Below are 56,417 nucleotides of genomic sequence, written 5' to 3'. Positions count from 1 at the left end.
CCACGATCGACACCCCCGTGGAGGTGCTCGCATGACCACGCCGTCCGCAACCACGCCCCAGCCGCTGTCCGGCATCACCGTCGTCGACTTCACCCAGGTGTACATGGGGCCCAGCTGCACCCAGCTGCTCGGCGACTACGGCGCCGAGGTCATCAAGGTCGAGCGGCCGGGCGTGGGCGACCTGTCCCGCAGCTCGTTCCCCGACCCGGCGGGCCTGGACAACCCGATCTTCCTGTCCATCAACCGGAACAAGCGGTCGCTGTCGGTGGACACCCGCTCCGAGGAGGGCAAGGACGTCATCCGCCGGCTGGTGCGCGACGCCGACGTCGTCGTCAGCAACTTCCGGGCCGGGGTGATGGAGCGCATCGGCTTCGGCTACGAGGCGCTGAGGGCGATCAACCCGCGGCTGATCTGGGCCTCGGGCACCGGGTTCGGTGACACGGGCCCGTACAGCCACAAGGGCGGCCAGGACGTCATCGCGCAGGCCTACTCCGGCGTGATGTGGCGGCGGGAGTCCGAGGACATCCCGCTGTCGGTCTACCCGACGACGCTGTGTGACTACACGACCGGCATGCACCTGATGCAGGGCATCCTGCTGGCGCTGCTGGCCCGCGAGCGCACCGGCGAGGGCCAGAAGGTCGACGTCACGATGTACGACTCGATGCTGCACATGCAGATGCAGGAGGCCTGCATGCAGCTCAACCGGGGCTACGAGGTCAACTGGGCCTCCATGCCGCTGTCGGGCGTCTTCCCGACCACCGACGGCGCGGTCTGCATGGTCGGCGCGTTCAAGGAGAACCCGCTGCGCGACATCTCCAAGGCGCTCGAGCTCCCCGAGGACCTGTCGCAGCGGCCGGAGTTCTCGACCAAGGAGGCGCAGGCGCAGCACCGGCACGACCTGCGCGAGATCTTCCTGGCCCGCTTCGCGACGAACACCACCGACCACTGGGTGGCGGCGCTGGAGTCGGTCGACATCCTCTGCGCGCCGGTCCGCACCCTGGCCGAGGCGCTGGAGGACGAGCAGACCCTGGTCAACCGCATGGTCGTGGAGATGGAACACCCGACCGCAGGCACGGTGAAGGCGCTGGACGCCCCGATCCACCTGTCGTCGACGCCCGCGACGGTGCGGCACGTGCCGCCGCGGCTGGGCGAGCACAACGCCGAGGTGCTGCGCGACCACGGCTTCACCGACGACGAGGTCACGGCACTGACCGGGTCAGGGGTCCTGCGATGAGCTCCGTCGTCCGGGCTGAGCACGGCATCCGCTACGAGCTCGACGGACACGTCGCCCGGGTCACCATCGACCGGCCCCACGTGCTCAACGCCGTCGACCGGGCCGCGCACGACCGGCTGCGCCGCACCTGGGAGGAGATCGAGGCCTCGCCGGACGTGCGGGTCGTCGTCCTCACCGGGGCGGGGGAGCGGGCCTTCTGCACCGGCGCCGACGTCTCCACGGCCGGTGTGGCCAAGACCGGCTGGGAGTACTGGGCCGACCTCGACCCCGACGGGTTCGGGGCGCTGTCGCTGCGGGAGACCCTCGACGTGCCGGTCATCGCCCGGGTGAACGGCTGGGCGCTGGGCGGCGGCATGGAGATGGTGCTCGGCTGCGACCTGGTGGTCGCCGCCGACACCGCCCGGTTCGGGCTGACCGAGCCGCGGATCGGCCGGCTGCCCCTGGACGGCGGCATGGTGCGCCTGCCCCGGCAGGTCCCGTACCACCAGGCGATGGGCCTGCTGCTGACCGGCCGCAAGGTGCCGGCCGCGGAGCTGTACCGCATGGGCCTGGTCACCGAGGTCGTGCCGGCCGCCGAGCTGGACGACGCCGTGCAGCGCTGGGTGGACGACGTCCTCGCCTGCGCGCCGCTGTCGCTGAAGGCCATCAAGCAGACGGTGCAGCGCACGCAGCACCTGACCGCCCGCGAGGCCAACACCGTGCGGCTGCCGGCGCTGGTCGCCGCGCTGCACAGCAAGGACCAGGACGAGGGGGTGCGGGCCTTCCAGGAGAAGCGCGCACCCGTCTGGAGTGGATCATGAGCACACATCTCGAGCCCGGCGTCTGGGGCGTCGTGGCCACCCCGTTCAGCGGGTCGACCCTCGACGTCGACGAGGGCAGCCTCGTGCGGCTGGTCGAGCACTACGCCCGGATCGGCGTCACCGGCCTGACCGTGCTCGGCGTCTTCGGCGAGGCCGCGCAGCTGTCGGCGGCCGAGCGCCGGGACGTGCTGGAGGCCGTCGCCGACAGCGTCGCGCTGCCGATCGTGGCCGGCATGACCTCGCTGGGCACCCGCCCGGTGATCGAGGAGGCGACCGCAGCCCGGGAGGCCGCCGGCGAGCGGTTGGCCGCGGTCATGGTGCAGGTCAACTCACCGCGGCCGGACGTGCTCACCGCGCACCTGCGCGCGGTGCACGAGGCGACCGGGCTGCCGGTCGTCGTCCAGGACTACCCGCTGGTCAGCGGCGTCTCCATCCCCGCCGACACGCTCGCCGCGGCCCTGGCCGACCTGCCGTTCGTGGCCGCGGTCAAGGCCGAGGCGCCGCCGACGACGGTGGCGATCGCGACGCTGACCGCGCGACAGCCGGCACCGGTCTTCGGCGGGCTCGGCGGCGTCGGGCTGCTCGACGAGCTGGCCGCCGGCTCGTCCGGCGCGATGACGGGGTTCTCCTTCCCCGAGGGGCTGCAGGCCTGCGTGTCCGCGTGGCAGGCCGGCGGGTACGCCGCGGCCCGCGAGGCGTTCCTGCCGTGGCTGCCGCTGGTCAACTTCGAGCAGCAGGTGCGCATCGCGCTCGCCGTCCGCAAGGAGTGCCTGCGCCGGCGCGGGCTGGTCGCCGACGCCGCGGTGCGCCCGCCCGCGGCAGGGTTCCCGGAGGCGCTGCGCGAGCAGCTGGCCCGGCACCTCGACGCCGTCCCGGCCGTGGCGGGGGTGGCCTGATGGACCTCGGCCTGACCGGTCGCTGCGCGGTCGTCTGCGCCTCCACCGGGGGGCTCGGCGAGGCGGTCGCCCGCGCGCTGGCCGCCGAGGGCGCCTCCGTCGTCGTGTCCGGCCGCCGCGGCGACCGCGCGAAGGAGATCGCGGCCTCCCTGCCGTCGGCCGTGGGGGTCGAGGTCGACCTCACCGCTCCCGACGGCCCGGCCGCGCTGGTCGCCGCCGCCCGCGAGGCGTTCGGCGAGGTCGACGCCCTGGTGCTCAACGGGCCCGGCCCGAAGCCGGGGCCGGCTGCCGGCGTCACCGACGAGGGGCTGGACGCCGCGGTCGACACCCTGCTGCGCCCGCACCTGCGGCTGCTGTCGCTGGTGCTGCCCGGCATGCGCGAGCGCGGCTGGGGCCGGGTCCTGGCCGTCGGCTCCAGCGGGGTCGCGGCCCCGCTGCCCGACCTGGCGCTGTCCAACCTGGGCCGGGCCGCGCTGGCCGGGCACCTCAAGACCCTCGCCGCCGAGGTCGCCGCCGACGGCGTCACCGTGAACCTGCTCCTGCCGGGGCGGATCGCGACCGACCGCGTCGCCTCCCTCGACTCCGCCGCCGCCGCCCGGCGCGGCGTGGCCGTCGCCGACGTCCAGGCGGCGTCGCGCGCCTCGATCCCGGCCGGCCGCTACGGCGACCCGGCGGAGTTCGGCGCCGCTGCTGCGTTCCTGTGCAGCGCCCCGGCGTCCTACGTGACCGGGACGGCGCTGCGGGTCGACGGCGGCCTCGTCCGCACCCTCTGAACTGGAGATCCCATGAGCCCGACCCTGACCGAGTCCGCCGTCACGACCGTCCGCAACCTGATCGGCGGCCGGTGGACCGGCGACGGCGCCACCGAGCGCCACAACCCCGCCCGGCCGGGGGAGGTGGTGGTGACCGCGCCGTCCTCCACCGGCACCGACGTCGACGCGGCCCTGTCGGCCGCCGTGGAGGCCCAGCCGGCGTGGGCGGCGCTGCCCGCGCCCGCCCGCGGGGCGATCCTGCTCGACGCCGCCGACCTGCTGCGCTCCCGGCACGAGCAGGTCGCCCGCGACCTCGTGCTGGAGGAGGGCAAGACGCTGGCCGAGGCCCGCGGCGAGGTCCGCCGCGCGATCGACGTCCTCCGCTACTTCGGCGGCCAGGGCTGGCTGGCCGACGGCGAGGTCCTGCCCAGCGCCACCCCGGGGACGACGGTGCTCACCCGGCGCGAGCCGCTGGGCGTGGCCGCGCTCATCACCCCGTGGAACTTCCCGATCGCCATCCCCGCCTGGAAGATGGCGCCGGCCCTGGTCAGCGGCAACGCCGTGGTGCTCAAGCCCGCGGAGCTGACCCCGCTGACCGCGGCGAACCTGGCGAGCGCCCTGGTCGACGCCGGGCTGCCGCCGGGGGTGCTCAACGTGGTCAACGGCCGCGGCGCCGTCGTCGGCGACGCGCTCGCCCGCGACCCGCGGGTGGCCGCGCTGTCGTTCACCGGGTCCACCCGCGTCGGTCTGGGCCTGCAGGAGACGCTGTCCGCCCGTCGGGCACGGGTGCAGCTGGAGATGGGCGGCAAGAACGCCTACCTCGTGCTCGACGACGCCGACCCGGTGGCGGCCGCGGGTGTCGTCGCGGCGGGCGCCTTCGGGCTGACCGGCCAGGCGTGCACCGCCACCTCGCGGGTGTACGTGACCCCACGGGTCCGGTCGGCCTTCCTGGCCGCGCTCGCCGAGGCCGCCGAGCGGGTCGTCGTGGGCGACGGGCTGGCCCCCGGCACGACGATGGGCCCGGTGGTCAGCGAGGCCCAGCTGGACAAGGACGTCACCGCCGTCCGCCGGGCCGTGGACGACGGCGCGGCGGTGCTCGCCGGCGGCAGTGCACCGGAGGGGCTGGGGTTCCGGCCGACCGTGGTCACCGACGTCGCTCTCGACGCCCCGATCGTGCGCGAGGAGGTGTTCGGGCCGGTCGTGGCCGTGCTCGAGGTCGCCGGCCTCGAGGACGGGATCGCGGCGGTCAACGACTCGCCGTACGGGCTGACTGCCGGTGTCTGCACCGGCTCGCTGTCGGCGGCGCACGAGTTCGCGGCGCGGGCGCAGGTGGGCGTGGTGAAGGTGAACCGGCCGACCGCCGGACTGGACCTCAACGTGCCCTTCGGTGGGGTGAAGGACTCCTCGACCAACACCTTCCGGGAGCAGGGGCCGCGGGCCACCGACTTCTACACCTGGGGGAAGACGGTCTACCTGGGGATCTCGTGACCGCTGACCTGGTCGCGCTCCCCAAGGCGGAGCTGCACCTGCACCTGGAGGGGGCGATCCGGCCGGAGACCGCCGCCGAGCTGGCCGACCGGTACGGGCGGCCGGCTCCGCGCACCGGCCGGTTCGCCGACCTGTCGGAGTTCGTGGTCGCCTACGAGGCCGCCCGCGACCTGATCGGGTCGCTGGAGGACCTGCGCCGGGTCGCCGCCGAGCTGCTGACCACGGCGCGGGAGAACGGGGTCGTGTGGACCGAGGTGCACCTGGTCCCGCCCACCTACGCCGGGCGGCTCGGCCCGGAGGAGGCGGTGGTGGAGGCGGTGCTGGACGGCCTGGCGGCGGGCGCCGACGGGGCGTCGGCCGCGGGGGTGGTCCTCGGGGTCAACCGCGGGCTGCCACCGCCGGCGGCGGAGCGGTCGCTGGAGCTGGCGCTCGCGTACGCGGGCCGGGGCGTGGTCGGCCTCGGGCTGGCCGGTGACGAGGCCGGGTTCCCGCCCGGGCTGTTCGTCGAGGTCTTCCGGCGGGCGGCCGACGCCGGACTGCCCGCGGTGCCGCACGCGGGCGAGGCGGCCGGGCCGGACAGCGTCCGCGTGTGCGTGGAGGAGCTGGGTGCGGTGCGGGTGAACCACGGCGTCCGGGTCGTCGAGGACCCGGCCGTGGTGGACCTGCTGCTCGACCGCGGGGTGTCGCTGGACGTCTGCCCGTCGTCCAACGTGGCGCTGCAGGTGGTGCCGTCCCTCGGCGAGCACCCGCTGCCGGCGCTGCTGGCCGCCGGGGTGCCGGTGTCGCTCAACACCGACTGCCCGCTGTTCGTGCAGACGACGACGGCCGACGAGTACGCGCTCTCGGCCGAGCGGTTCGGGCTGTCGCGGGAGGTGCTGGCGTCGATCGCGGAGACCTCGCTGCGGTCGAGCTCCTGCCCGGTCGACCGGCGCTCGGCCGCCCTGGCCCGGCTGGGGGAGTGGCGGGCCGCCTGACCGCGCGGGGCGGGGCCGGTGCCCCGCCCCGCGGTGGCCGTCCCGCTGCGGGGGACGGGGTCGTCCCTCAGACGGTCTCTGGGACCCGCAGGTGGTGCAGGACCAGCTCGAACTCGGCAACCTCCAGGATCTGGGCGCCCATCGCCGCGGCGAACTCCTCGCGGACCGCCGTGGCATTCGTGCGGGAGCGTTCCAGGGTCGCCCGGTCGGCGTAGGTCACCGCGCCGGCGCCGCGCCCCTCCCGCCGGTCCACCATGAGGCTGGCGCTGCAGAACCCGTCCATCTCCTCGAGGCGGGGGAGCAGGCTCATCTTGTAGGCGTCGACGACCCGGTCGACGTTCGCGGGGTCGGTGCGGCTCCACGTCACCCGGGTGCACGCCCCGTCGGGTGCCTGGTGCGCGCGGTGCAGGACGGCGATCTCCCAGAGCTGCACCTCCGGCTGCCCGCCGAGGATCCGGCTGGCCTGGTCGCGCATCGGCCCGACCCGGTCCATCGTGGCCCGCATCGCCTCCTCGGTCTCCCACGCGGAGGTCACGATGCAGCGGCCGGAGTCGCGGTCGGCGAGCATGGACAGGCCGACGCAGCCGGGCATCTGCTGGACCTTCGGCATCACGTCGTCCCGCATGTAGGCGGTCGCCTCGTCGATCGCCCCGGGGTTGCCGCGGACGGTGGTCGTTCGGGCGTACATGCCACCACTCCTTCCGGGAGGCGGCGAGCCCCTGCGGCATCGCCGCGCAGCAGAGCCTCCTCGCCGGGCGTCGCGGTGACAACGACCTCGTGCGGGGCCGCCTCAGACGGTCTCGGGCACGCGCAGGTGGGCGAGGACCAGTTCGTACTCGCCGACGTCGGAGAGCTGGGCCCCGGCCGTCGCGGCGAGCTCGTCCCGGGCCGCCGTGGCGTCCGCGCGGGACCGGTCCAGGGTCCTCCGGTCGGCGAAGGTGACCGCGCCGCCGGCCCGGCCCTCCCGACGGTCGACGACCAGGCTCGCGCTGCAGAACCCGTCCATCGCCTCGAGGCGGGGGAGGAGCGTGGCCTTGTAGGCGTCGACGAGCCGGTCCACCTCCGCCGGGTCGGTGCGGATCCAGGTCGTCCGGGTCCAGGCCCCGTCGGGAGCCCCGTGCGCGCGGTGGACGACGGCGATCTGCCAGTAGTGCACCTGCAGGGAGCCGTCGAGCAGCTCGGCGAGGCGCAACCGCATCGGGAGCAGGTCCGCGTCGCTGGCCCGCATCGCCGCCTCCGACTCCCACGCGGTCGTGGCGATGCACCGGCCGGACTCCCGGTCGGCGAGCATGGACAGCCCGACCCAGCCACCGGTCTCGCCGATGACAGGCAGCACCTCGTCGCGGAGGTAGGCGATCCCGTCGTCGACGGCGTGGGGGTTGCCGCGGATGGTGGTGGTCCGGGCGTGCATGCAGAGCACTCCTCTCGAGGTGGGACAGCGCTCCGGCCGGTGTCCGCGTCGATCCCGGCGGGCACCGGCCGGAGCCCCGGGGGTCAGACGGTCTCCGGCACCCGCAGGTGCGCCAGCACCAGCTCGTACTCGGCGACGTCGGTGATGGCCACGTTCGTCCGCGAGGCGAACTCGTCGCGCAGGGCACGGGCCTGCTCCCGGGCGCCCTCCATCGCCGCGCGGCTCTCGAACGTCACCGCCGAGACGCCCATCCCCTCCGCCCGGCTGACCAGGACGCTCATGCTGCAGAAGCCCCGGTACTCCTGCTCCATCCGGGGCACGAAGACCATCCGGTAGGCGTCGATGGTGCGGTCCATCTGATCCGGCTCGCAGCGGATCCAGGTGACCCGGGTCCAGGCACCCTCGGGCGCCTCGTGCACCCGGTGCAGGACCGCGATCTCCCACTCGCGGACCTCGGGCTGACCACCGAAGATCTGCCCGGCGCGTTCCCGCGAGGAGCGGACGCCCTCGGCGCTGGCGTGCATCGCGTCGGCGTCCCGCCACGCGGTCGTGACGATGCAGCGGCCGGACTCCCGGTCGACGAGCATCGACAGACCGATGGCGCCGTCCATCCCCTGGACCAGCGGCATCACCTCGTCCCGGACGTAGGAGATCCCCTCGTCCATGGCCTGGGGGTTGCCCTGGATGGTGGTCGAACGGGCGTACATGCCACCACTCCTCTCCCGGCACGGTCTCCGCCGGGACGGCGGTCCCGTCGGAGTCGGCGGTGCCCCTGCGGCATCGCCGCGCCGCCCAGCGTCCTCGCGGTCCGCAGGCGAGGGAAGGGCCCTCCGCCGCGCCGGCCGTCCACCGGCGGCTCCCGTGCCCGGTCCGCCCGATCGGCTGCGCGCCTCCGCGCCCGCTCCGGCCGGCCGCGCTCCCTCGGGGTGCGGCCGGCCGGAGCGGGCGGTCGCGCTGCGGGTCAGAAGGGGGGTGGGTCGGGTGCGCCGCTTGCCTCGAGCCGGGGTGGTCCGGGATCGGGTCGGTCTCCCGGCGGTGCGCTGATCCGGGTGAGACCCGTGGGCGTGGTGACCAGCAGCCGGCCGTCGCGGAGCAGGTCGAAGCGCCAGTGCCGGGCGAAGGTCTTGATGCGGTGGTGGGTGCGGCACAGGCAGCACAGGTTCCAGCAGGCGGTCGGGCCGCCGGTGGCGTGGGGACGGGCATGGTCGAGGTCGTGGCGGGCCGGCGGGCGGCGGCAGCCGGGCCAGCGGCAGCGGCGGTCGCGGGCACGGACGAAGCGGCGCTGGGCGACGGTGGGCCGGTAGCGGTGCGTGTCGGGAGGAACGGTGAGACCGGGGCCGTCGGTGGGTGGAGCTGTCGCGGTGGGTGGATCGGTCGCCTCGGCGGCTCGGGCATGCCGCGCCGTGTCGGTGGGCCGACCGGGTGCCCGCCGGTGGCGCCTGCGGCGGCGGGGGAGGCCGGCGGCGCGGGCCAACTCGGCGCGGGTGGCGACGGCCAGCAGCGCGCCGGTGACCGGGGCGTGCACGGCGAGGGTCACGCTGCCGCCGCGGGGGGCCGACCGGAGGCCGAGGATGTCCAGCCGGGCGAGCAGGTCCCGGCACTGGGCAGCGGTGACCACCTGCCCGTCGATCTCGGCGGCGGGCTGGTCGGCGGCGGTGGGGTCCAGGGCGGGCAGGTCGGCGTGGATGGTCAGCTGCGCGGTGACCGGTGGGCGGGTGGTGTCCCAGGGGCGCAGGATCAGATCGCGGGTCACCTGCGCGCGCAGCACGCCGATCGGCCGGTCGTCGCCGCCGACGCGCAGCAGCTCGGCGTACCGGCGCACGGCGTCGGCGCAGGCGTGCGCGTCGGGAGTGGGCAGCTCGGCGACGAACGCCGACAGGCCTCCTCGCCCGGTCGCACCCGCACGTCGGCGCGCCGGGCGGCCTCTCGGCGGCGGCGGTCGAGGGCGTCGGCGTCGACGCGGGCGAGCACCCGGCGGGTGTGCTCGCGCAGCTGCGGCGCGGGCGGCGCGGGCGTCGGCGGCCCAGATGTCGGCCACGTGCTCCAGCTCGCTGCCCGGCCCCATCAGGTCCGCCGGGCACACCGCCACCGGCACCCCCGTCTCCGGCAGCCGCGGCGGCTGGATGTCGAGCACGACCCCATCCTGACCTGCGGGTACGAGAGTTCCGGGCGGTCCCTCACCCGCCGTCGCAGACCAGCCCTCGCCGCAGCGCCGCCAGGTTCTCCCGCATCAGGCCCAGGTAGTCCTGGTCCTCGGCGACCCGTTCCACCGGGTGCAGCACGTCGGTCGCCACCCCGAGGTCGCCGGCCAGTGCCGCCGCCGTCGCCGAGGAGGCGGCGGCGTCGAAGAAGACCGTCCGCACCCCGGTCTCCCGCACGGTCTCGGCCACGTCCCGCAGCCGGGCCGGGGTGGGTTCGACGGCCGGGTCGATGCCCGCGATCCCCACCTGCCGCAGGGCGTGGCGCTCGGCCAGGTAGCCGTACGCCTCGTGCCCGGTCACCAGCGTGGCGCCCCGGCAGGGGGCCAGCGCGGTCGCGTACTCCCGGTCGAGGTCGGTCAGGGTCGCCTCGACCGCGGCGACGCGGGCCTCGACGTCGTCCGCCACGCCGGCATCGAGCTCGGCCAGAGCGGCGCCGACGTCCCGGGCGACGGTGGCGAGCCGGAGCGGGTCGAGCCAGAAGTGCGGGTCGCCCGCGAGGTCCGCCACCGGGGCGGCGTCCACCAGTCGCCCGGGGGGCTGCTGGTCGAGCGCCGCGTCGACGCCCGGCTGCAGGCCGCCGGAGAGGTGGACGACGAGGTCGGCCTCGGCCAGCCCGACGACCTCGGCGGGCGTCGGCTCGAACCCGTGGGTGTCGCCACCGGGCGGCACGAGGCCGGTGACGGCGACGTCCGGACCGGCGACCTGCTCCGCGACCCACTGCAGCGGATGGGACGTCGCGACGACGGCGACCGGACCGTCCGCGTCCCGCGCCGCCGCTCCGGTGCAGCCGGCCAGGGCGGCCGTCGCGAGCACGCAGACGACGGCGCGGGTGCCACGCGCGGTCACTCGGCGTCGTCCTCCTCGTGTGCGCCCTCCTCGTGGCCGGCCTCGGCGTCACCGGAGACGCCCCGCAGCTCGTTCGGCGTCACCTCCAGCGGCGCGCTCTTCCAGACCTCGCCGCCCTCGACGTCCACGGCGTGGACCTGCGTGCTGGCGGGCTCGGTCACGTAGGCCATGCCGTCGACCACGGAGACCTGGGGGTGCGGGTCCTGCCAGTCCTCGGACTCCTCCCACGGCGCGGTGACCGGGATGGAGCGGGTGATCGCGCCGCTGGCCGGGTCGATGACCTGCAGCGCGCCGTCGTAGGTCAGGACCAGGCCCTCACCGTCGGGCCCGCGACCGAAGGAGCGGTACCAGTACGGCGCCGGCAGGTCGACCAGGCGCAGCTGCGCGGTCGTGGTGTCGATCAGCGCGATGGTCCGGGAGCGGTCCTCCGCGCTCCGCTCGTAGTCGCCGAGCACGATCGGGGAGTCCTCGGTGCCGAACTGGTTGCCGATCCGGCCGTACCCGTCCGGGCTGTCGATCTTGGTGAGCCGGCCGCCCGCGTAGAGGACGGCGCCGTCCTCGCAGCCGATGACGACCGCCTCACCGGCGGCCACGGTCTCGCCGTGCACGTTGGGGCAGTCGTCCCGGGCGGCGATCTCCTGGCCGTCGGCGTCCAGGACGCGGACGCCGGAGCGCTCGTCCTCGGTGCCGTCGGAGACGAGCACCCGGCCGTCCTCGAGCTCGACGGCGACGCCGTGGTGTGCCGCCGGCGTGCTGAACTCGCGCTGCTCGCGGTCGGGGTCGGCGACCTCGGCGCTGTCGAACGCGGTGACGTCCCCGGTGCCGTCGTCGAAGAGCACCGTGCGGCCGGCGTGCGACACCACGTGGCCGGGCTCCTCGGCCGGGAACACGAGGTCGGTGAGCTCCGGCTCGGCCGTGTAGTAGTGCGAGTGGTCGCCGTGCGGCTCGGCCCAGGCGCCGGCGTCGAGCACCCGGAAGCCCCCCTGCGTGGAGACCAGCAGGTGCCGGCCGTCCCCTGCCGGGTTGAGCCGGCCGAAGCCGGGCAGCGGCTCGTCGGCGAGCACCTCGAGGGTCGTCGCGTCGAGGACCTGGACGCCGCCGTCGTAGGTGATCGCCAGCCGGGGGGCGTTGGCGCCCACCTCGAGCGCGGAGGCGTCCTCGGGCTCGTGCCCGTCACCGGGGGACGAGGGGCTCGTCGGGGCCGGGGCCGCGGACTCCGCGGTGCCCCCGGACGCGCACCCGGTCGCCACCGCGAGCGGGAGGACGGCGGCGACCAGGGACACGCGGCGGGGGACGGGGGACGGGAGGCGGTTCACGGGAACTCCTCGGTCGGGGACGGAAGGCCCCGACGTTAGCAACAACGACAATCATTCTCAGTAGGCGGGGCTGGTCGTCGCGCTGGAGGTTGGGCAGCATGCACGGGTGACCAGCGCGACCGACCGACACGGACACACCCACCGTCTCGACCTCGCCGACGCCACGGTGCGGGAGTGGGACGCCACCGTGGTGGCGGCCGACCCCGAGCAGGGGATCGTCCTCGACCGCAGCGCCTTCTACCCCGGCGGTGGCGGGCAGCCGCCGGACGAGGGAGTGCTGCTGTGGGGCGGCGTCCGCACCCGGATCGCGGGCACCCGCAAGGGCGACGAGCTCTACCTGGTCCCGGTGGAGGGGGACCCGCTCCCACCGCCCGGCACGGCGGTGCGCGGCGCGCTGGACGACGAGCGGCGCACCCAGCTGATGCGGACCCACTCCGGCCTGCACGTGCTCACCGGCGTCGTGTTCCGCGACTTCGGGGCACTGGTGACCGGCGGCAACATGGAGCCGCTGACCGCGCGGATGGACTTCGACCTCGCCGAGGTGCCGCCGGACTTCAAGGACCGGGTCGCCGAGGCGGTCAACGCCGAGATCGTCGCCGACCGGCCGATCGAGGTGAAGACGCTGCCGCGCGAGGAGGCCTTCGCGATCCCGGACGTCATCCGCACGGCCACCAACCTGCTGCCCCCCGACATCGAGGTCGTGCGGATCGTCGACATCGTGGGGCTGGACACCCAGGCCGACGGCGGCACGCACGTGGCGAGCACGTCGATGGTGGGCCGGGTCGAGGTCACCAAGATGGAGAACAAGGGCCGCGGCTTCCGGCGGCTGCGCGTCCGGATCGTCTGACGCTCACGCCTCCCGCGCGGCCCACTCCACCGTCTCCCGGCCCAGGGCGACGGCGTGGGTCAGCCGCAGGCTGCCGGACAGCCACACCAGGACGTCGTGCAGCCGCAGCCGGCTCAGCGGGACGCCGCCGGTGCCGACGAGCAGCCGGGACACCGTCGCCTCCAGCGTGTCGAAGGCGTCGACGGCGGCGACCAGCTCGCGGTGCACGACCGCCTCGACCCCGCTGTCGCCCTCCTCGAGGTGGGGCATCAGCTGGCGGCGGGTGACCGCGTCGACCAGCGGGAACAGCTCCGGACGGCGGTGGTGCAGGGCCGCGACCAGGTGGGGGCGCTGCGGCCCGGCCACCCGTTCCCCGATCGCGCGGAGGGCGGCGCCCACCGTGCCGGGCTCGCCCAGCACCGACAGCTCGTCGGCGGGCAGTTGCCAGAACGCCCGGCCGGCGGCGCGCTCGGTCGCCTCGTCGGCGAGCGGGGAGACGTCGTCCATCGCGGTGCGGACCGCGGCCCACGCCGCCGGGTCGAGCCGCCCGTGCAGCCCCTCGGCGGTCAGGACGTCGTCGTCCCCGAGCGGGCCCGTCCCCCGCGGCCGGCGGTCGAAGCGCTCGTAGGCGAACGCCGGGACGCTCACCCACCGGCCCTCGGGGCGGCCGATGGAGCGGAACCACAGCGGCCGGCGGCCGCGGGCGTAGCCGAGCACGGCCGCCACCGCGGTCTCGGCGGAGAGGGGGTCGGGGCCGGCGCTCGGCAGGCGGAGGGGAGGACTCCCGTCGGGCACCACCCCAGCCTGCTGGACGCGGACCGGTCGCACAGCGTGGCGCGCGGGCGGTCGGCGGGTTCCCTACCGTGGGGAGCGCGCCCGCTGTCGCTCCCCCGACGGAAGGAGCGTCCGTGCTCCCGTCCTCCGCCCGCCGGCGCGCCACCCTCGGCGCCGGGGTCCTCGTCCTCGCCGCACTGCCGGCCGCCCAGGCGGTCGCCGCCGACTGCGCAGCCCTGCCGACCGCCGAGATCGGGGAGGTCCAGGGCGCGGGCGGGGCCACGCCGCTGGCCGGGCAGCAGGTCACCGTCCGCGGCGTCGTCGTCGCCGACCTGCCCGGCTTCTCCGGCTTCTCCGTGCAGGACCCGGACGGGGACGGCGACGAGGCCACCTCCGACGGGGTCTTCGTGTACAGCCCGGTGCCGGTGGCCCTGGGCGACGACGTCGCGGTCACCGGGGAGGCGCAGGAGTTCAACGGCCAGACGCAGGTGAGCGCCCCGGCCGGCGTCACCGTCTGCGCCTCCGGGACCGCCCTCCCGGCCCCCGCGGCCCTCGACCTGCCCGCCGACGACACGACCCGCGAGCGCCTCGAGGGCATGCTCGTCGAGCCGGCCGACGTGCTGACGGTGAGCGACGTCTTCGACCTGGTCAGCTTCGGCGAGCTGACCCTGTCCGAGGGCGGCGTGCTCGTGCAGCCCACCGAGGTGGCCCGGCCCGGCCCGGCCGCGCAGGCGGTGGCCCTCTACGACGCGCGGCGCGCCCTCGTCCTGGACGACGGGACGAGCGCGCGGGTCAGCGTCACGACCCGCCCGTACCTGTCCCCGGCGACGCCGGTGCGGGTCGGCGACGCGGTCGCCTTCACCGAGCCGGTCGTCCTGGGCTGGGGCTTCGGCCAGTGGCGGCTGCAGCCCGCCGACGGCACCGCGGCCGGCGTCTTCGCCGCGCAGGACACCCGCCCGGGCGCGCCGGACGACGTCGGCGGCGACCTGCGCATCGGTGCGTTCAACGTGCTCAACTACTTCCTCACCCGCTCCGGCCCCGACGCCCGCGGAGCGCGCACCGACGCGGAGTTCGAGGAGCAGGCGGCCAAGGTCGTCGCGGCCATCGACGGCCTCGGCGCCGACGTGGTGACCCTGCTGGAGGTCGAGGACACCGACTCGACCGGCCTCAGCCCCGGCGACGCCGACCGCGCGCTGGCCGACCTCACCGGGCGGCTGACCGGGCGCACCGGCGAGGAGTGGGCGTACCTGCCGCTGCCGGCGGAGCTGTACGGCGTCGAGCGGGACGCCATCCGCAACGCGATCGTCTACCGTCCCGCCGCCGTGACCCCGGTCGGCGACCCGGTCGGGCTGGTCGACGAGGCGGTGTGGGGCAACGCCCGCGAGCCGGTCGCGCAGGGCTTCTCGGCGGGCGGCGAGGTGGTCACCGTCGTCGCCAACCACTTCAAGTCGAAGGGCTCCGCGGAGGGGGCGACCGGCGACAACGCCGACACGGGGGACGGCCAGGGCGCGTGGAACGGCGACCGGGTGCGGCAGGCCCGCTCGCTGGCCGGCTTCGTCGAGGACCTCGCCGTGACCGACCCCGACGTCGTGGTCCTCGGCGACCTCAACGCGTACACGCGGGAGGACCCGGTCGAGGCGCTGCGCGCGGCCGGCCTCACCGAGCTCGGCGAGCGGTTCGACCCGGGGCGGTACAGCTACGTGTTCGACGGCCGGTCCGGCTCGCTGGACCACGCACTGGCCACGCCGTCCCTCACCGCGCGGGTGACCGGGCTGGCGCACTGGAACGTCAACGCCGTCGAGTCGTCGGCCTACCAGTACGACGGCGACCCGGCCCTCTACGCGCCCGACCCGTACCGCTCCAGCGACCACGACCCGCTGGTGCTCGGCGTCGACCTCGGTGCCGAGGGCCTGGCGGCAGGCGGCGACCCGCCCGGCACCGCACCCGGCTGCTAGCCGAGCAGGGCCTCCCGCATCACCTCGTGCAGGTGGGTGTTCGGGTAGGTATCCGCCAGCTGCTCGCTGCCCGGCCCCTCGGCGGTCACCGGCGTCGGCGCCCCGGTGTGGCCGTCGGTGCTCCACCGCAGCACGAAGGTGTCCTGGCTCCCGGCCACGGGGAAGGGGCCGTCGTCCCCGTCGGACCCGGCCCGGGCGGCGTTGCCCATCTCGACGCCCAGGCCGCCGGTCTCGTGGTCGCCGGTCACGACCAGCAGCGTGTCTGGGTGCGCGGCCACGTGGTCCCGGACCACCTGCACCGCGTCGTCCAGCGCCCGCATCGCCGCGAGCAACCCGGCCCCGGCGTTCTCGTGGCTGGCGGAGTCCACGCCCTCCTCCTCGACGAGCAGGAAGAAGCCGTCCGGGTCGGCGGAGAGCCGGTCCAGCGCCGCGGCGGTCATCTGCGCGAGGGACACGTCGGCCGGCTCGCCGTACAGCTCCTCGTCGGCGAACAGGCCGAGCAGCCGGTCGCCGTCCGCGGCCGCGAGCCCGGCCGCGTCGGTCACCGCCGCGTACCCCTGCTGCCGGGCGGCGCCCAGCAGGTCGCCCGACCGCCAGTGGGCCGCCCCGCCGCCGAGGACCACCGAGGGCCCGGTGTCCTGCAGGTACTGCCGGGCGACGTCCTCCTGCGCGTCGCGGTCGGGGACGCTGCTGAAGAACGCCGCCGGGGTGGCGTCGGTGACCTGGGAGGTGGTCACCAGCCCGGTCGCCAGGCCGGCCGCCCCCGCCTCGGTCCCGAGCGGGGTGAGCGGTCGGCCGTCGCGGTCGACGCTGATCGCGCCGTTGCGGGTCGTCACGCCGGTGGCCCACGCCGTGGCCGCCGCCGCGGAGTCGGTCACGTCGGTCTCGGCGGGGTCGGGGTCGGTCGTCTGCTCCCCGGCCACCGGCAGGGAGTCCATGGCCAGCCGGCCGCCGGCGCCCTCCTGGTCCAGCCGGCCCGCCTCGCGGTGGGCGGCGGCCATGCCGTCGCCGACCACCAGGACCACGCTGCGCGGCGGAGTCCCGCTCTCCGGTGCCGTCGTGGGGGAGGCGGACGGGTCGGCGTCGGGCGCGTCGGCCTCCGGAGGTGCGGCCGTGCACGCGGACAGGAGGAGGAGTGCCAGGACGACGGGAACGGGTCGGCGCACGGTCCCATGCTCGTGCGCGGAGGCCTGGGGAGCCTGGCGGGAGGACGGCGGTCGGCCACCCGGCGGGTGGGCAGCGGGTGACCTGGGGTCGTCCGGCCGGGTGGTGGTCGTCCGCCGTTCGGGTGGCGGGCGATGGTCTCGCGGTGACCGGGCGTGTTCGGGTGGCGGAGGCGTCTGGTCCGGGGGGATCAGACCGCACGCCGAACCATCCACGGGGGAAAACTGTTGTCTCTGTCGTCTCTGCATGCCCACGTCCCGTCGCCCGAGGAGCTCCTGGGCCGCGACCCGGAGCCCGTCCTCGGGGACGGCGCCCGCCGACTGGTCCACGGCCGGCGCATCCTCGTCACCGGTGCCGGTGGCTCGATCGGCAGCGAGCTGGTGCGCCAGGCGGCGAAGCTCGGACCTGCGGCGATCTACCTGCTCGACCACGACGAGTCGTCGATGCACGCCCTGCAGCTGGAGCTGCGTGGCCACGGCCTGCTGGACGACGACCGGGTGGTCCTCGCCGACGTGCGGGACCGGCTTCGGCTCACCAGGCTCATGGCCACGCTGCGCCCGCACGTCGTCCTGCACGCGGCGGCCCACAAACACCTGCCCCTCCTCGAGCGGTACCCGGCCGAGGGGGTGAAGACCAACGTGCTCGGGACCGCGAACGTCGTGTCCGCGGCGGTGGCCGCGGGCGTCGAGTGCTTCGTCAACGTCTCGACCGACAAGGCCGCACGTCCCACCTCCGTCCTGGGCGCGACCAAGCGCGTCGCCGAGTCCGTCGTCGCGGCGCACGCCGGCCGGGGCACGAGGCTGGCCTCGGTGCGGTTCGGCAACGTGCTCGGGAGCCGGGGCTCCTTCCTGCCGTCGCTGGCGTTCCAGGTGCGGGCGGGGCACAGCGTGACCGTCACCGATCCGGAGGTCACCCGCTTCTTCATGACGATCCCCGAGGCCGCCAGCCTGGTCCTGGAGGCTGCCGCGATGGCCGACCGGGGTGAGACCTACGTCCTGGACATGGGCGAGCCGGTCAGGATCGTCGACCTGGTGCAGCGCTACCTCCACGCGGTCGGCGCCGAGGACACGCCGATCGTGTTCACCGGGCTCCGACCCGGCGAGAAGCTGCACGAGGAGCTCACCGACGACGCCGAGTGCAGCCGGGCGACCGGTCACCCCCTCATCAGCGTGATGGAGGCGGGCGAGGAGGTCCGGTCGGACCTGCTCGCCCGGGCCGACGCGATGTTCGAGTTGTGTGGCTCGGGGGACGACCGCGCGCTCCGGCACGCGCTCAGGGACCTCCTCCCCGCAGACGCCGTGCCGGCTCCCGCGGGCGTCGGCCGCCTGCCCCGGCCGAGGTCGGCCCACCACGACGCCGGCGTCGGCGCCGCCCCCCTGCGGGTGTCCGCATGAGCCTCCCGCTGTGGGTCCTGTCCCTGCTGGTGGTCCCCCTGGCCGTGGTGCTGGTCGACACGGTCGCCGCCCTCCGCGGCCGCTCGGCGCGGGCGGCCGGAGGAGCGCCGCCGGTCGAGGACTTCGAGGTCGTGGTCCCCATCTGGGGGTCGGTGGCGCACCTGGTCAACGTCGACTACCTGTCCGGGTACGGGCAGCGAGTGGTCCTGTGCACCACCACGCGTGAGACGCCCGAGTTCATGGCGGCGCTGCGCGAGATCGCCGTGCAGCACGGTTTCCGGGTCTTCACCGGGGACGTGGACACGCCTGCCGGTGCCCGAGGCGGCACGACCCGGCAGACCTCCGGCGTGATCCGCGACCGGCTGGTCCGGGACGTGCACGCCGTGCTGACCGCCCGGTACGTGGTCTGCATCGACGCCGACACCCGTACCCGGGAGCCTCTCGGCGTCCTCGTGGGGCAGGTGGCCGCCCGCCGGCTGGACCTCGTGTCGGTCCGTGTCGTGCCGTCCAACACCACCTCGTGGCTGGGACGCCTGCAGGCCCTCGAGTACCACGCCGCCATGCGGCTGCGGCTGGCCATGCCGTGGCTGGTCTCGGGCGCCTGCCACGTGGCACGCAGGGAGGCGCACCGGGAGATCATGAACCGGCACTCGTTGTTCTTCCAGGGCAACGACGTGGAGCTGGGGTGGCTGGCCGAGCGGCTCGGGCTGCGCGTCGGCCACGTGCCCTTCGAGGTCCTGACCGTCGTCCCCGAGACCCTGCGCAGCTGGTGGCGTCAGCGCTTCGCCTGGGCCGGTGGCGAGGTGCGGCTCGTGCTCGCCAACCCGCAGCTCGTGACGCGCCACCCGCTGCTGTGGGTCTACGTCGCCGGAGTGGCGATCGCCGGGACCCCGTGGCGGTGGCTGGGCATCACGCACGCCGGGTGGGTGCTGGCGGCCACCTACGCGTGCTACCTCGTCGCCCTCGCGGTGATCCACCGCGGACGACGGGACGCCTGGCTCCTGGTGTACCCGGTCTACGCACTCGTGAGCAGCCTGGTCCTGGTGCCGCTCGGCCTCGTGTCCTACGCCCGCATGGCCGTCCGGCACCGGAACGCCGGCCTCATCCGGGTGGCCCCGCGCCACGTGCCGGCCGCCCGGAGCGCGGCGGCGTCACCGGTCTCCGTCGGCTGAGTCCGCGGCATCGGTCACTGCTGGCGGGGTTCAGCGGTGGCCGATGCCGCCCGGCCCGTGGTCGGCGGGGACCGTCTCGTCCTCCGGCGGCGGTCCGGGCGGGGTGCCGTCGCCGAACGGCGACCCGCCGAGCTCCTCGCGGCCGTGCGGGGTCAGCCAGTTCGACGTGTCCGGCCCCTGGGGGATCACCTGCGTCGGGTTGATGTCGGCGTGGACGACGTAGTAGTGCTCCTTGATCTGCGGGAAGTCGATCGTGTCGCCGAACCCCGGGGTCTGGAACAGGTCGCGCGCGTAGGCCCACAGCACCGGCATCTCCGACAGCTTCTGCCGGTTGCACTTGAAGTGGCCGTGGTAGACGGCGTCGAACCGGGCCAGCGTGGTGAACAGCCGGACGTCGGCCTCGGTGATCGTCTCGCCCATCAGGTACCGCCGGCCCGACAGCCGCTCGGTCAGCCAGTCCAGCGCGGTGAACAGCCGGTCGTAGGCCTGGTCGTAGGCCTCCTGCGACCCGGCGAAGCCGCAGCGGTACACCCCGTTGTTGACCTCGGTGTAGACCCGCGTCATGACGTCGTCCATCTCGTCGCGCAGGTGCCCCGGGTAGAGGTCCGGGGCGCCGTCGCGGTGGTAGGCCGTCCACTCGGTGGAGAGGTCCAGTGTCATCTGCGCGAAGTCGTTCGTGACGGCCTGCCCGGTGGGGACGTCGACGATGGTCGGCACCGTGATGCCGCGGTCGTAGTCGGGGAAGCGGGCGAGGAAGGCCTCCTGCAGCCGCTCGTAGCCCAGCACCGGGTCGCGGCCGCCGGGGTCGAGGTCGAAGGTCCAGCTGCGCTCGTCGTGGGTCGGCCCGCACATGCCCATCGAGATGGCCTTCTCCAGGCCCAGCAGGCGGCGCACGATGACCGCCCGGTTGGCCCACGGGCAGGCGCGCGCCACCACCAGCCGGTAGCGGCCGGGCTCGACCGGCCAGCCGCTGGAACCGTCGGCGGTGATCCGGTCGGGGATGTAGGTCGAGTCCCGGTCGTACTCGCCGCCGGTGACGTAGCCCGATCCGCTCTGCTCCTCGCTCACGGTGCCCAGCTTGATCGACGGGGCGGCCGTCCGCGCGTCAGAGGCGAGTGAGGGTCGCCTCGTCGGGCTGCCCGTCGAAGAACCGTTCCAGGACCTCGCCGAAGACGGCGGCCTCCGGCTCGGCGCGGGCGAACAGGGTCATCGACGAGCGCAGCTTGAGCGCGTCCACCGGCCCGAGCACCCGGACGGCGTCGCTCGTGCCCAGGTCCAGCAGCGCCTGCGCGCACTCGACCAGCCGCGGGCCGAGCACCGGGTGGTCGAGGTAGGCCTGCGCCTCGGGCAGTCCGGAGATCGCGTAGTGCTGGGCGGCCGGGCTGCGGCCCAGGCCCGCCACCTGCGGGAAGACGAACCACATCCAGTGGCTGCGCTTGGCGCCCGCCCGCAGCTCGGCCAGCGCCTGCTCGTAGGTCCCGCCGTCCTGCGCCTGCACGAAACGGTCGAGGTCGAAGGGGTCGCTCACGCGAGCTGCGGTGTCCACCGCGGGCCCGCGTCAACCACCGCGGTGTCACAGCCGTGCCGGCCTGCCGATGAGGTGTCCGTGAGCATCGAGGGGAGCCGTGCCCGTCGCGCACGGGATCGGGGACGGCGTCGGCTCGGAGCGGCGCTGCTGGCCGGGGCCGTGCTGGGGACGACGGTCGCCTGTGGCGCGGACACCCCGACGGAGGCGCGGGCCGCGACGGGCTCGCCCACCGCGACGACGCCCCCGCCGCCCCCGCCCATGCTGTGGCCGCTGACCGGGGTGGACAGCGCCGGTGCCGACGTCGACCGGCCCGCCCTCGCCATCAAGGTCGAGAACTCCGTCGACGCCCGCCCGCAGACCGGCCTCAACGCCGCCGACATGGTCTGGGAGGAGGTCGTCGAGGGCGGCATCAGCCGCTACGTCGCCGTCTACCACTCGACCCTGCCGCCGACGATCGGCCCGGTGCGCTCGGTGCGCCCGATGGACCCGGCCATCGCCGCGCCCCTCCACGGGCTGCTGGCCTTCTCCGGCGGCCAGGCGCCCTTCGTCGAGGCCACCCGCGCGGCCGGCCTCCAGGTGGTGGACCCCGGGACCGGTGCCGGGTTCTCCCGGGTGAGCGACCGCGTCGCGCCGCACAACACCTACGTCGACCCGACCGCGCTCCTCGGCCAGGCCGACGCCGCGCACCAGGCCCCGCCGCCGCCCCAGTTCGAGGTCGCCGCGGGCCAGGAGCAGCCCACCGCGCTGACCGACGGCGCCCCCGCGGCCGCCCTGGACCTCACCCTGTCCCGGATCAGCACGCCGGGCTGGACCTGGAGCCAGCCCGACAACGCCTGGCTGCGCGACGAGGACGGCACGCCGGCGGTCGAGGCCGACGGCACCCCGCTGCGCGCGGTCAACGTCGTCGTCCTGCGGGTCGACGTCGTGGACACGCAGTACAAGGACAGCGCCCGCAACCCCGTGCCGGAGACGGTCATGGTCGGCGGGGGAGAGGCCCTGGTCGCCACCGGCGGGCGTACCGTGCCGGTCACCTGGTCCAAGGGGTCGGCCGACGAGCCCGTGCGGCTCACCGGCCCCGGCGGCCAGCCGGTCCGCCTCGCGCCCGGCAGCACCTGGGTCGAGCTGGTGCCCAACGCGACGGGCTCGGTCGCCCTCAGCTGACGGGCGCGCCGGCCGCCCGGACGCCGGCGGCCGGGTGGTTCCCCGCGGGTGCTCGTGCTCTGCCTGCACCGGGCACGCAGAGCACGAGCACCCGCGGGCACACGGTCGGTCCCGCCGGACCCGTGCCCGGCCACGCAGGTGGCGAGGGAGGTCTCCGGTGCTACGCCGCCGGTTCGGCGGGCACCTCCGCGGGCGGGCGGGGCCGGGCGAGCGCGCCGGCCAGGAAGCCCAGCATCGTCCGGGTGAGCAGCTTGCGGGAGTCCGCGTTCCGGAAGACGTGCCCCTCGCCCTTCAGCTCCAGGTACTCCACCGGCCGGTCCAGCGCACGCAGCGCGGCCACCACCTGGTGCGCCTCACCGATCGGCACGTTGGTGTCGTGCTCGCCGTGGACGACCAGCAGCGGGACGTCGATCCGGTGCGCCGAGGCCAGCGGTGAGATGTCCTCGAGCAGGGGGCGGTCGCGCTCGGGGTGGCCGTACTTGGTCACCGCCGCCGCGGCGATCCACGGCTCGCTGTCCCGGTAGAAGGACAGCAGGTCGGACATGCCGCAGACGTCGACCCCCGCGGCGAACACCCCCGGCGAGAAGGCCAGCGAGGTGAGGGTGAGGTAGCCGCCGTAGGAGCGGCCCGTCACCGCGATCCGCCCGGGGTCGGCGATGCCGGCCTCGACGAGGTGGTCGGCCGCGGCGAGGACGTCGGCGAACGCGTCGTACCGGAGGTGCACGTCGTCGGCGTGCACGAACTCCCGGCCGAAGCCCGACGAGCCGCGGATGTTGGGCGCGAAGACGGTGATCCCCGCGGCGGCCAGCGCCTGGTGCTGCGGGGAGAAGGTGGGCCGCTCCTGGTCCTCGGGACCGCCGTGCAGGTACAGCGCGACCGGTCCGGAGGACTTCAGCCGGCTCGGCGCCCGGTACAGCCAGCCGGTCAGCGGCAGCCCGTCCCGGCCGGGGAAGCTCTCCAGCGTCGGGACGACCAGCCGCCGCTTCGGCAGGGGCGGAGCCGAGGTGACGCGGGTCCAGGCGTGCGTGGTCGTGTCCAGGTGCCACAGCTCCCGCGGGCGGGTGGGCCCCTGCACACCCAGGACCACGCTGGAGCCGTCGCGGCTGAGCACCGGGTCGGCGGCGACCAGTCCGGGCAGGCCCGTGATCGGGGTGCGACCGCCCGTGGCGGTGTCCATCAGCTCGAGCTCGCTGCGCCCGGCGACGTTCCACACCAGCAGGAGCAGCGTCCCGGCGTCGTCGGCGTCGATGTCCTCCAGCTCGGCGTCGTCGCGGGCCGCCAGGGTGCGCGGTTCCCCGCGCCAGCCGTTGGGCCCGAACGGCAGCCCGATCAGCTGGCGGCGGGGGAGACCGACGTCGGAGGCGAGGTAGACGTAGACGGGGCCGCGGTGGTCCTCCGGCGCGGGCCGGATGAGCGCCACCTCGGTGGACCCGGTCGCCCCGTGGGGCAGCGCGCTGAAGTCCTCGTCGGTGAGCCGGTCAACGACGGAGACGTACTGCTGGCCACGCTCGCCGTCGCGGATGACGATGAACCGCTCCTCCAGCGACACGTCCAGCACGTGGATCAGGCCGCCCGCGGCCAGCGGGTCCAGCCGGCCGGTCGCCGGGTCGGCCAGGTACGCCCGGGTCGGCGCCCCGGGCGTGGCGCCGGGGAAGGTGACGACGAAGCGGTGCCCGCTGCGGGTCCAGGGGCCCAGCTCGGCGTGGGTCTCGGAGTCCCCGGCCACCCGGCGCGCGTCGGTCCCGTCGGGCCGCACCACCCAGACCGCCGTCCGGACGCCGCCGTCGGTGGCCACCTCGCAGGTGAGCCAGCCGCTGTCGGCGGCCCACCGGACCGAGACCACCGGGTCGTCGGAGAGCCGGATGTGCCGGGCCGGCGGGATCGGGCCGTCGAGGACGACCTCCTGGATCCACACCTGCGGCGTGCCGGAGCGGTCGCTGATGAAGGCGACGCAGCGGCCGTCGGGGGTCATGTTCGGACCCCAGCTGCCCCACGCGTCGACGAGGTCGTCGGCGAGGGCGGCCGCGGTCTCGACGGTCGCCCGGTCCACGTCGCCCTGGGTCGTCGTCACCGTGCCAGGTCCTCCACCTTCCGCAGCTCGATCTCCAGGAGCGCCCGCCGCCCCGGCGCACGGGAACCGGGCGTCGTGCGCATGACGTCCGGCCCGCGCAGCATGCGCTCCACCCCGCCCGACCGGAACCGGCCACGCCGATCGGCCACCGGGCCGAGGGGGCGCCGCGCGTCCGGTGTCCACGGTACGGGCTGTCGAGCGTCGGACCCCCGGCACGGGGACCTGCTCCGTGCGCCGCGGCGCCGGGTGTCCCGGTCGCGGCAGGAAACCGCTGGTCGCGGGGTCGTCGTCCTGCCAGGCTGCCGCGGTGAACAGGGGATGGGTGGCGTACGGACCCGCGGCACCGGAGGGCCCTGCACCGGTCGACGACCGGCCGCTGGAGCTGGCCGACCTGGGCAAGCTGGCCCGCCGCGGCGTCCGGGCGGTGACCCGCGCGGCACGGGCCGACGACCGGGTCACCCTCGCCTCGCTGCTCGGCGACCACCTCGGCGACGCCGCCGGCGGGGACGTCGCCGAGGAGACCTGGCCCGCCTACGAGCACGTCAACGTGCAGGCCGGACTCGACGCCTGGCTGGCCACGGGCGGGCGCACCAGCGAGCTGGTCGGCATCGTCAACTTCCGGCACCGGCCCTTCGGCCTGGCCGAGCTGCTGGCCATGGCCGGCCAGCCGGCCGACCCCTTCGGTCCGCGGCCGGGCAACGCCGCCACGGTCAACCTGCCCTGCGGCCCGGACGGCGAGACCCGGCCGTGCCTGCGGTGCGCGGTGCACCTGGTCAGCGAGGACGACGTCCGGACGGCGGTGCTCGTGCGCGCCGCCGAACCCGAGACCGGCATCGACCGGGTCTCGGTGCAGGCGCTGTCCACCGACCCGGACGCCGCGCGGGCCGCCGTCCGCGGCATCCGGGCGGCCGCCCAGCGGGAGAACGTCTTCCGCGGTCAGGTGCTCTCCTTCGACCAGGAGGTGTTCGGGCACGGTCAGACGCTGCTGCGGTTCTCCCGCCGGCCGCGACTGGAGCCCGGGCAGCTGGTGCTCGGCGCGGACACCCTGGCCGGCATCGAGCGCCAGGTCGTCGACGTCGCCCGGCACAAGGAGCGGCTGCTCGGTGCCGGGCAGCACCTCAAGCGCGGGCTGCTGCTCTACGGGCCGCCCGGGGTCGGCAAGACCCACACCGTGCGGTACCTGATGGGCCGGCTCCCGGGCACGACCGTCGTCCAGCTGACCGGCAGCGCGATGCACCTGGTCGCCGAGGCGTGCTCGGTGGCCCGGTCGCTGCAGCCGGCGATGGTCGTGGTCGAGGACGTCGACCTGATCGCCGAGGACCGCGGCATGCACCCCGGCCAGCACCCGCTGCTGTTCCAGCTGCTCAACGAGATGGACGGGCTCGCCGAGGACGCCGACGTCGTCTTCCTGCTCACCACCAACCGCGCCGACCTGCTCGAGCCCGCCCTGGCCGCGCGGCCCGGCCGGGTCGACCAGGCCGTCGAGCTGACCCTGCCCGACCGCGACGCCCGCCGCGCGCTGTTCGACCTCTACCGCGGCGAGCTCTCGATGGACGTCTCGGGCCTCGACGAGGTCCTCGACCGGACCGACGGCGTCACGGCGTCCTTCCTCAAGGAGCTGATCCGCCGGGCCGCGCTGTTCGCCGCAGAGCGGAACGGGGACGGCGCCCTCGCCGTCGACGCGGCCGACCTGGCCGCGGCGCTGGACGAGCTGCTGGGCACCCGCAACGCGATGACGCGCATCCTGCTGGGGGCCGGCCGCGCCGTGTGACGGTGCTGCGAGCCGGGACGCACGACCCTGTTGGCCCGGGCGTGTCGCGGGACGAGAATGTCCAGTCTCGGTTCCCCGGAGAGTGGGAGTGCGCCCGTGCCCGACTGGATCACCGGTGTCGCAGCGATCGCCGCCCTGCTGGTCAGCGCCATCACTGCGCTCACGCAGTACCGACTCGGACTCGAGCAGAAGGTGCTCGAGTCCCGTCAGATCGAGCTGGACGCGCACCGGGCGGCGGGTGCGGCTCCGTCGGGGGTCGATGCCGCGATCCGGTGGCGGGAGCAGGTCCTCGCGCTGCACGACCGGGGGCTCAGCCCGGATGAGATCCGCTGGATCCTGTGCTGCGCGGACGGGGGTGTGCGCGACGAGGAGCGGAACGGGATCGTCGACGAGGTCGTCGGCAACGTGCCCCGCGTGCCGCCGGCGGGGATGGTGCCGGCCCCGACCTGCAGCGAGCACCGCCGGCTGCCGCGACCCGAGGGCCGGATGCGGGCTCTGGGGCACCAACCCCACCCGTTCGACGTGGGCCCCTCCCAGTGGCGGACGCCGGACGTCCACTCCGCGTAGGGGACCGGGCCCGCCACCGGGTTCCTGGAGGAGTCGCGCGCTGCGTGCGCCGGGCGTCGGCGCGGAAGGGACGGCTGCCGGGCGGAGGGGTGGTCCCCGGGGGAGTCGTGCTCTGCGTGCGCCAGGTGCGCAGAGCACGAGCGTCCGCGGAGCGACCTCAGCGGCGGCCCGCGTAGAGCCGCACCGGTGCGGCCCAGCCGCGCGGTACCTCGGTCACCTCGGACAGTCCGGCGTCGCGCAGCAGGTCCAGCAGCTCGGCCGGCTGCCACGGGTGGCCGCCGCTGCGCACCGTGCGCAGGTCGCTGAGCAGCTGCCCGAGCCGGTCCGGCCCGCCGGCGAACGTGCCCGGCAGCAGCCAGCCGCCGGGGCGCAGCGCCCGGCAGGCCGCGCGCAGCACCTCGGGGACGGCATCGCGCCGGAGGAACGGCATGGGCAGCCACACGACGTCGAAGGTGGCGTCCTCGTCGAGGGCCGCGGCGTCCTGCAGGCGCAGGTCGATCCGCTCGGTGAGCCCGGCGTCGGCGCGGTTGACCTTGGCCAGGTCCAGCGCCGGCTCGAAGACGTCGATGCCGGTCACCTGCAGAGCCGGGTACGCCTGGGCCAGCGCGATCGCGAGCCAGCCGGTGCCGGTGCCGACGTCGAGCAGGGTCGCCCCGGGGCGGGCGAGGGCCTCGGCGAGGCCGGGCAGCACCGGCTCGGCGGCGCGGACGGCGCCGGCGATGCCCATCGACAGCCGGCCGATGCTCTGCAGCAGCTGCTCGTCGACCCGGTCCCAGCCGCCGGCCCGTCCGGGGTCGTCGACCAGGTCGACCGCCTGCCGCAGCCACGTGCGGGCCAGTCCCACCACCGGCGCCGCGGTCGCGGGGGTCACCCCGTTCCCGCCGAGGAGCTCGGCGGCGACGTCGGCGAGCACGGACCGCACCGCCGGGTCGGCCGGCAGACCCTCGGTCTCGATGCGGACGTGGGCGGCGAGGGCGGCCAGTGCGTCGGTGGCCACGCCGAGCTCCACCGCCCGGGTCATCAGTGCCTCGGCAGCCATGGCCGGACCTCCGCGGTGGCCCCCGGGGGACGGGGACGTGCCGGCCCAGCCTCCCGCCGCACCGACGCAGGCACAACGCCCTTCGGCCCTTGTCGTGCCCGCCCGGGTGCCCCGACCCTGGGGGCCTCTCTCCCCGTCGAGGAGGCCGTCATGAGCCGCAGGGACATCGAGGCACTGAACGACACGTTCGTGCAGGGCTGGGAGAAGGGCGACGCCGCGGTGATCGCGTCGGTCTACGCGCCCGACGCCCGGCTCCTGCCACCGGGGGCGCCGGCGGTGTCCGGCACGGCCGCGATCGCCGACTTCTGGAAGTCGATGCTCGACCAGGGCGTCGACGGCGGGTCGCTGACCACGGTCCTGCTCGAGGAGCGCGACGACCTCGCCGTCGAGGAGGGCGAGTACCAGGTGAAGGCGGGCGGCTCGGTCGTCGACGCCGGCAAGTACGTCGTCGTCCACCGGCGGCAGCCCGACGGCTCCTGGCGTCTCTGGCGGGACATCTTCAACTCCGACCAGCCGCCGACCGGCTGACCCCCGCGGTCAGCGGGCGAGCACCGCGGGACGCCGGTCGGCCCACGGAAGCGCCTCCTCGAGCAGCGCGGCGAGCCCGAGCAGCGTCTCCTCGCCGGCGTACCGGCCGACCAGCTGGACCCCGACCGGCCACCCCTGGGGGGACGGGTGCCCGGGCACCGAGATCGCGGGGGTCCCCGTGACGTTGGCCAGCGCGGTGAACGGCGCGAAGGCGAAGATCCGGTCGTACCAGCCGCGGGCGTCGAGTGTCGGGTCGTTCGCGTCCAGGTGGCCGATGGCGGTGTTGGGTGCGGCGGTCGTCGGGGTGAGCCAGGCGTCGTAGCCGGTGAGGAACCGCGCGAGCGTGCGCGTGGTCGCGTTGAAGACCCGGTCGACCGCGTACATGTCCAGCGCGGTGAGGGTGGCGCCGTACTCCGCGCAGGCCAGCGTCGTGTGCTCGAGGACCTCGGTGGACAGCTCGACGCCCAGCGCCCCGGCCGCGCCGTACGCGCCGTCGGCCAGGAAGCTGCACCAGGCCTTGAGGTTGGCGTCGTCGAACGCGGCGACGTCGACCTGCGGCGCGGCCTCCTCGACGGTGTGCCCGGCGGCCTGCAGTGCCTCGGCCGCGGCCCGCACCGCGTCGACGCAGGCGGTCTCCACCGGCACGCCGTTGGGTGCGGCGGTGCTCATCGCGATGCGCAGCGAGCCGGCGGGCGGGCGTGCGGCGGCCAGGAAGGTGGTCTCCGGGGCGGGGAGCAGGTACCGGTCACCGGGTTCGGACCCGGCGACGGCGTCGAGCAGCCCGGCCGCGTCCCGCACGGTGCGCGTGACCGCGAACTCGATGCCCAGGCCCAGCAGCGGGTCGGAGTAGTCGGGTGCGACGGAGACCCGCCCGCGGCTGGGCTTGAGGCCGACCAGCCCGGAGGCGGCGGCCGGGATGCGGATGGACCCGCCGCCGTCGTTGGCGTGCGCCACCGGCAGGGCGCGGGCGGCGACGAGCGCGGCCGACCCGCCGCTGGAGCCGCCGGGGGAGCGGGTGGTGTCCCAGGGGTTGCGGGTCGGGCCGTTGGCGACCGACTCGGTGCTGGCGTTGAACCCGAACTCCGGCGTCGCGGTGAGGCCGACGGCGGCGAGGCCGGCGGCGCGGAAGCGGCGCATCAGCGCGGTGTCGTACGGATACGGGACGCCGGGCCCCAGCATCCGGCAGCCGGCCCGCTGGGGGATGCCCTCGGCGTGCAGCACGAGGTCCTTGATGGCGAACGGGACGCCGGCGAACGGGCCGTCCTCCGCCGCGTCGAGCGGCTTCTCGAACAGCTCGCCGACGAGGGCGTTGAGCTCGCCGTTCACCGACTCCACCGCGCGCTGCGCCGTCGCGTGCACCTCGGCGGCGGAGACCTGGCCGCTCCGGACCAGCTCGGCCAGCCCGGTGGCGTCGTACCCGGTGTACTCGGAGACCTCCACGGTCGCCCTCCTCGTCCCGCGGCGGGCTCCTCTGCCCGCGCCCGGGCCGATGCTGGCACCGACGCGGCCGGCGGCACAGGGCCTCCTTCGTCCCGAGGGCCGCCCGTCACGCCGTCGCGCGGGCCAGCTGTTCGATGGGCTCGGACCAGGCCGCCGGCGTGGTCCAGACGAAGCTGTGCGCGCCGGGCACGGTCGCCAACCGGCCGTCAGGGGCGAGCTCGCTCAGCTCGCGGGCCCAGTCGACCGTGCAGATGCGGTCGTGGTCGCCGTGGAGCACCAGCACGGGGACCGGCACCTGCGGGACGACGTGCTCGAGGGCGTCGGCCAGGTGGACCCGGAGCGCGTGCCGCACCCGGCGCAGGCCGGCCCGCTGACGTTCGGGCGTGTGCTGCTCGTCGAGGCTCCTCGGCTCGAACGCGGAGTTGCGGCGCCAGGCCAGCAGGATCCGGCGGGTGCTGCGGAAGCGCGGGTCCATCGTCGGGCTGGCCAGGACGAGTGCCCCGACGGCCTGCGGACGGCGGACCGCGACCCGGGCCGCCACCTGGGTGCCGCTGGAGTGCCCGACCAGCACCACGCGCTCGAGGCCGCTGGCGTCCAGCCACTGCACGACGGCGTCGGCGAACTGGGGGACGTCCATGGGGTGCGGCGGCTCCCCGCTGCCGGAGAAGCCGGGCAGCTCGACCAGGTGCGCGCGGGTCCACCTGCCGAGCTCGCCCAGGGCCGGCTGCAGGTAGTTGGCCACCGCCAGCCCCGGGACGACGACCACCTCGGGGACGCCCGGGCGCGGCGTCCCCACGACCCGGCTGCGCACGACCCCCCAGGCCGTGGGCTGGAACGACAGGGTGACGTCGGGCGGCACGGAGGCCGGCATGGCCCGACGCTAGCAACGCGTGCCGGTGCGCGGGGGCGGCGTTGCTGGTTGACTGCGGCGCGAGCCCAGGCGTTGGGGTCGACCCGAGGGGGGATCGCCGTGGCGACGACCGTCGCGACCACGTCCAAGCAGTCGATGGCGAGGGCACTGGGTGCCGCAGGGGCGGCCTTCGGGCTCGCCAGCGTCCTCGCGCCGCGGGCGGTCGCCCGGTCCTACGGCGTCCCGGTCACGCCGGCCGGCCTGCAGCTGCAGCGGCTGTTCGGCAGCCGGGCGCTGGCCGTCGCCCTCCTGGCACTGACCGCGCGCACCGACGAGGAGGTCGACCGCGGCCTGGCCGTGGTGGCCGCGACGAACGCGCTCGACGTGCTCACCGCGCTGGGTGCGGCCCGCGGAGCCGGGCGGGCCACCTCGGTGCGGGCGATCGGCAGCTCGCTGGCCTACGGCGCGGCCGCGCTGGCGATCCGCTCGATGCGGGACTGACCGCTCCGACGGTCGCCGGTCGGCGACCCCGCGGCGGGCGCCGGGCGAGGTGTGCCGGGGTCGCTGGGCCCGCTGACGGCCTCGAACGCCGCGTGCACCTCACCCCGTGGGGGGACGTGGGCGGCCTGAACCGGTCCCGACGCTCAAGGAGCGCCGGGTGTGGCCGAGAAGTCGCGTGATGAGGAACCACCGGGTTCCCTTACACGTGAGGAGCTCCCATGGCAGGGTGCGGACACATCTTCTCGCAGCCGGGCTGCCCGTCGTGCGCGGCCGGCCGGGCGACGACGGCGCAGGACCAGCGGGCCGCCGGCCTGATGTACGCGCAGGCGCAGCTGGACCAGGCGGCGGAGACGAACTCGCGACTGGCGGAGCTGAACGCGAGCGCACAGCGGCAGGAGGACCTCGCCCGGGCCCAGATGGACCAGGCGCGCCGGTTCCAGATCGCCCAGTGGAGCCAGACGCCCGACGGCCAGGCCTACACCGCGTGGGCGGCCGCCGCCCCGCACGTCCTCCAGGTCATCGACCACGCCGACCAGACCTGGGCACAGGCCTGGCGGGATGCTGTCGCCGAGCGGGTGTCCCCGGAGGCGATCGAGCCGCGGCGCCTCCTCCTCGGCCGTCCTGCCGTCGGGATCGCCCTGGTCGTGGCCGTGCTCATCGCGAACGGGATGACCGAGGGCTTCTGGCAGGCCGTGACGTTCGTCGCCTTCTTCGCCTCGATCGTGGCGGCTGTCGTCATGGCCGTCCGGCAGAAGCGGATCGTGCGGGCGGCGCGCGCCGAGCGGACGGCGGTCTACGGTTTCGACCCGTTCACCGAGCCCGTGCCGTCCTGGTCGACGCAGCGGGACCCCGCTGAGCTCCGTGCGGCCGTCCACACCGTCCTCGCCGCCGGCCCCGAGGCGTTCCCGGCTGCACGGAGCCTGCCGCCGCTGACCCTCCCCGAGGTCGAGTCGCACATCTGGCCGAAGCCGCTCGACGTCGTCAGCGCGGGGCTGACCGCCGTCGTGGAGGTGGCCGACCAGCGGATCGCCGCTCTGCGCGCGAGCGCGTCGGCATAGGGCGACAGCCCCACGAGCACGGCGGCGCCCCCGGTCCCGCGGAACGGGACCGGGGGCGCCGCTGCCTGCTCGTCGGGGAGCGTCCGACCGGCCCCGGCCGCACTCCGGGGACCCTTCCCCTGCGGATGCTCGTGCTGTGCGTACCTCTGGCATTCAGAGCACGAGCGTCCGCCGGGCCCTGTTCTCCCCGGGAGCTCGTGCTCTGCGTACCTCTGGCATGCAGAGCACGAAGGTCCGGTGGGGCACCTTTCTCCCCGGGAGCTCGTGCTCTGCGTGCCTCTCGCATGCAGAGCACGAGGATCCGGGGAGGACCAGGTGCGGCCCGGGGTGGCCGGAGGCCCGGTCAGACGGTCTCGGGTGCCCGCAGGTGGGCGATGGCGAGGTCCATCTCGGCGACGTCGACGATCTTGGCGCCCATGGCCCGGGCGAACTGCTCGCGCAGCGACCGCGCGTGCCGGCGCACCAGACCGAGGGCCTCACGGCTCTCGAAGCTGGTGACGCTCACCGTCCGGCCCTGCTTCCGGTCGACCAGCATGCTCAGGCTGCAGAAGCCGGGCAGCTCCTGGAGCTTGGGCATCAGGTTGCTCCGATAGGCCTCGAGCAGGTCGTCCACGTGGTTGTTCGGGATGCGGGCCCAGGTGACCTGCGCGCCGGCGCCGTCCCCGGACGGGCGGTCCCGGTGGAGGATCGCGATCTCCCACTGGGCCACGTCGGCGTGGGAGCCGCCGAGCACCTGCAGGAGGTGCTCCTGGACGGCGCGGTCCTCCTCGGCGGTGGCGCGCATGGCCCGTTCGTCGGCCCACGCCGTCGCGACGACGCAGCGGCCGCCGTCGTGGTCGGCGAGCACGGACAGGCCGACGCAGCCCTCGGTCTGCGAGATGCGGGGCAGCACCTCGTCGCGCAGGTAGGTGACGGCGTCGGAGATGGTGTCGGGGTTGCCTCGGATGCTGGTGGATCGCGCGTACAAGCGGTCGCTCCTCCCGGTGTGGCGGCGCCCCTGGGGCCCTGTGATGGCGCTCACCTTCCCGCCGACCGTTCGGAGCGGCAAGCGGTCAGGCGGTGCCCTCCGCGGCGATCAGGTCGGCGACCGCCTGCGGACGGGTCGAGCAGTCGTCGTCCGAGGCCGGCTCGTCGGCGGCGAGACCGGTCAGGCCGAGGTCCTCGACCGGCTTGAACCCGCGGGCCTCGATGTGCCGCGGCACCCGGTTCTGCGCGTTGATGACGTGCGAGCGGGAGAGCCAGCCCATGCCGTCCTCGACGTCGAAGTCCAGCCCGCCGCCGGGTGCGCGGCGGACGTGGCCGGGAGAGGGAAGCAGGCCGACGATCTGCACGGCCTGGGCGACCGGTAGCTCCTGCGGCGGGGTGTCGAAGTAGTACCAGCTGGCGGCGCAGACGCCGTAGAGGGCCGGTCCGAACTGGGCGTAATTGACGTAGAGCTCGAGGATCCGGCGGGTGTCGAGCAGGTAGGCGACCTCCATGGACAGGCCCGCCTCGACCGCCTTGCGCCAGGCGCTCATCTCCTGGTTGAGGAACAGGTTCTTCGCGACCTGCTGGGGGATGGTCGAACCCGACGGGTCCTCCTCGCCGGCGAGGTGGGCCTGCGCGCGGGCCATCAGCTCGTCCCACTCGAAGGCGCCGGAGCGGTAGGGGAGCTGGGCGTCCTCGTGCGCGACGACCGCGGCGAGGAAGTTGCGCGAGACGTGCTCGATCGGGACCGACTGCTGGACCACGTCGCCGGGGTTGGCGGCCATGAAGGCGGTGGTCGGCGGGTCGATCCAGCGCAGCGACAGGACCATCACTGCCTGGACGACGGCGACGACGGCGAGCACGCGGGTGATGCGCCGGACGAGCCTCCGCCCCCGCCAGGGCGCCCGCCCCCGCCGGGGCTCACGATCGAGGCGCTCGGGCCGACTGCTCGGCTCCGGCATGACGCGCTGCCACGGCCGGCGCCGCGGGCGCTCGGTGTCGGGCGCCGGGGCGTACGGGCCGGGAAGCGCGGCGTCGTCCCCGGGGTACCGGGGGTCGGGCATCCACGGGTCGTCGGGGACCCAGCTCGGCTGCGAGCTGCGGATGCGGCGGAAACGTGCGGTGGGCCGGCGGTCCGGCGGGACGTGGGCCATGGGCCTGGAGCACTCCCTGGTCGACGAACCGTCATCGTACGGCTACAGACGGTCGTGCCGGGTGACGCCGGTGACTTCCGGGCCGTCGCGCGGTCTGACCCTGCATGCGAATGACGCAGCTGGACCTCGGTCCGCAGGCACAGGTCGTCAAGCGGGTGGTCGCCGGCATCCGGGAGGACCAGCTCGGCGCACCGACGCCGTCCGACATCCCGGTGGCCGGCGTCCTCGACCACCTGGCGGGCCTGACGCTGGCGTTCCGGATGGCGGCGGAGAAGACGCCGCTGCCGGGCGCTCCCGAGCCGTCCGCGGACGACCTGACGCCGGACTGGCGCACCCGGATCCCCGCGCAGCTCGACGAGCTGGTGGCCGCGTGGCGCCGTCCGCAGGCCTGGGAGGGGACCGCCGAGGCCGGCGGGGTCACCATGCCGGCGCACGTGGCGGCGGCCGTGGCGCTCGACGAGGTGCTGGTGCACGGCTGGGACCTCGCCGTCGCCACCGGCCAGGACTACGCGGCCGACCCGTCGTCGGTGGAGGCGGCCACGGGCTTCGCCGAGCAGGTCGCGGCCGGTCCGGTGCAGCCGGGACTGTTCGGCCCGCCGGTGCCCGTGCCGGACGACGCCCCGCCGCTGCACCGGCTGCTCGGCCTCACCGGCCGCGACCCGGACTGGCGCCCGCCGGCGTAGGGGCGCGCAGGACCTCGTCCTCTACAGGCCTGCCCGCCCCGGTGGGAGCCTGCTCGCACCGTGACCACGGCAGGGTCACGCGAGTGGCCCTCCCGGGACGGAGGAGGCACCCGATGGGCCAGGTGTACCTGCAGCGCTTCGTCTACCGCGACGGCGCGAGCAAGGCCGAGATCGACGCGGCGTGGGCCGAGGCGTTCCGGTCGTTCGCGAAGTCCGGCAACTGGGGCGGGGTCGAGCGCGGCGTGACCCACCACAAGACGTGGGGCACCAGTTGGGGTGGCTACATCCTCGTCGAGGTGGACGACCCCGAGGCATTCGTCGCGTACCAGACGCACCACCTGCAGAACTACGGGCACGCGGTCCACATCACGTTCGAGCCGGTGTACGACATGGACGAGGCGTTCGCGAGCACGGTCGCCGCCGTGCGGTGACCCGGCTCAGAACCCGAGGTCGGCGGCGAGGTGTGACTCGGGGACGTGGACGACGGCGTCGAACGCGTCGACCACCGGCGTGACGAGGTGGTCGGCGTCCAGGCGGATGCGGTCCGGGCCGGAGCCGTCGCCGCGGGCGGGGCGCAGGTCGGCGAGCGCGAGGCCGGCACCGGCGAGCGCCGCCTCGATGCTGCCGGGCTCGGGCGGGCCGAGGGCGGTGTCCTCGACCCGGAAGCCGTACGGGCCGACGTCCGCGTCGGGGTACAGCGCCGCCGTCCGCCCGCCGCCGCTGGTCAGCGCGACGGGGACGTAGTCCGCGCCGAGCGCCCGGTCCAGGTGCAGGCCCATCGGCAGCACCTGGAGCTCGCCGCCGTAGACGACCGGGGTGCGCTGGGTGTGCGCGTTGTGCGCCATGAGGACGACGCGGTCACCGGGGTCGAGCCGGTCGAGCCACCAGCCGACGGTGGCGGCCAGGTACCGCTCGCGCGAGGTCGCGGCCGCGGGCAGCCCGGTCCCGGCGACGGCGCCGGCGATCGCGCGCAGCTGGGAGTCTGCAGCGCGGGCACCCTCCAGCCGCCACCGGGCCACGTCGAACGCGGCCCGCCCGCCGCTGTCGACGTAGGTCGGTGCGAGGGCGTCGAGACGGTCGGCGAGCCGGCTGAGGGCGGCGGTCAGCGCGTCCTGCCGGTCCGGGGCCAGCGCGAGGTAGGCCGGAGCCGCCTGGGCCTGGGTCCGGCCGGCGATGCCGGTGGCGATCTCGACGGCGGGGTCGAGCAGCCGGCGTGCGTCGGGGTCCACCGCGTCGAGGTACTCGGCGAGCGGGTGCAGCGACGGCAGCAGGGAGCCGGCCGCGGAGGGGACGTCGACCCCGGCGAACCGCACCGCGGGAGGGTGCGTGCGGAGCCAGTGGAACATCGCGCACACCTCGGCGGGCCGGGCCGTGCCGGCGGGGATGCACTCCTCGGCGAGCGCGGGCAGCTCGTCGTCCGGACGGTCGCCCTGCACCCACTCGTCGAGCGTGAACCCCTCGCTGAACCCGGACTCGTAGGCGAGCACGGTGAACCCGCACCGCTCGACGAGGAAGCGGAGCACGCGGTGGCGCGCCCGAGCGAACTCGCTGGTGTAGTGGGCGTTTCCCCCCGACGGCGACCACCCGGGCCACGCCGATCACCTCGCGCAGCGGCTCGAGGTCGTCGAGGGAGGCGTCCGGGTCGAGGCCCGCGAGCTCGGAGACGGGGAACGACATGGCCCCGGACGCTAGGAACCCGACGGCCGGGACGCAGGCCGTTTCCGGACCCGTCCCGGCGCCGCCGGCTGCTACTTGACGCAGATCGCGTAGACGCTGGGAGTGTACGAGGAGCTGCGGAACTGCCACCCACTGTTGGAGAAGTAGTTGCCGTAGACGACCGTCGCCGTGGCGCGCCACGAGCTGCCCGAGGGGTAGCTGCTGGTGACCTTGTACTCCCGGCTGCTGAGGGTCCCGAAGTAGTCCGTAGGGACCTTGAACCCTCCGCCGGTCACCTTCGCGCCACTGGGGCACGTGGCCGAGCCGTTCCCGGTGACGGTCGCCGTGACGTCGAAGTAGTTGACCGCCGCCTCGGCCGCGGCGGGTGCGGCCACGATCCCCCCGGCGAGTGCGGTGGCGATGACCGCACCGCTGATCCAACGTGTGGATGGCCGCTTCATGGCTGACGTCCTCTCGTGACGGGTGGTGCCGACGGCGTCGTCCCGGAACCGGTCGTTCCGTCGGTCGTCGACCTGTACGGCACGGACCCCGGCGCACTCGAGGCGAACGGGCACGAAGGTCCACCCGGTCGTTGAGCGGAAGCAGCCAGAGCCCCGGACGGCGGATCGGCGGCCCGCACCCGTCCGCTGGACGACGCCACGCCGCTGCACCGACTCCTCGGACTGCGAGCTCGGTGACCTCAGTGATGCCACAATCGTCGGACCTGCACCGCACCCGGACGAGAGGCGTCTCGATGACCACGTTCATCCCCGTGGAATACAAGAAGGGCGAGCTCTGGATGAACGTTGATTTTGTCCGGTTCATATTCAAGGTGAAGGGTGCCTATCACCTCCAGACTGAGGATGGGAAGGGCTTCTCGGTAGCCGCAAGTGGATATGACGCGGTGGAGGCTCTGATCGCCGCGCGCCAAGTGTCGCAATAGCGTCCAACTGCTCTAGTGCCCTGTGAGGCACTGCGGGCGGCTCAGCGGGGATCGGACGACAGGTGCCAAGCCTTGGCCAACGGCCCGTCCTCGGTCCTCATCCCACGTACCGCAGTTGTTCGGCCCGGCCCGTTTCGACCCCGATCAACGAGGAGTGGAACGGGGATGTCGAGCCGGCTTGTGTCTATTAGAGGGCTCACCACTGGTGGGGGCGGACGCGACCAGACCGGTTCACCGGCGGAGTCGCTACGCCTTACCGTGTAGTGCTGGATGATGCTCCGCAGACGATTCTTCAGGTGAGCATCAATTCCCCCAAAGTATGCAGATCGGCAATGCCACCCTGTTGGGGGATTGGTTCATGAGGTTGTTGCCGCGGTCGCTTCAGGGTCGTTCGTCTCTGGCAATCGGGCTCACCGTGGGTGACGAGGTCGTGGGGGCAGGTCCGGGTCGGCACTGGCGCCTCGCTCAGCGCCGTTCCCGCCGCACGCGTACAGGCCCAGGCTGGCCGCGCGGTCAGCCTGAGCCGACATGGTGGTTCGCGTCATGGGCTCTCTGGCATCGCGGAACGCCGAATTCGGGTCCCTCGTCGGCAGGCTGAGCACGAGCACGATATGCCGGTCGCCGCGACCTGCCCTCACCCGACGACGAAGGCGCTCACCTGCGGACCGTCGCCGTCGATGCACGCGCCGGTGACCGTCACCGCCCGGCCGTCGGCGGCCGGCGCCACGGCGCCGAGGACGGCGGTGCCGTCGCAGATCTGAACCTGGCCCACCCGCTCGCCGGAGTCGAGGTCCACCGTGACCAGCTCGGCCGGGTACTGCAGGTCGGCCAGCGGCACGGAGGCGGTGCGGCCGTCCGGGGCGACGGCGAGGTCGAGGGCGGAGTCGCCGGCGCCGTCCAGGTCGGTGGAGGTGCGCAGCTCGCCGTCCGCCACGGTGACCAGCCGCCCGACCGCGCGGGCCGCGCCGAGGTGCACGGTGGCGACCGCGGTGCCCTCCGCGGTGACCTGGAGCGCGGCAGGCGAGCTGGGCCGCTCGGGGACGAGCTCGACCGGCGCGCCGTCGGGCCGCAGGTCGGCGCCGTAGAAGGCGAGCGCGGCACCGGTGCCGCCGGCCGGGCGGTCGACGGTGAGCAGCGCGGCCAGCCGTCCGTCGGGGGTGGCCGCGAGCCGGGTGGCGGGTGCCTCCGCCGTCCGGACGACGGCGCCGGTCGCGACGTCGACGGCTCGCAGCAGACCGTCGCCGGCCAGGAAGAGCGTCGAGCCGTCGAGGACGGCGGCGTCGGGCGGTCCGCCGTCGAGGGGCGTGACGGCCGGTTGCCCGGTGGGCGGGACGGTCAGCAGGTCCTCCCCGGCGACGACCGCCGTCCCGTCAGGAGCGATCACGAGGCGGGACTGCGGCGGGACGAGGGGGATGGGCGTCGCCGTGGCGGTGGCCGGGCCGTCCTCGCCGGGGGTGATGCGCACCAGCCAGCTGGAGTCCGCGTCGCCGACGAGGGCGACCGGCACGCCGTCGGGTCCGGGTGCGAGGTCGTACAGGCGGACGTCGGTGCCTACAGCGGTGTCCAGGTCGAGCGTGGCCAGGACGGTGGGCGCGGGGACCGGGGGATCGGGGGCCCCGCCCGTGCAGCCGGCCGCAAGCAGGGCGAGCGCGAGCGCCGCGGCGGTGCGGCGGCGGGGGGGCATGTCGGCTCCGGGCGACGGGGAGCCCGAGCCTGCGCCGCGCGGATGGGCGGCGCAACCGCCGATCCGCCAGCCGACCGGCGGATCGTCACCCGCGCGGATGACCTCGTGGTCGCCGCTCGTCCGAGAGGCCCGGTCGGCCCCTAGCCTCGCGGGGTTCTCAGCGGGGCGAGTGACGAGGGACGGGTGTGGCAGGAGGTCTGACGGGCGCAGGGCTGGGAAAGGTCCTGGCGGGCATCGCGGTGGGCGCGACGGTGGCGACCGGGATCGCCATCGCGTCCAGTGACGACGGCACGACCGCGACGGTCACCCACGTCGTCGACGGGGACACCATCGACGTCTCCTACGACGGGGCCGAGCACCGGGTCCGGCTGCTCAACGTCGACACCCCGGAGTCGGTCGACCCGGAGGAACCCGTCGAGTGCATGGGCCCCGAGGCGACCGCCTTCTTGCGGGACCGTCTGCCGGTCGGCACCGAGGTCCGCCTCGAGTACGACGAGGAGCGGCTCGACGGTTACGACCGCGAGCTCGCAGGCGTCTTCCTCGGGGACGCGCTGGTCAACGCCGAGATCGCCCGGGCCGGTCTCGGGGTCGCCATGTCCGTCGGGGACAACACCCGCTTCCACGCCGAGGTCCAGGCGGCCGAGGAGGAGGCCCGCTCCCTGGGACGGGGCCTCTTCTCCGAGGAGGTGACCTGCACCGTCCCGGCCCAGGTGGCGCAGCTGGAGGCGACGGCGGCCACCGTGGCCGGTTACGAGCCGGCGCAGGGCGCCGGGCTCGAGGCGATCGAGGCGCACGCCTCCGAGCTCGCGGAGGTGGCCGCCGCCGCGACGACGCTCATCGGGTTCCTCGACGGCGACCGGCGGGTCTTCCCGCTCGCTGCGTTCGACGCGGTCGAGATCACCCGGCTGCGCGCCCGGGTGGACGACGTCGACCGTCGGGTCCGCGCCGCCCAGAGCCGGAACCAGGCCGCCCGCGCCGTCGAGGAGTCGCGCCTGGAGGCAGAGCGGCAGGCCGCTGAGGAGGCAGCGCGACAGGCGGCGGAGGAGGGAGCACGCCGGGCCGCGGAGGAGGCGGCCCGGCAGGCCGCGGAGACCGAGCGCACACGGTCCTCGGGGGGCTCCGGCTCGACGGGGTCGGGATCGGCCGGGTCGAGGTCGTCCTCCGGCGGGTCCGGTTCGTCGTCGTCTGGGAGTTCGTCGTCCGGGGGCTCGTCGTCCGGTGGCTCGTCGTCCGGGAGTCCGTCGTCCGGGGGCTCGTCGAGTGGTGGGTCGGGGTCCGGCGCGTCCGGCGGTGGATCCGGGTCCCGGTCCTCCGGCGGTGGCTCCTCCGGCGGGTACGACGGCTACACCGGCTGCCGGGCGTACGGCTCCGGAGGCACGTCGATCGACGAGAAGGGCCGTCCATACACCAAGATCCACTGCACGACGAAGCAGCCCATCGGGTGACGCGCGCGGTCACCTTGTGCAGCGCCGGGGGAGCGGCGTGTCACCGTCAGCTTCCCGCCGGAGCCACGCCAGGGCCCCGGCTCGCCGCACCCACTGCACCAGGAGGACGCGTGACGGAGTCGTCGCGGTACCCGTCCGGCTCCCGCGCCGGCGCCGAGCGAGCGGGCACCGGCTCGCCGGGGCAGCGGTCGATCGCGGAGCGGCTGTCCGCGGGCGGCTGGTACTTCGCCGTTCCCATCCTGACGGCCGGCCTCCTCGCCGCCGTCCCCTTCTGGCACGCCGCACGGCGGCTCGGACGCCCGGCGCTGGTCCGGCTGGCCCTGACCTACACGGCCGTCGACGCGTTCCTCGTGGTGCTCCTGGCCCTGACGCCGGACCCGAACCCGGACGGCTCGCCCGGCAACCCGACCATCAGCACGATCGGCGGCCTGACGGTCATCGCGGTCGTGGTGGTCGGCTGCCTGCAACTCAGGGGCCTCCGGCGTGAGGTCTACGGGACCCCGCTCCCGCGGACGACGGCCGCCGACCCGGCGGTGGCCCGGGCACTGGCCGCGCGCCAGCGGCGCGTGGAGGCCCGCCAGCTCCACGCGAGCGACCCCGCCCTGGCGCGCGAGCTCGGCATCGGGCGGCCCGACCTCGGGCGGGGTTACGACGACGGTGGCCTGGTGGACCTCAACACCGCTCCCGCGGCGCTGATCGCGCAGGTGGCCGGCATCGACCTCGCGCATGCCGAGGCGATCACCGCGGCCCGGACGCAGCGGGGCGGGACGTACTTCAACCTGGGTGAGGTCCTCGTCGACGTGGGGCTCCCGCCGCACGTCCAGGCGCAACTCCGGGAGCACGCCGTCGTCTGAGCGGTGAGCGCGTGACGCTGGTGTGGCGGGTGTGACGACGCCGTCCGCCCGGGGGCCGCGACTGCCGATGAGCCCTGTGAGGCGACGGAAGATCCTCGACCCCCGTCGCCCGCGGAGGTGACGCCGGATGTCTCGACATCGGCGGTTCGGTGACGGCCTGGCGGTGCTGGGTGGCGCGCGTCCCGACGTCCTGGAGGCCGCGCCCGGTGCGCGGCCGCGGTTCGTGGCGCTGGGCGGCGTCCTGCTGAGCACGGGCGGGCTCGCCGTCCTGTCGGCGGCGTTCGCCGTGCACATGGCGCTGGGCGTGTGGTGGCCGTTCGCCCTGCTCGTCGGCCTGGGCTGGGGCACGGTCATCGTCAACCTCGACCGGATGCTGCTGGTCGGGATGGCGCACGACGCGTCGCTCAAGCGCAACGTGGTGATGGCGGTGCCGCGGGTCGGGCTGGCGCTGGTGCTCGGCGTCGTCGTCGCGACGCCGCTGACCCTGCAGGTGTTCCACAAGGAGATCGACACCGAGATCGTCACGATGCAGGCCGAGGCGGCCGACGCCTACCGGACCTCGCTCGAGACGGACGCGCGGTTCGCCGGCCTCCCGGAGCTGCAGCAGGAGATCGCGACCCAGGAGTCGATCGTGGCGACCGGGGGCGAGAGCGACCCGGCGCTCGCGGCGGTGCACGCCGACGTGACGGCGAAGCAGGCCGCCTACGACCAGGCGCTGGCCACGTCGCAGGAGCTGCAGGCCAAGGCGCAGTGCGAGCTCGACGGCACGTGCGGCACCGGCGACGCGGGCACGGGGACGGCGTACGAGCAGGCCCGCGCGGCCGCCGACACGCAGGCCGCGGTCGTGGCCTCGGCGAAGTCCGAGCTGGACGCCGCCATGGCGGCCGCGTCGGCCGCGGAGGGGCGCTCCGCCTCACAGGCCGCGGCGTCGCTGGAGACGAACCGCTCCGAGTACGAGCGGCTGACCGCGGAGCAGACGCGGCTGCAGTCGTCGTTCGACGGGACCAACGAGGGCTCCGGCGGGATCCTCGCCCGGCTGGAGGCGCTCGACCGGCTCAGCGACTCCAACGGCACCCTCTGGGCGGCCAAGACGATGCTGTCGCTGCTGTTCATGTGCATCGAGCTGCTGCCGGTGCTCATGAAGCTGCTGCTCAACTTCGGCCCGCCGTCGGCGTACGACAAGCTCGCGGCGCTCCGTGACTCCGGCGACCTCGAGGTCGCGGAGCTGGAGGAGGACTCGCGGCGGACGGTGGCCCGCGAGAAGGAGGAGCTGCTCCTCATGGCCGAGCGCGAGCGGATCGAGCGGCAGAAGGAGACGATCCGGGCGCGGCAGCGGGCGGCCGAGGCGGCGGCCCTGGCCGAGCGGATGGCGGCCTTCGCGCCGCCGGCCCCCGCCGTCCCGACCGCGGTGGCGCCCTCGCTGCCCGAGCCGCGGCAGCAGTGGGACACCGGGCCGATCCGCCTGGCCCGCGCCGCCGCCCGGACGATGAACTCCGTGCGCCGCCGACCGTCCGACCGGATGCCCGCCAGGGTCTGACCCCAGCGGACGGTCAGTGGACGGCGCGCTCTCGGCCCTCCCAGTAGGGCCTGCGCAACTCGCGTTTGAGCACCTTCCCGGCGGCCGAGAGCGGGAGCGCGTCGACCAGTTCCATCGACCGCGGTGCCTTGAAGCCGGCGAGCCGGTCGGCGCAGGAGCCGCGTAGCTCCTCGAGGGTCACGGTGGCCCCGGCGACCGGGACGACGACGGCGTGCACCCGCTCGCCGCACGTCGGGTCGGGGACGCCGATGACCGCGCACGTGGCCACGGCGGGGTGCTGGCCGAGCACGCTCTCCACCTCGACGGAGAACACGTTCTCACCGCCGGAGATGATCATGTCCTTGAGCCGGTCGGTCAGGTGGACGTAGCCGTCGTCGTCCATCCGACCGCCGTCGCCGGTGTGCATCCAGCCCCCGCGCAGGGCCTCGGCGGTCTCCTCAGGCCGGTTCCAGTAGCCGAGCATGACGTTGCCGCCGCGGACGACGATCTCGCCGGCCTGGCCGCGGGGGAGCTCCACGCCGTCCCGCCCGATGATGCGCACCTCGGCGCAGTGGGCGGCGCGGCCGACGGAGCGCCGGTGCGCGGGGTCCTCGTGGTCCTCCGGCGTGAGGAGGGTGGCGATCGGCGCGAGCTCGGTCATCCCGTACGCCTGCACGAAGCGGGCGTTGGGCAGCGCCTTCATCGCGCGGCCGAGCAGGGCGTCGGACATGGGAGAGGCGCCGTACATCAGCCACCGGACACTGGTGAGGTCGAACTCCTCGAGCCGTGGGGAGTCCACCACCAGCTGGACCATCGTCGGGACCAGCAGCAGGTCGTTGACCTCGTGCGCCTGGACGGCGGCCATCACGGCGACCGGGTCGAACGCCGGGATCATCACCTGGGTGCCACCGATCACGCCGCCGGTGACCCAGGCCGAGAAGTCGGCGAGGTGGAACATCGGGGCGGCGTGCAGGAAGACCAGGCCCCCCGGTGACATGTGCTCGGTGGCGAGGAAGGCCATGGCCGACGTCAGCAGGTTGTCGTGGCTGAGCATCACGCCCTTGGCCCGGCCGGTGGTGCCGCCGGTGTAGAAGACGCCGGCGAGGTCGTCCCCACCGCGGCGGGTGTCCTCCATCGGGGCGGAGGCGCTGATGAGGTCCTCGAAGGCCAGCATGCCGCCGGGCGGAGGGCCGTCGCCGGAGTGGACGACGTGGGCGAGGCGCGGATGCCGTTCCCTGATGCCCTCGACGCAGGCGGCGAAGGCGTCGTCGACGAGGAGGAGGCGGGCGTCGACCTCGGCGAGTGAGTCGGCGATCTCGAGGACGCTCCACCGGATGTTGACCGGGACGACGACACCGCCCGCCCACAGCGTCGCGCCGAGGAACTCGGAGAAGCGGTCGGAGTTCAGGCTCAGGATCGCGGCCCGCTCGCCGTCCCGGACCCCGAGTTCGGACAACGCGGCCGCCAGGCGGGCGATGCGGTCGACGGATTCGGCGTGGGTCCGGACTCGGCCGGCGCAGACGGTGGCGATCTCGTCCGGGCGCTGCTGCACGTGACGGTGCAGGCCTTGGGTGAGGTACACGGCAGCCCCTCCTCACGCCGGGTGTCGTGACTCGCCGACCCTCGCCGCGGCCGGCCGGCCGGCGCCAGAGGCGGACGCCCCTCGGGGTTCCGGGTCGAAGGGTGACCTCGGTCGCGGGCGTGGTCTGATGCCTCCGGGTGTCAGCCGGCGGAGGGGTCGGTTGCGTGCGGAGGGGGGTTCTCGTGGCCGGTTCCGGCTCCGGTGAGGTGCTGCTCGACGTCGACGGTGCGGTCGCGGTGGTGACGCTGAACGCACCCGACCGCCGCAACGCCCTGACGCCGGGGATGGCCCGCGAGCTGATCGGGCTGTTCGACGAGGTGGACGCGCGGCCGGAGATCGGCGCGCTGGTCGTGCGGGCCGTCGGGAAGTCGTTCTGCGCGGGCGGGGACATCGCGACGCTGACCGCCGCCGGCCGCGACCCGGCGACGCCGGAGGCCTACGAGGGCATGTCGGCGATATACGACTCCTTCTACCGGCTGGGCCAAGTCAAGGTGCCGACGGTCGCCGCTGTCCGCGGCTCGGCGGTGGGCGCCGGGATGAACATGCTGCTGGCGGCGGACCTGAGGATCATCGCCCGCGACGCCCGGCTGATCGCCGGCTTCCTCAAGCGCGGGATGCACCCGGGCGGCGGGCACTTCGTGATCCTGTCCCGGCTGGTCGGCCGCGAGGCCGCGGCGGCGATGGCGCTGTTCGGCGAGGAGGTCTCCGGTGCCCGCGCCGCCGAGCTCGGGCTGGCGTGGGAAGCCGTGGACGACGGCGCCGTCGAGGACCGCGCGATGGAGCTGGCCGCCCGCGTGGCCGCCGACCCCGAGCTGGCGCGGGTCGCGGTGGGCAACTTCCGCCGCGAGGTCGTGAACGGCGCGGTGAGCTGGGAGGTCGCCACCCAGTTCGAGCGGCCGGCGCAGATGTGGTCGATGCGCCGGTCCGCCCGGGACTGAGGCCCTCGTCCTCGTGGTCTGACGCAGGCACCAGTACGGAGGAGCCCGCTCGGGCGGGGCCCCTCCCGGGTCGTCGTCCCACCCGACCCGTTCGGGGCACCTCGGGGGGGCTAGCGCAGCTCGTACCACTCGTAGTCGAGCGTGAGGTCCTCGTGGACCACTCCCTTGCCCACCGCCAGGATCCGGTTGAGCCATGCATAGCGCTCGTCCCCGGTCTCGAAGCGCGGGGCGACGTAGATGGTGACGGGCAGGTTCACGCCCTCCGAGAAGTCGACTCGCCCGTGGTACTGGGCGAAGACGATCGCACCGTCGTCCGTGCGGAACGTGGCTCTGATGTCGAGCGTCCCGGTGCCCTCCGGTCCGACGACCAGCCAGTCAGCGGCTGCGGAGCCCATCATCTCGCCGCTCAGGCGGTCCCCGTCCAGCTTCACGCTCTCGACCTCGAAGATCAGCCGCGTTCCGGCCGGCCCGGATCCGACCTCGATCGGTGGCTTCAACTGGATGTGCAGAGTGCACAGCGGCACCAGCTCGATTGCCATCACGCCTCCCCCGGCTCTCGAACGAAGGGCGGCGACGCTACCCCGGCGGAGGGGACGCGATCCCGGTCTCCGTCCTGTAGCCGGAGCCGTAGAACCGTCCGGGCGAGTTTCGAGACCTACGGTGGTGGAGTCCCGACCCGTCGTGAAGCGGCGGCTGGTCCAGGCCATGGGGCGGGCACGGGCCAGGCCGACCTGGCTGCTGCCGTGATCTGTTGACGCCTACCTCGTCACCAGTAGTTCGTCGCCAGCAGCGGCCGCGTTGCCGACCTCTGACGGAGCGCCGGCGTCCGCGGGGTCGGAGAGCACCAGCGTCTGGCGCGTCGTGGCGGTGTGGCAGAGCTCCACGGTGCAGTACTGGGCGTTGACGGTGATGTGCGTCTCCACCGGCAGGAACACCCGGAGCGCGCCGATCGTGGTCGCCGTCCAGGTGGTGGGCGTGGTCGAGCACTGCACGGGGATGCCGAAGAAGTCGCGCGCGATGTCGAGGCCCTGGACCTGGGCGACGTCCCCGAAGACCGCCGCCTCGGCCGCGCTGTCGCAGGTCACCGTGCCGCTGAGGACGACGGTGCCGGGGGCGTCGCCGATCTCGGCCGAGTCGAGGGTCACCGTGACGGGCTCGACCTGCGCCGGGGGTGCGGCCAGCGCGGTCGGTGCGGCGAGCGTCGTGGCTGCTGCGACGGCGGCGCCCAGCACCAGGGCACGGCGGACTGTTCTCGCGGACATGGCTGCCTCCGGGCGGGACACGCGGGTGGGGGGAGCGGCACGACGCCCGAGCGCGTCGTGCCCATTGACCGCGTGCGCGGACGCGGTCAGCGGAGCGTCCTCGCGGCCGGCTGACCACGTCAACCGGGGTTGCTGACCGTCCGTCAGGGCTCACTTGCGCCGTGACCCACGGTCACGGGCTGGGTGCGGCGGTCCACTCCAGCCAGGCAGCGCCGGGGTGCGCCCGGCCGAGCACCGTGCCGCGCTGCTCGCCGTCCCGCACGCTCACCCGGCCGATCACGCCGAACACTCCGCCGTCCCGGTTGTCGCGCAGCCAGTCGGGCGGGACGTCGAGGCCCTGCACGGTGCCGGTCGCGGCCGGCCCCAGTGGGACGAGCGGGTCGACCGAGATCCACTCGACGTCGCGGCCGAGGTCCGGAACCGCGTCCCGGAAGGCGGCCAGGCGCTCCGGCGGCAGGAACACGTGCACGTAGGTGTCGACGAGGCAGAGCAGGGCGTCGTGCGGCACCCGATCGACCACGGCGGGTAGCACGTCGACGAGGTCGCCGCGGAGCGTGGGCGCGGGGTGTTGCCTGGCGACGTCGACGGCGGCGGCGAACCGGGTGACGGCGTCCACCTCGGGCGGCACGCAGGCGGCCAGCCACCGCGCCGTGCCGGGGTCGGTGAGGTCGAGCGGTTCGACGTCGACGCCGAGCCGGTGCGCGATGGTGGGGAGCCGGGCCGGGGGCCTTCTCGTGCCGCGGACGGCGCAGGACAGGTGCACGGGGGAGTGGTGGTCGCCGGCGTCGATCGTGGCGCCGTCGGGGAGGCGGTAGGTGTACCGGTAGCGGTCCAGGTGGAGGGTGAGCCCGGCGCCGGTGCCGAGGTCGACCAGGGCGAGGGGTCGCGGGTCGCCGGCGGTGATGGCCGCCAGTGCGGGGAGGACGTCGAGGCAGCGGCCGACCTCGTTCATCTGGTAGCGGTGCTCTCCGGACAGCTCGGTGAGTTCGGGGCCGTGGGCCCGGGCGAAGGCCCGCAGCGCCGGACGGAAGCCGTCGTCCTCCGGTGGCTGGGTGGCGCCGGGCCGCGGGTAGTAGGCGGTCAGCGGGTCCTCGGCGTGCTCGTCGAGGGCGAACCGGATCGCCGCGCTGAGCAGCAGCGGCGGCAGCCGGTCGAGCGGGATGGCCGCGGCCAGGTCGAGCAGCTCGTCGTCCTCGGCGATGGCGGTGAAGGTCGCGGCGGTGAGCCACCAGCTGGGCGGGGCGTCCGGCGGGGACCAGGCCGCCGCGACCGAGCCGGCCTGCTCGGCGACCGTCGCGCGCGGGTCCACGTCGGCAGGCTCGTCCTACGTCACGGGCCGGTCAACGGGCTCGTAGCCGGGCAGCCAGCGCCGGACCTCGGCGTCCACAGCGACGGTGGCGCCGAGCGAGCACAGGACCCCGACCAGCTCGGCGGCCACCCGCTGCAGCAGCAGGTAGTGCGGCGGGATGGTCAGCCGGCGCTGGGTGCGGGCGGCGGTGCTGAGCGGGTCGGAGGCGCGGCGGGTCTGCTCCTGCATCCACCTTCGCGTGAACCGGTATTCGTTCGTGCGCAGCGGCTCGACGTAGGGGTCGAGCAGGTCGAGCAGGGCGTGCGGCGTCACGCTGCCGGGCTCGAGGAGGTGTCCGGCGGCGATGCGGTGCAGGGTGGTGGCGTCGCCGTCCCGCCCGGCGGCGAGCAGCGGGCCGAGCCGGTCGGGCCAGCCGTGCGGCATGGCCTGGGTCGAGCCGAAGTCGAGGACGGCGAGCCGACGGTCGGGCAGCAGGCGGAAGTTGCCGGGGTGCGGGTCGCCGTGCATCCGGTGGGCGCGGACGGGGCCGGAGGCGAGCAGGCGGACGAGGAGCTGGCCGGCGCGGTCCCGGTCGTCCTGGCTGCCGTCGGCGATGACGCGCGACAGGGGAGTGCCGCCGACCCACTCGGTGACCAGCACCTGGTGCTGGACGGCGAGGACGTCGGGGACGCAGATGTCGGGGTCGCCGCTATAGGCGTCGGCGAAGGCCCGCTGCGCCTCGGCCTCGTGGGCGTAGTCGGCCTCCTCGACGAGGCGTTCGCGCAGCTCGGCGAACAGCTCGCGGGCGTCGAGGCCGGGCACGGCCGCCTTCATGACCGGGGTCAGGACCTGCAGGTTCCCCAGGTCGGCGACCAGCGCCTCGGCGGCGCCCGGGTACTGGACCTTGACGGCGACCGGCGTGCCGTCGGCCCAGGTGGCGCGGTGCACCTGCCCGATGCTGGCCGCGGCGACGGGCCGGTCGTCGAAGTCGTGGAGCGTTTGGCGCCAGGCGGGCCCGAGTGAGGCGGCGAGCTGCTCGTGGACCCGCGCGGTCGGCATGGCCGGCGCCGCCTCCTGCAGCCGGACCAGCGTCTCCCGGTAGGGGCCGGCCAGCTGCTCGGGCAGCGCGGACTCCATGGCCGACAACGCCTGGCCGACCTTCATCGCCCCGCCCTTGAGGTGGCCCAGGGTGGCGAACAGCTGCTCGGCGGTGCGCTGCTGCACCTGCGCGGCGACGACCTCCGCGGGGCGCCCGCCGATGCGCTTGCCGATCCCGACGGCGGTGCGCCCGGCGTAGGCGGCCGGCAGCGCGGCGAGCCGGGCCGTCCGCGCCAGGCGGCCCCACGTGGGTCGGCTCTCGTCCGCGGAACTCACCATCGGACGGTAGCGCCGCCGGCGGTGTGTGCGTCCGGACGTCGCCGTCGACCCGGCCCGGCGGCAGGCGGCCGCCCCGGGACGGCACCGGATCTCGTGGGCAGTGGACATGGCGCACCTCGACAGGTCGACACGTCCGACGGGAGCGAGCTCGTCGTGAACCGTGGGCAGGCCCTCACCGGCGCAGCGGGTCGGGTGGCGCGAGGTCGTCGAGCCAGGGCGGATCGGGTTCGGGGTCGTGGCACCAGCCGGGTGGTCGGGTGGAGCGGGAGACCCCCGACGGCGTGCGGACGATGAGCCGACCATCGGGCAGCAGCGCGAAGGACCAGCCGCGGGCGAACGTCTTGATCCGGTGGTGCCGCCGGCAGACGCAGCAGAGATTCCAGCAGGCGGTGGGGCCGCCGGCGGCGAACGGCTGCCCGTGGTCGATGTCGCAGCGGCCGGGCCGGCGGCGGCAGCCGGGCATGCGGCAGTGCCGGTCGCGGACCGTGACCAGGCGGCGCTGCGCGGCGGAGGGCCGGTAGCAGCGGCTCGGTGGTGGAGGCCGCAGGCCGGGCCCGTCGCCCCTGCCGCCGGCTGCACCTGTTCCGCAGGTCGGGCCGTTCGGTCCGGCTGCACCTGTTTCGCAGGTCGGGCCGTTCGGTCGGGCCGCACCTGTCCTGCCCGCTCCGCCGGCTCGGCCCGTCCCGCCGGCCGCCTCGGCGACCAGCCCCGTGCGCTCGGCGGGGCGGCTGCCCGCCTCCCGGCCGCGGCGGCGGATCCGGCGACCCCGGCCGGCGGCGCGGCGGAGCTCGGCGCGGGTGGCCACGGCGATGGTCTCGCCGGTGGCCGGGTCGTCGATCGCGACGTGGACCGACCCGCCCGCCGGGGCTGACCCGAGGTCCAGCATGCCGAGGGAGGCGAGCAGCTCCCGCCAGTGGGTGGCGGATTTGAACCACCCGTCAATCTCGGCCGGCGAGGCCCCGGCCGGCCCATCGGGCCGCAGCGAGGGCAGCGCGGCGTGGATGAGCAACTGCGCGGTCACGGGTGGGCGGCTGGTGTCCCAGGGCCGGAGGATCAGGTCCAGTGCCGCGGCGGAGCGCAGCACGCCCATCGGCCGGTCGTCCCCGTCGGCACGCATCCACCGCGCGTACTGATCGACCGCGTCGCGAGCGGCGTGCACGGCGGACAGCGGCCCCTCGACGACCAGCCGGCCCAGGTCGTCGGCAGTGCGCTCGACGTGCACGTCGGCCGAGCGCTCGGCCTCCCTCCGGCGGCGCTCTTTGGCCTCGGCGTCCAGCCGGTACAGGTGGTAGCGGGCCCGGTCGGCCAGCCGGCCCGGCGGGCACTCCTCGGCAGCCCGGAGCACGCGTGCCTGGACCCCCGCGGCGACGGCGTCGTCGGCGTCGCCGAGCAGGTCGAGCAGGATGCGTGCCTTGCGCACCGTCAGCCGCCCGGCGTACAGCTCTGACCAGGTCGCGGCCAGCTTGGTGGTGAGCAGGATCGACTCGGCCGCCAGCCGGCCGGCCTCGGCTTCCGAGCAGTGACGGATGATCGCGAGCTCGGAGACGAAGTCGTCGGACACGTCGGCAAGCGCGGCCGGGCGCATCGCGCGGGAGTCCGGCCCCGGCCCGCCGCGGAGGCCGAAGGCGGTGTCCCGCTCGACCGAGCGCCGGCGCGCCAGCTCGGCGATGGTGGCGGCCTGCCGGGCGTGCTCGCGGGCCATGTGCGCGTCGGCCGACCAGATGTCGCAGACCAACTCGAGCTCGGCCGCCTGCGGCGACACCACGTCCGATGGCAGGAAGGGCATCGGCTCGCCGCCCTCCGGCGGCCGCGGCACCCCTCCGTCTTCCATGGCTGCACGGTAGCCACGGGGTCTGACAGTCTCCGCAGGTCAGCGGGGTGTCGAGGTCACTCCTCGCGCACGGCGGCACGGAAGGCGTCTGCGGATGCGTCGACCGCCGCCAGGGCGTCGTCCGTGAGCTCCTGCCAGAGGCCGCGCGCGGCGTGCCCATGGCGGATCAGGTCCCGGAGCAGCTCCGGCGCGCGGTCGAGGTGCGGCGTCGTGCCGTCGAGGTACAGCAACCGCGGATCGAGCAGTCGGCCGACGTTGTCCGGACTCCAGACGAGCGGATCCCCGATGCCGTTGGCGCTGCCCACCGCCAGCACCTCGTCCAGGAGCGGCCGCAGGTCGTCGTCCGACCACGAGGAACCCCAGGGACCGGCGAGGAAGCCGTCGGCGACCTGGTCGAGCTCGTCCGCCGACAGCTCCTGCAGCACGAAGCCCTGGCCGCCCTCGGGGAGCAGCGACAGCACCCACTCGACCAGCGGGCGCGATTCGGCCAACCGCTCGGACCCGACCCGCCCGGGTCCGAGATCGAGCTCGGCGAGGGCCGCGGCGATGCGGGCGCGGGCGTCCGCGGGGGAGATGTCGCGCACGCGGACGTCCGGGTCGTCGTCCTCGACCAGCAGCCCGACCACCGACGCGAGCGGGGCCTGCGCGACGTACCCGTCGGTGGCGACGGCGCCGAGCTCGTTGTCGATGCGGACGACGGCGGTGAGGGGATGGCCGCCGGGCGTAGTGACGCCCACGAGCAGCTCGTCGGCGTCCCGGAACACCGTGCTGACCTCGACCGCCCGATCGACGGGCTCGGTGCGGTCGAGCTCGGCGAGCCAGCGGGGGAGCACGTGCCCGCGCTCGGCGATCTCGCGGCGCACCCGCCGGCGCAGTTCGGCGTCGACGGTGAGGGTGGCGATCGCGAGCAGGGCGGCCGACGTCTCGACCCGGTCGACGCCGGCCAGGCTCCGGACGAGGTCCTCGAGCGTGGCCCCCGGGTCGTCGGCCCCGGCAGCCACGGACAGCAGCAGGCCGACGGCGCCGAGCAGCGGACCGGGAGTGGGGGAGTCGACGCCGTCGCGCAGGGCGTCCAGGAGATCCGTCTCCGGCGACGCGCGGCGCTGCTGCGGACGGCGGGACTTGGCTCGCTTCTTGCTCTTCGGCATCGCCGACGGACGCTACTGCGGCCCGCCGGCGTGACGGGCCTCGGCGACTGTGGACGAGCGGTTCCCGCGTCCCCGGGCCGCCGTAGCCTCGGGCGCGTGCAGGAGGAGCTGCGACCGGCGCTCACCGACGGCGTTCTCCGCCGCTCGGTCGGTGACCAGGCCTGGCTGCGCGGAGCCGCGTACGCACGCGAGGGCCGGGTCTCGGAGGTCTCCTCCTACCGCGCGATCGGCCGGGTCGAGGGCGTGGTGGCCGGCAGCCAGGGGCGGGCCTACCGGACGGTGGCCGAGTACGACGGCGCCGAGCGCCGGTGGTGGGGGGAGTGCAGCTGCCCGGTCGGCCTCGACTGCAAGCACGTCGCCGCTCTCCTCGTCGCGGCCCGGCGGACCCTGGCACCGGCCCCGGCGTCCCGCCCGCCGGACTGGGAGCTCGCGCTGGCCGACCTGCAGCCTCCTCCGTCGGCCGGGTCGGGCGCGGGCACCCCCATCGCGCTGCAGTTCGACGTCGAGAGGGGGAACCGGCGCACCGGCGCGGCCGAGGTGTCGGTGCGGCTGCGCCCGGTCGTGCCCGGCCGGAACGGCCGCTGGATCCGCACGGGCGTGTCCTGGCGGACCCTGCCTTACGACTGGGCGGGGCAGCGCAACCCGGCGCACGTCGAGGCGCTGCAGGGGCTGCACCGGGCGCACCGGGCCGCCGACGAGCGTCCCGGCTCCGGCTGGTCCTACGGCTCCGCTGACGTGCCGGTGCGGCTGGAGGAGTTCGGCCCGGAGCTCTGGCCGGCCCTCCAGCGGGCCGCCGACGCGGGCGTGACCCTCCTGACCACCCGCAGCGGCGCCGTCTCGGTCGTCCCCGAGCCGGGCGCGCTCGCCGTGGACGTGCGCCGCGACGGCGAGGCCGGCCTGCGGGTGGAGCCGGTCGTCGACCTGGGGCACGACGTCAGCGTCCCGGCGCCGGCGGGGCTGCTGCTTGGCAGCCCGCCGCACGGCATCGCGCTCGTCCCCGGTGTCGACGGGCTGCCGGAGGAGCTCGTCCCGCCCGACGGCCTGGCCCTCGTCCCGGTGCAGCGGGTGCCGCGGCAGGTGGAGCGGCTGGTCATCGGCGGTCCCGTGCGGGTGCCCGCGGCCGACCGCGCCCGCTTCCTCACCCACTTCTATCCGGCGCTGCGCCGTGCCCTGCTAGTGCGCTCGTCCGACGGCTCGGTGGACCTGCCCGAGGTGCTGCCGCCGCAGCTGTGCCTGTCCGTCGAGCACGCGCCCGGCCACCGGGCCCGGCTCACCTGGTCGGTGCTCTACCGCACGGGCGACGACGTCCGGCGGGTGCCGCTGGCTCCGGGCGGCCCGGACGCCGGCCGGGACGGCGCCGCGGAGGATCGGCTGCTGCGCGCCCTGCCCGCGCCGCCGGACCGGCTGCTGCGGATCTGGCACGTCGGCGCGCACCCGCGGCCGGTGCCGGTCGCCGAGCTGTCGGGGGTGGACGCCGCCGTCCTGACCACCGAGTTCCTGCCCCGACTCGCGGACGCCGGCGTGCTCGTCGAGGTGACCGGGGAGCCGGCGGACTACCGGCGGGCCGAGGCGGCCCCGGTGGTGAGCGTGTCCGCCACGGGCGGTGAGGACGGCGACTGGTTCGACCTCGGCGTGACGGTCACGGTGGACGGCGAGGACATCCCGTTCGCCCCGCTGTTCGCGGCGCTGGCGGCGGGGGAGGAGTTCCTGCTGCTGCCCAGCGGCACCCTGTTCGACGTCCGCCGCCCGGAGCTCGACCGGCTGCGCAAGCTGATCGTCGAGGCGAAGGCGCTGCAGGACGCCGACGGCCCGGGGCTGCGGATCAGCCGCTACCAGGCCGGGCTGTGGGACGAGCTGGTCGAGCTGGGGGTCGTGGCCGAGCAGAGCGAGCGGTGGGCGCGTGACGTCCGGACGCTGCTGGACGTCGACGACGCGGCCCCACCCGCGGCGCCCGCCGGGCTGGCCGCGCAGCTGCGCCCGTACCAGCTGCAGGGCTACCAGTGGCTGTCGGTGCTGTGGGACGCCGGGCTGGGCGGGGTGCTCGCCGACGACATGGGCCTGGGCAAGACCCTGCAGACGCTGGCGCTGGTCTGCCGGGCGCGGGAGGCCGGGGAGCTGACCGCGCCGGTGCTGGCGGTGGCGCCCACCAGCGTGGTGTCGAACTGGGCGCGGGAGGCGGCCCGGTTCGCGCCCGGCCTCGCCGTCCGGACCGTCGAGGCCACCGGCCGCAAGCGCGGTACGTCCCTGGCCGAGGTGGTCGAGGGCGCGGACCTGGTCGTCACCTCGTACACGCTGCTGCGGCTGGGGGAGGAGGAGTACCGCGCGCTACCGTGGAGCGGGCTGGTCCTCGATGAGGCGCAGTTCGTGAAGAACCACCAGGCCAAGACCTACGCCGCGGCGCGACGGCTGCCCGCGCGCTTCAAGCTGGCGATCACCGGGACGCCGGTGGAGAACAACCTGATGGACCTGTGGTCCATGCTCTCGATCGTCGCGCCCGGGCTGTTCCCCAGCCCGAAACGGTTCACCGAGCACTACCGGACGCCGATCGAGCGGGGCGGCGACGCCGAGGTGCTGGCCGCGCTGCGCCGGCGGATCCGGCCGCTGATGCGCCGCCGCACCAAGGAGCAGGTGGCCGCCGAGCTGCCGCCCAAGCAGGAGCAGGTGCTCGAGGTGGCCCTCACCCCGAAGCACCGCAAGGTCTACGACACGCACCTGCAGCGGGAGCGCCGGAAGGTGCTCGGCCTGGTCGACGACCTGCAGTCCAACCGGTTCACCATCTTCCGGTCGCTGACGTTGCTGCGGCAGCTCGCGCTCGACCCGGCGCTGGTCGACGACACCTACGCCGGCATCGGGTCGAGCAAGGCCGACGCGTTCCTCAAGCACCTGCAGGAGGTGGTCGCCGAGGGGCACCGCGCGCTGGTGTTCAGCTCGTTCACCGGTTTCCTGGGCACGGTGCGCGGGCGGCTGGACGCCTCAGGGTTGCCGTACGCCTACCTCGACGGCAGCACCCGCGACCGGCAGCGGGTGATCGACTCGTTCCGCTCCGGTCAGGCCCCGGTGTTCCTGATCAGCCTCAAGGCCGGCGGGTTCGGACTGAACCTGACCGAGGCCGACTACGTCTTCGTGCTCGACCCGTGGTGGAACCCGGCGGCGGAGGCGCAGGCGGTCGACCGCACGCACCGGATCGGCCAGGACAAGGCGGTGATGGTCTACCGGCTGGTCGCCGCGGACACGATCGAGCAGAAGGTCCTGGCGTTGCAGGAACGCAAGCGGGACCTGTTCGCACGGGTGCTGGACGACGACGGCGGTGCGCTGTCCGGCGCGCTGACGGCCGAGGACATCCGCGGCCTGTTCGCGTGACTGCAGTGCGGTCCGCTCCGACGGGGACGAGGCGGAGTTCGCCGAGGTCGCAGCTCACGGTCGTGGCGGCGCTGGAACGGAACGGTTGGGTGGGGCGAGGCGCGTGTCCCAGCGCGTGCTGGCCAGTTGCCGCTCGGCGCGGGTGACGACCGAGAACACGTCCGTGGCGGTGTAGCCGGTCGTGCCGCGTTCGACGGATCGGCGGGTGAGGATGCCGGCATCCGCGAGTTCCTCGAGGGCGGCCCGTGCAGCGGGGAACGAGACGTCCAATCGTCGTTGGGCCGTGCGGGTGGTCATGACGGGCACCTCCGGCAAGGTGCGCAGGATGCGCGAGGTCGCCGAGTCGGCACGAGGTGTCTCGCGTCGTCCCTGTGCGGCGCGGTGTTCCGCCAGCTTCACCCCCCACTCCGCCTGCAGCTCGCTGATCTGCGCGGCGAACAGGCTCGCCTGTTCGGCTGCCACCGTCGCCGCATGCAGGAACAGGTCCAGCCAGGCAGCCACGCCGTCGGCTGCCTGGTCCGACTCCGGCGGACCCACGTACCGGTAGGACGTGAGCCCTTGGACGTATCGATCGCGGAGCGTGGCCAGTACGAGGCTCACCGGCAAGACTGCCGACGGCGTGAGCCCGCGGCGGGTGAGCACCGTGTGGATCAGGGCTCGACCGACACGCCCGTTCCCGTCCGTGAACGGGTGGATGGTCTCGAACTGGGCGTGCACGATCCCGGCCTGGACGAGCGGCGCATGAACGGAGCCGTTCACGTAGTCGACGAGGTCCGCCATCAGGCCGGGAACCAGCTCCGGTGGTGGTGGGACGAACTCGGCGGACAGCGGATGCCAGGACGAGCCACCGATCCAGTTCTGGACCCGCCGGAGACCGTGGTGGCGCTCGTCGGGCAGGAGCGCACGGTGCAGCGCTTCGACATCGGCAACGGTGACGGCGTCCACCCGTGCGAGCTCTTCGCTCGCCCTGCGCAGGACCGTGATGTTGTTGGCCACGAGGCGTGCCTGGTCGC

At 75.0% G+C, this 56,417-nt stretch carries 53 protein-coding genes (2 of these 53 only partly in view); 25 read left to right on the top strand and 28 right to left on the bottom strand.

Annotation, left to right across the window (positions count from 1 at the left end):
- The 7 genes in view from ACI79C_RS03535 to add are tightly spaced (at most 12 nt apart) and all read left to right on the top strand, a layout consistent with a single transcriptional unit that may run on beyond the window.
- Positions 1-35, top strand: partial view of an FAD-dependent oxidoreductase gene (locus ACI79C_RS03535; RefSeq protein ID WP_456944225.1) — the 3' portion only. The gene continues 1,330 nt to the left of window position 1, outside the view; the window shows 35 of its 1,365 coding nt (coding positions 1,331-1,365); the start codon falls outside the window, past its left edge; its stop codon occupies positions 33-35.
- A complete protein-coding gene (locus ACI79C_RS03530; RefSeq protein WP_456944224.1) occupies positions 32-1,234 on the top strand; it encodes a CaiB/BaiF CoA transferase family protein in 1,203 nt (400 codons plus the stop codon). The genes ACI79C_RS03535 and ACI79C_RS03530 overlap by 4 nt, the downstream gene beginning before the upstream one ends.
- The gene (locus tag ACI79C_RS03525) at positions 1,231-2,034 is read left to right on the top strand and encodes an enoyl-CoA hydratase-related protein (RefSeq protein WP_456944223.1); all 804 of its coding nucleotides are present in this window, start codon (positions 1,231-1,233) and stop codon (positions 2,032-2,034) included. The genes ACI79C_RS03530 and ACI79C_RS03525 overlap by 4 nt, the downstream gene beginning before the upstream one ends.
- Positions 2,031-2,930: a dihydrodipicolinate synthase family protein gene (locus tag ACI79C_RS03520; RefSeq protein ID WP_456944222.1), complete on the top strand. Its 900-nt coding sequence runs from the start codon at positions 2,031-2,033 to the stop codon at positions 2,928-2,930. The genes ACI79C_RS03525 and ACI79C_RS03520 overlap by 4 nt, the downstream gene beginning before the upstream one ends.
- A complete protein-coding gene (locus ACI79C_RS03515) occupies positions 2,930-3,703 on the top strand; it encodes an SDR family oxidoreductase (RefSeq protein ID WP_456944221.1) in 774 nt (257 codons plus the stop codon). The genes ACI79C_RS03520 and ACI79C_RS03515 overlap by 1 nt, the downstream gene beginning before the upstream one ends.
- A gap of 12 nt (positions 3,704-3,715) precedes the next feature.
- Positions 3,716-5,170, top strand: a complete 1,455-nt coding sequence (locus ACI79C_RS03510; protein WP_456944220.1) for an aldehyde dehydrogenase family protein — start codon at positions 3,716-3,718, stop codon at positions 5,168-5,170.
- Positions 5,167-6,144 (top strand): adenosine deaminase, encoded by a 978-nt coding sequence (add, locus tag ACI79C_RS03505; protein ID WP_456944219.1) that lies wholly within the window; start codon positions 5,167-5,169, stop codon positions 6,142-6,144. The genes ACI79C_RS03510 and add overlap by 4 nt, the downstream gene beginning before the upstream one ends.
- A gap of 67 nt (positions 6,145-6,211) precedes the next feature.
- Here the strand turns inward: add and ACI79C_RS03500 are convergent, their stop codons facing one another.
- The 6 genes from ACI79C_RS03500 to aztD form a co-directional block, all read right to left on the bottom strand.
- Complete coding sequence (locus tag ACI79C_RS03500) at positions 6,212-6,832, bottom strand: putative quinol monooxygenase (protein WP_456944218.1); 621 nt, start codon at positions 6,830-6,832, stop codon at positions 6,212-6,214.
- A gap of 102 nt (positions 6,833-6,934) precedes the next feature.
- Positions 6,935-7,555 (bottom strand): hypothetical protein, encoded by a 621-nt coding sequence (locus tag ACI79C_RS03495; RefSeq protein WP_456944217.1) that lies wholly within the window; start codon positions 7,553-7,555, stop codon positions 6,935-6,937.
- An 83-nt stretch (positions 7,556-7,638) separates the two neighbouring features.
- Entirely contained in the window at positions 7,639-8,262 is a 624-nt protein-coding gene (locus tag ACI79C_RS03490; protein ID WP_456944216.1) for a hypothetical protein, read from the bottom strand.
- Positions 8,263-8,516: 254 nt separating this feature from the next.
- Positions 8,517-9,689, bottom strand: coding sequence for an HNH endonuclease signature motif containing protein (locus ACI79C_RS03485; RefSeq protein WP_456944215.1), 1,173 nt, complete (start codon positions 9,687-9,689; stop codon positions 8,517-8,519).
- Between the two features lie 43 nt (positions 9,690-9,732).
- Positions 9,733-10,602 (bottom strand): metal ABC transporter substrate-binding protein, encoded by an 870-nt coding sequence (locus ACI79C_RS03480; RefSeq protein WP_456944214.1) that lies wholly within the window; start codon positions 10,600-10,602, stop codon positions 9,733-9,735.
- Positions 10,599-11,918, bottom strand: a complete 1,320-nt coding sequence (gene aztD / locus ACI79C_RS03475; RefSeq protein WP_456944213.1) for a zinc metallochaperone AztD — start codon at positions 11,916-11,918, stop codon at positions 10,599-10,601. The genes ACI79C_RS03480 and aztD overlap by 4 nt, the downstream gene beginning before the upstream one ends.
- 106 nt (positions 11,919-12,024) lie before the next feature.
- Between aztD and ACI79C_RS03470 the strand changes: the two genes are divergently transcribed.
- Complete coding sequence (locus ACI79C_RS03470; protein WP_456944212.1) at positions 12,025-12,765, top strand: alanyl-tRNA editing protein; 741 nt, start codon at positions 12,025-12,027, stop codon at positions 12,763-12,765.
- 3 nt (positions 12,766-12,768) lie between these two features.
- Here ACI79C_RS03470 and ACI79C_RS03465 read toward each other — a convergent pair whose 3' ends face one another.
- The gene (locus tag ACI79C_RS03465) at positions 12,769-13,539 is read right to left on the bottom strand and encodes a DUF6308 family protein (RefSeq protein ID WP_456944211.1); all 771 of its coding nucleotides are present in this window, start codon (positions 13,537-13,539) and stop codon (positions 12,769-12,771) included.
- Between the two features lie 113 nt (positions 13,540-13,652).
- Between ACI79C_RS03465 and ACI79C_RS03460 the strand changes: the two genes are divergently transcribed.
- On the top strand, positions 13,653-15,473 hold the full coding sequence (locus tag ACI79C_RS03460; protein WP_456944210.1) for an ExeM/NucH family extracellular endonuclease: 1,821 nt from the start codon (positions 13,653-13,655) through the stop codon (positions 15,471-15,473).
- Here ACI79C_RS03460 and ACI79C_RS03455 read toward each other — a convergent pair.
- A complete protein-coding gene (locus tag ACI79C_RS03455) occupies positions 15,470-16,639 on the bottom strand; it encodes an alkaline phosphatase (protein ID WP_456944209.1) in 1,170 nt (389 codons plus the stop codon). The genes ACI79C_RS03460 and ACI79C_RS03455 overlap by 4 nt on opposite strands.
- A 225-nt stretch (positions 16,640-16,864) precedes the next feature.
- On the opposite strand from ACI79C_RS03455, the gene ACI79C_RS03450 reads away from it, so the two are divergent.
- Both ACI79C_RS03450 and ACI79C_RS03445 read left to right on the top strand, forming a co-directional pair.
- On the top strand, positions 16,865-18,031 hold the full coding sequence (locus ACI79C_RS03450; protein ID WP_456944208.1) for a polysaccharide biosynthesis protein: 1,167 nt from the start codon (positions 16,865-16,867) through the stop codon (positions 18,029-18,031).
- Positions 18,028-19,203: a glycosyltransferase family 2 protein gene (locus ACI79C_RS03445; RefSeq protein ID WP_456944207.1), complete on the top strand. Its 1,176-nt coding sequence runs from the start codon at positions 18,028-18,030 to the stop codon at positions 19,201-19,203. The genes ACI79C_RS03450 and ACI79C_RS03445 overlap by 4 nt, the downstream gene beginning before the upstream one ends.
- A 30-nt stretch (positions 19,204-19,233) precedes the next feature.
- Here ACI79C_RS03445 and ACI79C_RS03440 read toward each other — a convergent pair whose 3' ends face one another.
- Positions 19,234-20,271 (bottom strand): glutathione S-transferase family protein, encoded by a 1,038-nt coding sequence (locus tag ACI79C_RS03440; protein WP_456944206.1) that lies wholly within the window; start codon positions 20,269-20,271, stop codon positions 19,234-19,236.
- Between the two features lie 37 nt (positions 20,272-20,308).
- A complete protein-coding gene (locus tag ACI79C_RS03435; RefSeq protein ID WP_456944205.1) occupies positions 20,309-20,731 on the bottom strand; it encodes a DUF1810 domain-containing protein in 423 nt (140 codons plus the stop codon).
- Positions 20,732-20,809: 78 nt separating this feature from the next.
- Between ACI79C_RS03435 and ACI79C_RS03430 the strand changes: the two genes are divergently transcribed.
- Positions 20,810-21,892 (top strand): DUF3048 domain-containing protein, encoded by a 1,083-nt coding sequence (locus tag ACI79C_RS03430; protein WP_456944204.1) that lies wholly within the window; start codon positions 20,810-20,812, stop codon positions 21,890-21,892.
- A gap of 160 nt (positions 21,893-22,052) precedes the next feature.
- Here ACI79C_RS03430 and ACI79C_RS03425 read toward each other — a convergent pair whose 3' ends face one another.
- Both ACI79C_RS03425 and ACI79C_RS03420 read right to left on the bottom strand, forming a co-directional pair.
- Positions 22,053-23,963, bottom strand: a complete 1,911-nt coding sequence (locus ACI79C_RS03425) for a S9 family peptidase (RefSeq protein ID WP_456944203.1) — start codon at positions 23,961-23,963, stop codon at positions 22,053-22,055.
- Positions 23,960-24,112, bottom strand: a complete 153-nt coding sequence (locus tag ACI79C_RS03420) for a hypothetical protein (RefSeq protein ID WP_456944202.1) — start codon at positions 24,110-24,112, stop codon at positions 23,960-23,962. The genes ACI79C_RS03425 and ACI79C_RS03420 overlap by 4 nt, the downstream gene beginning before the upstream one ends.
- Positions 24,113-24,285: 173 nt before the next feature.
- On the opposite strand from ACI79C_RS03420, the gene ACI79C_RS03415 reads away from it, so the two are divergent.
- Positions 24,286-25,734, top strand: coding sequence for an AAA family ATPase (locus tag ACI79C_RS03415; RefSeq protein ID WP_456944201.1), 1,449 nt, complete (start codon positions 24,286-24,288; stop codon positions 25,732-25,734).
- Positions 25,735-25,830: 96 nt separating this feature from the next.
- A complete protein-coding gene (locus ACI79C_RS03410) occupies positions 25,831-26,301 on the top strand; it encodes a hypothetical protein (RefSeq protein ID WP_456944200.1) in 471 nt (156 codons plus the stop codon).
- A gap of 157 nt (positions 26,302-26,458) precedes the next feature.
- Here the strand turns inward: ACI79C_RS03410 and ACI79C_RS03405 are convergent, their stop codons facing one another.
- Positions 26,459-27,340: an SAM-dependent methyltransferase gene (locus tag ACI79C_RS03405; RefSeq protein ID WP_456944199.1), complete on the bottom strand. Its 882-nt coding sequence runs from the start codon at positions 27,338-27,340 to the stop codon at positions 26,459-26,461.
- Between the two features lie 150 nt (positions 27,341-27,490).
- Here ACI79C_RS03405 and ACI79C_RS03400 point away from each other — a divergent pair, with 150 nt between their 5' ends.
- Positions 27,491-27,868 carry a YybH family protein gene (locus ACI79C_RS03400; RefSeq protein ID WP_456944198.1) on the top strand — a complete coding sequence of 126 codons (378 nt, stop codon included), beginning with the start codon at positions 27,491-27,493 and terminating at the stop codon, positions 27,866-27,868.
- 9 nt (positions 27,869-27,877) lie between these two features.
- Here ACI79C_RS03400 and ACI79C_RS03395 read toward each other — a convergent pair whose 3' ends face one another.
- Together ACI79C_RS03395 and ACI79C_RS03390 are read right to left on the bottom strand one after the other, a co-directional pair.
- Positions 27,878-29,308, bottom strand: coding sequence for an amidase (locus tag ACI79C_RS03395; protein WP_456944197.1), 1,431 nt, complete (start codon positions 29,306-29,308; stop codon positions 27,878-27,880).
- A gap of 106 nt (positions 29,309-29,414) precedes the next feature.
- Positions 29,415-30,179 (bottom strand): alpha/beta fold hydrolase, encoded by a 765-nt coding sequence (locus tag ACI79C_RS03390; RefSeq protein WP_456944196.1) that lies wholly within the window; start codon positions 30,177-30,179, stop codon positions 29,415-29,417.
- A 99-nt stretch (positions 30,180-30,278) separates the two neighbouring features.
- On the opposite strand from ACI79C_RS03390, the gene ACI79C_RS03385 reads away from it, so the two are divergent.
- Both ACI79C_RS03385 and ACI79C_RS03380 read left to right on the top strand, forming a co-directional pair.
- Positions 30,279-30,659, top strand: a complete 381-nt coding sequence (locus ACI79C_RS03385; protein WP_456944195.1) for a hypothetical protein — start codon at positions 30,279-30,281, stop codon at positions 30,657-30,659.
- Between the two features lie 218 nt (positions 30,660-30,877).
- Positions 30,878-31,717, top strand: a complete 840-nt coding sequence (locus tag ACI79C_RS03380) for a hypothetical protein (protein WP_456944194.1) — start codon at positions 30,878-30,880, stop codon at positions 31,715-31,717.
- A gap of 343 nt (positions 31,718-32,060) precedes the next feature.
- On the opposite strand, the gene ACI79C_RS03375 is transcribed toward ACI79C_RS03380, so the two are convergent.
- The gene (locus tag ACI79C_RS03375) at positions 32,061-32,684 is read right to left on the bottom strand and encodes a hypothetical protein (protein WP_456944193.1); all 624 of its coding nucleotides are present in this window, start codon (positions 32,682-32,684) and stop codon (positions 32,061-32,063) included.
- A gap of 85 nt (positions 32,685-32,769) precedes the next feature.
- Positions 32,770-33,837, bottom strand: a complete 1,068-nt coding sequence (locus ACI79C_RS03370; protein ID WP_456944192.1) for a transglycosylase domain-containing protein — start codon at positions 33,835-33,837, stop codon at positions 32,770-32,772.
- 110 nt (positions 33,838-33,947) lie between these two features.
- On the opposite strand from ACI79C_RS03370, the gene ACI79C_RS03365 reads away from it, so the two are divergent.
- Together ACI79C_RS03365 and ACI79C_RS03360 are read left to right on the top strand one after the other, a co-directional pair.
- A complete protein-coding gene (locus tag ACI79C_RS03365) occupies positions 33,948-34,520 on the top strand; it encodes a TIGR03086 family metal-binding protein (RefSeq protein ID WP_456944191.1) in 573 nt (190 codons plus the stop codon).
- A gap of 113 nt (positions 34,521-34,633) precedes the next feature.
- Entirely contained in the window at positions 34,634-34,951 is a 318-nt protein-coding gene (locus tag ACI79C_RS03360) for a DUF3303 domain-containing protein (protein ID WP_456944190.1), read from the top strand.
- A 6-nt stretch (positions 34,952-34,957) separates the two neighbouring features.
- Here ACI79C_RS03360 and ACI79C_RS03355 read toward each other — a convergent pair whose 3' ends face one another.
- Both ACI79C_RS03355 and ACI79C_RS03350 read right to left on the bottom strand, forming a co-directional pair.
- Positions 34,958-36,043, bottom strand: coding sequence for an erythromycin esterase family protein (locus tag ACI79C_RS03355; RefSeq protein WP_456944189.1), 1,086 nt, complete (start codon positions 36,041-36,043; stop codon positions 34,958-34,960).
- A gap of 225 nt (positions 36,044-36,268) precedes the next feature.
- A complete protein-coding gene (locus tag ACI79C_RS03350) occupies positions 36,269-36,637 on the bottom strand; it encodes a hypothetical protein (RefSeq protein ID WP_456944188.1) in 369 nt (122 codons plus the stop codon).
- A gap of 293 nt (positions 36,638-36,930) precedes the next feature.
- On the opposite strand from ACI79C_RS03350, the gene ACI79C_RS03345 reads away from it, so the two are divergent.
- Positions 36,931-37,119, top strand: a complete 189-nt coding sequence (locus tag ACI79C_RS03345) for a hypothetical protein (RefSeq protein ID WP_456944187.1) — start codon at positions 36,931-36,933, stop codon at positions 37,117-37,119.
- A gap of 634 nt (positions 37,120-37,753) precedes the next feature.
- On the opposite strand, the gene ACI79C_RS03340 is transcribed toward ACI79C_RS03345, so the two are convergent.
- Positions 37,754-38,803, bottom strand: a complete 1,050-nt coding sequence (locus ACI79C_RS03340) for a hypothetical protein (RefSeq protein WP_456944186.1) — start codon at positions 38,801-38,803, stop codon at positions 37,754-37,756.
- Between the two features lie 185 nt (positions 38,804-38,988).
- Here ACI79C_RS03340 and ACI79C_RS03335 point away from each other — a divergent pair, with 185 nt between their 5' ends.
- The 3 genes from ACI79C_RS03335 (at position 38,989) to ACI79C_RS03325 (ending at position 42,639) form a co-directional block, all read left to right on the top strand.
- The gene (locus ACI79C_RS03335; RefSeq protein WP_456944185.1) at positions 38,989-40,248 is read left to right on the top strand and encodes a thermonuclease family protein; all 1,260 of its coding nucleotides are present in this window, start codon (positions 38,989-38,991) and stop codon (positions 40,246-40,248) included.
- A gap of 110 nt (positions 40,249-40,358) precedes the next feature.
- Positions 40,359-41,102, top strand: coding sequence for a helix-hairpin-helix domain-containing protein (locus ACI79C_RS03330; protein WP_456944184.1), 744 nt, complete (start codon positions 40,359-40,361; stop codon positions 41,100-41,102).
- A 127-nt stretch (positions 41,103-41,229) separates the two neighbouring features.
- The gene (locus ACI79C_RS03325; RefSeq protein ID WP_456944183.1) at positions 41,230-42,639 is read left to right on the top strand and encodes a DUF4407 domain-containing protein; all 1,410 of its coding nucleotides are present in this window, start codon (positions 41,230-41,232) and stop codon (positions 42,637-42,639) included.
- A gap of 13 nt (positions 42,640-42,652) precedes the next feature.
- On the opposite strand, the gene ACI79C_RS03320 is transcribed toward ACI79C_RS03325, so the two are convergent.
- Entirely contained in the window at positions 42,653-44,200 is a 1,548-nt protein-coding gene (locus tag ACI79C_RS03320) for a long-chain-fatty-acid--CoA ligase (RefSeq protein ID WP_456944182.1), read from the bottom strand.
- A 182-nt stretch (positions 44,201-44,382) separates the two neighbouring features.
- Between ACI79C_RS03320 and ACI79C_RS03315 the strand changes: the two genes are divergently transcribed.
- Positions 44,383-45,138, top strand: coding sequence for an enoyl-CoA hydratase/isomerase family protein (locus ACI79C_RS03315; protein WP_456944181.1), 756 nt, complete (start codon positions 44,383-44,385; stop codon positions 45,136-45,138).
- Between the two features lie 110 nt (positions 45,139-45,248).
- On the opposite strand, the gene ACI79C_RS03310 is transcribed toward ACI79C_RS03315, so the two are convergent.
- The 6 genes from ACI79C_RS03310 to ACI79C_RS03285 form a co-directional block, all read right to left on the bottom strand.
- Positions 45,249-45,677 carry a DUF3237 domain-containing protein gene (locus ACI79C_RS03310; RefSeq protein WP_456944180.1) on the bottom strand — a complete coding sequence of 143 codons (429 nt, stop codon included), beginning with the start codon at positions 45,675-45,677 and terminating at the stop codon, positions 45,249-45,251.
- Between the two features lie 219 nt (positions 45,678-45,896).
- A complete protein-coding gene (locus tag ACI79C_RS03305) occupies positions 45,897-46,400 on the bottom strand; it encodes a hypothetical protein (protein ID WP_456944179.1) in 504 nt (167 codons plus the stop codon).
- Between the two features lie 172 nt (positions 46,401-46,572).
- Positions 46,573-47,709: a DUF2332 domain-containing protein gene (locus tag ACI79C_RS03300; RefSeq protein ID WP_456944178.1), complete on the bottom strand. Its 1,137-nt coding sequence runs from the start codon at positions 47,707-47,709 to the stop codon at positions 46,573-46,575.
- Between the two features lie 15 nt (positions 47,710-47,724).
- A complete protein-coding gene (locus ACI79C_RS03295; protein WP_456944177.1) occupies positions 47,725-49,062 on the bottom strand; it encodes an ABC1 kinase family protein in 1,338 nt (445 codons plus the stop codon).
- A 175-nt stretch (positions 49,063-49,237) separates the two neighbouring features.
- On the bottom strand, positions 49,238-50,896 hold the full coding sequence (locus ACI79C_RS03290; protein WP_456944176.1) for an HNH endonuclease signature motif containing protein: 1,659 nt from the start codon (positions 50,894-50,896) through the stop codon (positions 49,238-49,240).
- 56 nt (positions 50,897-50,952) lie between these two features.
- Positions 50,953-52,044 carry a hypothetical protein gene (locus tag ACI79C_RS03285; RefSeq protein WP_456944175.1) on the bottom strand — a complete coding sequence of 364 codons (1,092 nt, stop codon included), beginning with the start codon at positions 52,042-52,044 and terminating at the stop codon, positions 50,953-50,955.
- 96 nt (positions 52,045-52,140) lie between these two features.
- Between ACI79C_RS03285 and ACI79C_RS03280 the strand changes: the two genes are divergently transcribed.
- Positions 52,141-55,404, top strand: coding sequence for a DEAD/DEAH box helicase (locus ACI79C_RS03280; RefSeq protein WP_456944174.1), 3,264 nt, complete (start codon positions 52,141-52,143; stop codon positions 55,402-55,404).
- A 54-nt stretch (positions 55,405-55,458) separates the two neighbouring features.
- Here the strand turns inward: ACI79C_RS03280 and ACI79C_RS03275 are convergent, their stop codons facing one another.
- Positions 55,459-56,417 carry the 3' portion of a Fic family protein gene (locus tag ACI79C_RS03275; RefSeq protein ID WP_456944173.1) on the bottom strand. Its footprint extends 334 nt past the window's final position, so the window shows 959 of its 1,293 coding nt (coding positions 335-1,293); its start codon lies beyond the right edge, outside the window — the gene reads right to left on this strand; its stop codon occupies positions 55,459-55,461.

Source organism: Geodermatophilus sp. SYSU D00697 (assembly GCF_054050175.1).
Note: the sequence above shows the minus strand (reverse complement) of the source record. Positions and strands in the feature narration are given on the sequence as shown.

Coding starts and splice junctions, on each gene's coding strand:
- ACI79C_RS03360 (WP_456944190.1), top strand. CDS start 34,634: ATGGGCCAGGTGTACCTGCAGCGCTTCGTCTACCGCGACGGCGCGAGC.
- ACI79C_RS03340 (WP_456944186.1), bottom strand. CDS start 38,803: ATGCCCCCCCGCCGCCGCACCGCCGCGGCGCTCGCGCTCGCCCTGCTT.
- ACI79C_RS03510 (WP_456944220.1), top strand. CDS start 3,716: ATGAGCCCGACCCTGACCGAGTCCGCCGTCACGACCGTCCGCAACCTG.
- ACI79C_RS03445 (WP_456944207.1), top strand. CDS start 18,028: ATGAGCCTCCCGCTGTGGGTCCTGTCCCTGCTGGTGGTCCCCCTGGCC.
- ACI79C_RS03370 (WP_456944192.1), bottom strand. CDS start 33,837: ATGGCCCACGTCCCGCCGGACCGCCGGCCCACCGCACGTTTCCGCCGC.
- ACI79C_RS03310 (WP_456944180.1), bottom strand. CDS start 45,677: ATGGCAATCGAGCTGGTGCCGCTGTGCACTCTGCACATCCAGTTGAAG.
- ACI79C_RS03500 (WP_456944218.1), bottom strand. CDS start 6,832: ATGTACGCCCGAACGACCACCGTCCGCGGCAACCCCGGGGCGATCGAC.
- ACI79C_RS03390 (WP_456944196.1), bottom strand. CDS start 30,179: ATGCCGGCCTCCGTGCCGCCCGACGTCACCCTGTCGTTCCAGCCCACG.
- ACI79C_RS03490 (WP_456944216.1), bottom strand. CDS start 8,262: ATGTACGCCCGTTCGACCACCATCCAGGGCAACCCCCAGGCCATGGAC.
- ACI79C_RS03400 (WP_456944198.1), top strand. CDS start 27,491: ATGAGCCGCAGGGACATCGAGGCACTGAACGACACGTTCGTGCAGGGC.
- ACI79C_RS03405 (WP_456944199.1), bottom strand. CDS start 27,340: ATGGCTGCCGAGGCACTGATGACCCGGGCGGTGGAGCTCGGCGTGGCC.
- ACI79C_RS03515 (WP_456944221.1), top strand. CDS start 2,930: ATGGACCTCGGCCTGACCGGTCGCTGCGCGGTCGTCTGCGCCTCCACC.
- ACI79C_RS03285 (WP_456944175.1), bottom strand. CDS start 52,044: ATGCCGAAGAGCAAGAAGCGAGCCAAGTCCCGCCGTCCGCAGCAGCGC.
- ACI79C_RS03525 (WP_456944223.1), top strand. CDS start 1,231: ATGAGCTCCGTCGTCCGGGCTGAGCACGGCATCCGCTACGAGCTCGAC.
- ACI79C_RS03365 (WP_456944191.1), top strand. CDS start 33,948: ATGACGCAGCTGGACCTCGGTCCGCAGGCACAGGTCGTCAAGCGGGTG.
- ACI79C_RS03345 (WP_456944187.1), top strand. CDS start 36,931: ATGACCACGTTCATCCCCGTGGAATACAAGAAGGGCGAGCTCTGGATG.
- ACI79C_RS03325 (WP_456944183.1), top strand. CDS start 41,230: ATGTCTCGACATCGGCGGTTCGGTGACGGCCTGGCGGTGCTGGGTGGC.
- ACI79C_RS03530 (WP_456944224.1), top strand. CDS start 32: ATGACCACGCCGTCCGCAACCACGCCCCAGCCGCTGTCCGGCATCACC.
- ACI79C_RS03350 (WP_456944188.1), bottom strand. CDS start 36,637: ATGAAGCGGCCATCCACACGTTGGATCAGCGGTGCGGTCATCGCCACC.
- ACI79C_RS03495 (WP_456944217.1), bottom strand. CDS start 7,555: ATGCACGCCCGGACCACCACCATCCGCGGCAACCCCCACGCCGTCGAC.
- ACI79C_RS03380 (WP_456944194.1), top strand. CDS start 30,878: ATGGCAGGGTGCGGACACATCTTCTCGCAGCCGGGCTGCCCGTCGTGC.
- ACI79C_RS03520 (WP_456944222.1), top strand. CDS start 2,031: ATGAGCACACATCTCGAGCCCGGCGTCTGGGGCGTCGTGGCCACCCCG.
- ACI79C_RS03290 (WP_456944176.1), bottom strand. CDS start 50,896: ATGGAAGACGGAGGGGTGCCGCGGCCGCCGGAGGGCGGCGAGCCGATG.
- ACI79C_RS03305 (WP_456944179.1), bottom strand. CDS start 46,400: ATGTCCGCGAGAACAGTCCGCCGTGCCCTGGTGCTGGGCGCCGCCGTC.